Origin of the sequence: Stenotrophomonas sp. GD03654 (assembly GCF_029845105.1) — a bacterium.
In the GTDB taxonomy this organism is placed as follows: Bacteria; Pseudomonadota; Gammaproteobacteria; order Xanthomonadales; family Xanthomonadaceae; genus Stenotrophomonas; species Stenotrophomonas africana.
Genome location: NZ_JAOCLC010000022.1, coordinates 1 through 55868 on the forward strand (window position 1 = coordinate 1; position 55868 = coordinate 55868).

The 55868-nt window shown below is 62.0% G+C and carries 56 protein-coding genes (1 of these 56 running past the window's edge); 41 read left to right on the forward strand and 15 right to left on the reverse strand.

Annotated elements, in window-relative coordinates; translation table 11 throughout:
- Together N5J73_RS10155 and bioA are read right to left on the reverse strand one after the other, a co-directional pair.
- Positions 1 to 699: 16S rRNA (uracil(1498)-N(3))-methyltransferase (locus N5J73_RS10155; RefSeq protein ID WP_279940902.1), on the reverse strand; the 699-nt coding region annotated here is incomplete at its 3' end.
- A complete protein-coding gene (gene bioA, locus N5J73_RS10160) occupies positions 690 to 2081 on the reverse strand; it encodes an adenosylmethionine--8-amino-7-oxononanoate transaminase (RefSeq protein WP_049445427.1) in 1392 nt (463 codons plus the stop codon). The genes bioA and N5J73_RS10155, both read right to left, overlap by 10 nt.
- 77 nt (positions 2082 to 2158) lie before the next feature.
- On the opposite strand from bioA, the gene nudE reads away from it, so the two are divergent.
- From nudE to gcvH, 9 genes are all read left to right on the forward strand, one after another.
- Complete coding sequence (gene nudE / locus N5J73_RS10165; protein WP_005418435.1) at positions 2159 to 2722, forward strand: ADP compounds hydrolase NudE; 564 nt, start codon at positions 2159 to 2161, stop codon at positions 2720 to 2722.
- Positions 2719 to 3522: a 3'(2'),5'-bisphosphate nucleotidase CysQ gene (gene cysQ / locus N5J73_RS10170; RefSeq protein WP_049445424.1), complete on the forward strand. Its 804-nt coding sequence runs from the start codon at positions 2719 to 2721 to the stop codon at positions 3520 to 3522. The genes nudE and cysQ overlap by 4 nt, the downstream gene beginning before the upstream one ends.
- A 13-nt stretch (positions 3523 to 3535) precedes the next feature.
- On the forward strand, positions 3536 to 4375 hold the full coding sequence (mazG, locus tag N5J73_RS10175; RefSeq protein WP_049445421.1) for a nucleoside triphosphate pyrophosphohydrolase: 840 nt from the start codon (positions 3536 to 3538) through the stop codon (positions 4373 to 4375).
- The gene (locus N5J73_RS10180) at positions 4372 to 4701 is read left to right on the forward strand and encodes a YnfA family protein (protein WP_049445449.1); all 330 of its coding nucleotides are present in this window, start codon (positions 4372 to 4374) and stop codon (positions 4699 to 4701) included. The genes mazG and N5J73_RS10180 overlap by 4 nt, the downstream gene beginning before the upstream one ends.
- A 124-nt stretch (positions 4702 to 4825) precedes the next feature.
- Positions 4826 to 5128 (forward strand): DUF962 domain-containing protein, encoded by a 303-nt coding sequence (locus N5J73_RS10185; RefSeq protein ID WP_049445447.1) that lies wholly within the window; start codon positions 4826 to 4828, stop codon positions 5126 to 5128.
- Positions 5129 to 5194: 66 nt separating this feature from the next.
- Positions 5195 to 6154 carry an SPFH domain-containing protein gene (locus N5J73_RS10190; RefSeq protein ID WP_049445418.1) on the forward strand — a complete coding sequence of 320 codons (960 nt, stop codon included), beginning with the start codon at positions 5195 to 5197 and terminating at the stop codon, positions 6152 to 6154.
- 1 nt (position 6155) lies between these two features.
- Positions 6156 to 6599, forward strand: coding sequence for an NfeD family protein (locus N5J73_RS10195; protein ID WP_049445415.1), 444 nt, complete (start codon positions 6156 to 6158; stop codon positions 6597 to 6599).
- 144 nt (positions 6600 to 6743) lie between these two features.
- Positions 6744 to 7856 carry a glycine cleavage system aminomethyltransferase GcvT gene (gene gcvT / locus N5J73_RS10200; protein ID WP_049445412.1) on the forward strand — a complete coding sequence of 371 codons (1113 nt, stop codon included), beginning with the start codon at positions 6744 to 6746 and terminating at the stop codon, positions 7854 to 7856.
- A gap of 93 nt (positions 7857 to 7949) precedes the next feature.
- Positions 7950 to 8345: a glycine cleavage system protein GcvH gene (gcvH, locus tag N5J73_RS10205; protein ID WP_049445410.1), complete on the forward strand. Its 396-nt coding sequence runs from the start codon at positions 7950 to 7952 to the stop codon at positions 8343 to 8345.
- 292 nt (positions 8346 to 8637) lie between these two features.
- On the opposite strand, the gene N5J73_RS10210 is transcribed toward gcvH, so the two are convergent.
- Positions 8638 to 8937, reverse strand: a complete 300-nt coding sequence (locus tag N5J73_RS10210; protein ID WP_152906648.1) for a hypothetical protein — start codon at positions 8935 to 8937, stop codon at positions 8638 to 8640.
- Positions 8938 to 9120: 183 nt separating this feature from the next.
- On the opposite strand from N5J73_RS10210, the gene N5J73_RS10215 reads away from it, so the two are divergent.
- From N5J73_RS10215 to N5J73_RS10225, 3 genes are all read left to right on the forward strand, one after another.
- Positions 9121 to 9600, forward strand: a complete 480-nt coding sequence (locus tag N5J73_RS10215; protein WP_164078721.1) for a histone — start codon at positions 9121 to 9123, stop codon at positions 9598 to 9600.
- Between the two features lie 243 nt (positions 9601 to 9843).
- Positions 9844 to 11043 carry a site-specific integrase gene (locus N5J73_RS10220; protein ID WP_004883034.1) on the forward strand — a complete coding sequence of 400 codons (1200 nt, stop codon included), beginning with the start codon at positions 9844 to 9846 and terminating at the stop codon, positions 11041 to 11043.
- Positions 11040 to 12107, forward strand: coding sequence for a PDDEXK nuclease domain-containing protein (locus N5J73_RS10225; RefSeq protein WP_004883035.1), 1068 nt, complete (start codon positions 11040 to 11042; stop codon positions 12105 to 12107). The genes N5J73_RS10220 and N5J73_RS10225 overlap by 4 nt, the downstream gene beginning before the upstream one ends.
- Positions 12108 to 12346: 239 nt before the next feature.
- Here the strand turns inward: N5J73_RS10225 and N5J73_RS10230 are convergent, their stop codons facing one another.
- The 5 genes from N5J73_RS10230 to N5J73_RS10250 form a co-directional block, all read right to left on the reverse strand.
- Positions 12347 to 13594 (reverse strand): hypothetical protein, encoded by a 1248-nt coding sequence (locus tag N5J73_RS10230; RefSeq protein ID WP_004883036.1) that lies wholly within the window; start codon positions 13592 to 13594, stop codon positions 12347 to 12349.
- A 288-nt stretch (positions 13595 to 13882) separates the two neighbouring features.
- Positions 13883 to 15682, reverse strand: a complete 1800-nt coding sequence (locus N5J73_RS10235) for an ATP-dependent helicase (RefSeq protein ID WP_004883039.1) — start codon at positions 15680 to 15682, stop codon at positions 13883 to 13885.
- 2 nt (positions 15683 to 15684) lie between these two features.
- A complete protein-coding gene (locus tag N5J73_RS10240) occupies positions 15685 to 17823 on the reverse strand; it encodes an AAA family ATPase (protein WP_004883041.1) in 2139 nt (712 codons plus the stop codon).
- Positions 17824 to 17928: 105 nt separating this feature from the next.
- Positions 17929 to 19338: a Shedu immune nuclease family protein gene (locus N5J73_RS10245; protein ID WP_004883043.1), complete on the reverse strand. Its 1410-nt coding sequence runs from the start codon at positions 19336 to 19338 to the stop codon at positions 17929 to 17931.
- Positions 19339 to 19399: 61 nt separating this feature from the next.
- Positions 19400 to 19591, reverse strand: a complete 192-nt coding sequence (locus tag N5J73_RS10250) for a type II toxin-antitoxin system RelB/DinJ family antitoxin (RefSeq protein ID WP_004883046.1) — start codon at positions 19589 to 19591, stop codon at positions 19400 to 19402.
- Positions 19592 to 20270: 679 nt separating this feature from the next.
- On the opposite strand from N5J73_RS10250, the gene N5J73_RS10255 reads away from it, so the two are divergent.
- From N5J73_RS10255 to N5J73_RS10270, 4 genes are all read left to right on the forward strand, one after another.
- The gene (locus N5J73_RS10255; protein ID WP_004883049.1) at positions 20271 to 21101 is read left to right on the forward strand and encodes a DUF932 domain-containing protein; all 831 of its coding nucleotides are present in this window, start codon (positions 20271 to 20273) and stop codon (positions 21099 to 21101) included.
- A gap of 80 nt (positions 21102 to 21181) precedes the next feature.
- Positions 21182 to 23248: a ParB/RepB/Spo0J family partition protein gene (locus tag N5J73_RS10260; RefSeq protein ID WP_004883050.1), complete on the forward strand. Its 2067-nt coding sequence runs from the start codon at positions 21182 to 21184 to the stop codon at positions 23246 to 23248.
- Positions 23249 to 24058: 810 nt separating this feature from the next.
- Positions 24059 to 24373 carry a DUF736 domain-containing protein gene (locus N5J73_RS10265; protein WP_004883051.1) on the forward strand — a complete coding sequence of 105 codons (315 nt, stop codon included), beginning with the start codon at positions 24059 to 24061 and terminating at the stop codon, positions 24371 to 24373.
- Between the two features lie 87 nt (positions 24374 to 24460).
- Complete coding sequence (locus N5J73_RS10270) at positions 24461 to 24679, forward strand: hypothetical protein (protein WP_103790875.1); 219 nt, start codon at positions 24461 to 24463, stop codon at positions 24677 to 24679.
- Here the strand turns inward: N5J73_RS10270 and N5J73_RS10275 are convergent.
- Entirely contained in the window at positions 24676 to 24969 is a 294-nt protein-coding gene (locus N5J73_RS10275; protein WP_064717570.1) for a helix-turn-helix transcriptional regulator, read from the reverse strand. The genes N5J73_RS10270 and N5J73_RS10275 overlap by 4 nt on opposite strands.
- 319 nt (positions 24970 to 25288) lie before the next feature.
- Between N5J73_RS10275 and N5J73_RS10280 the strand changes: the two genes are divergently transcribed.
- From N5J73_RS10280 to N5J73_RS10320, 9 genes are all read left to right on the forward strand, one after another.
- Positions 25289 to 25639 carry a DUF2958 domain-containing protein gene (locus N5J73_RS10280; protein ID WP_028699139.1) on the forward strand — a complete coding sequence of 117 codons (351 nt, stop codon included), beginning with the start codon at positions 25289 to 25291 and terminating at the stop codon, positions 25637 to 25639.
- Positions 25640 to 25982: 343 nt separating this feature from the next.
- A complete protein-coding gene (locus tag N5J73_RS10285; RefSeq protein ID WP_004883055.1) occupies positions 25983 to 26750 on the forward strand; it encodes a DUF2285 domain-containing protein in 768 nt (255 codons plus the stop codon).
- Between the two features lie 112 nt (positions 26751 to 26862).
- Positions 26863 to 27147: a helix-turn-helix domain-containing protein gene (locus N5J73_RS10290; RefSeq protein WP_004883058.1), complete on the forward strand. Its 285-nt coding sequence runs from the start codon at positions 26863 to 26865 to the stop codon at positions 27145 to 27147.
- Between the two features lie 26 nt (positions 27148 to 27173).
- Positions 27174 to 28016 (forward strand): replication initiator protein A, encoded by an 843-nt coding sequence (locus tag N5J73_RS10295; RefSeq protein WP_004883059.1) that lies wholly within the window; start codon positions 27174 to 27176, stop codon positions 28014 to 28016.
- 265 nt (positions 28017 to 28281) lie between these two features.
- On the forward strand, positions 28282 to 28920 hold the full coding sequence (gene parA / locus N5J73_RS10300) for a ParA family partition ATPase (protein WP_004883061.1): 639 nt from the start codon (positions 28282 to 28284) through the stop codon (positions 28918 to 28920).
- Positions 28917 to 29192 carry a hypothetical protein gene (locus N5J73_RS10305; protein WP_004883063.1) on the forward strand — a complete coding sequence of 92 codons (276 nt, stop codon included), beginning with the start codon at positions 28917 to 28919 and terminating at the stop codon, positions 29190 to 29192. The genes parA and N5J73_RS10305 overlap by 4 nt, the downstream gene beginning before the upstream one ends.
- Entirely contained in the window at positions 29189 to 29734 is a 546-nt protein-coding gene (locus N5J73_RS10310) for a DUF2840 domain-containing protein (RefSeq protein WP_004883064.1), read from the forward strand. The genes N5J73_RS10305 and N5J73_RS10310 overlap by 4 nt, the downstream gene beginning before the upstream one ends.
- On the forward strand, positions 29731 to 30330 hold the full coding sequence (locus N5J73_RS10315; RefSeq protein WP_004883067.1) for a S26 family signal peptidase: 600 nt from the start codon (positions 29731 to 29733) through the stop codon (positions 30328 to 30330). The genes N5J73_RS10310 and N5J73_RS10315 overlap by 4 nt, the downstream gene beginning before the upstream one ends.
- A 436-nt stretch (positions 30331 to 30766) precedes the next feature.
- Positions 30767 to 32749, forward strand: coding sequence for a relaxase/mobilization nuclease and DUF3363 domain-containing protein (locus N5J73_RS10320; RefSeq protein ID WP_004883068.1), 1983 nt, complete (start codon positions 30767 to 30769; stop codon positions 32747 to 32749).
- On the opposite strand, the gene N5J73_RS10325 is transcribed toward N5J73_RS10320, so the two are convergent.
- From N5J73_RS10325 to N5J73_RS10350, 6 genes are all read right to left on the reverse strand, one after another.
- Complete coding sequence (locus N5J73_RS10325; protein ID WP_196636953.1) at positions 32742 to 34196, reverse strand: patatin-like phospholipase family protein; 1455 nt, start codon at positions 34194 to 34196, stop codon at positions 32742 to 32744. The genes N5J73_RS10320 and N5J73_RS10325 overlap by 8 nt on opposite strands.
- Positions 34197 to 34351: 155 nt before the next feature.
- Positions 34352 to 34969: a DUF3313 family protein gene (locus tag N5J73_RS10330; protein ID WP_004883071.1), complete on the reverse strand. Its 618-nt coding sequence runs from the start codon at positions 34967 to 34969 to the stop codon at positions 34352 to 34354.
- A 12-nt stretch (positions 34970 to 34981) separates the two neighbouring features.
- Positions 34982 to 35317 carry a multidrug efflux SMR transporter gene (locus N5J73_RS10335; RefSeq protein ID WP_004883073.1) on the reverse strand — a complete coding sequence of 112 codons (336 nt, stop codon included), beginning with the start codon at positions 35315 to 35317 and terminating at the stop codon, positions 34982 to 34984.
- A gap of 190 nt (positions 35318 to 35507) precedes the next feature.
- Positions 35508 to 38624, reverse strand: coding sequence for an efflux RND transporter permease subunit (locus tag N5J73_RS10340; protein WP_004883075.1), 3117 nt, complete (start codon positions 38622 to 38624; stop codon positions 35508 to 35510).
- A gap of 22 nt (positions 38625 to 38646) precedes the next feature.
- Positions 38647 to 39813 (reverse strand): efflux RND transporter periplasmic adaptor subunit, encoded by a 1167-nt coding sequence (locus tag N5J73_RS10345; RefSeq protein ID WP_023123862.1) that lies wholly within the window; start codon positions 39811 to 39813, stop codon positions 38647 to 38649.
- Complete coding sequence (locus N5J73_RS10350) at positions 39813 to 40448, reverse strand: TetR/AcrR family transcriptional regulator (protein ID WP_022652140.1); 636 nt, start codon at positions 40446 to 40448, stop codon at positions 39813 to 39815. The genes N5J73_RS10345 and N5J73_RS10350 overlap by 1 nt, the downstream gene beginning before the upstream one ends.
- A gap of 109 nt (positions 40449 to 40557) precedes the next feature.
- Between N5J73_RS10350 and N5J73_RS10355 the strand changes: the two genes are divergently transcribed.
- From N5J73_RS10355 to N5J73_RS10430, 16 genes are all read left to right on the forward strand, one after another.
- Positions 40558 to 41982, forward strand: coding sequence for a TolC family protein (locus N5J73_RS10355; RefSeq protein WP_028699135.1), 1425 nt, complete (start codon positions 40558 to 40560; stop codon positions 41980 to 41982).
- Positions 41983 to 42056: 74 nt separating this feature from the next.
- Complete coding sequence (locus tag N5J73_RS10360) at positions 42057 to 43001, forward strand: LysR substrate-binding domain-containing protein (protein ID WP_004883081.1); 945 nt, start codon at positions 42057 to 42059, stop codon at positions 42999 to 43001.
- The gene (locus N5J73_RS10365) at positions 42998 to 43273 is read left to right on the forward strand and encodes an EexN family lipoprotein (protein ID WP_004883082.1); all 276 of its coding nucleotides are present in this window, start codon (positions 42998 to 43000) and stop codon (positions 43271 to 43273) included. Before N5J73_RS10360 ends, N5J73_RS10365 begins: the two co-directional genes overlap by 4 nt.
- A 274-nt stretch (positions 43274 to 43547) precedes the next feature.
- Positions 43548 to 45563 (forward strand): conjugal transfer protein TraG, encoded by a 2016-nt coding sequence (locus N5J73_RS10370; RefSeq protein WP_004883083.1) that lies wholly within the window; start codon positions 43548 to 43550, stop codon positions 45561 to 45563.
- Complete coding sequence (locus N5J73_RS10375; RefSeq protein WP_004883086.1) at positions 45560 to 46024, forward strand: ribbon-helix-helix protein, CopG family; 465 nt, start codon at positions 45560 to 45562, stop codon at positions 46022 to 46024. Before N5J73_RS10370 ends, N5J73_RS10375 begins: the two co-directional genes overlap by 4 nt.
- Positions 46021 to 47088: a P-type conjugative transfer ATPase TrbB gene (gene trbB / locus N5J73_RS10380; protein ID WP_004883088.1), complete on the forward strand. Its 1068-nt coding sequence runs from the start codon at positions 46021 to 46023 to the stop codon at positions 47086 to 47088. The genes N5J73_RS10375 and trbB overlap by 4 nt, the downstream gene beginning before the upstream one ends.
- Entirely contained in the window at positions 47085 to 47468 is a 384-nt protein-coding gene (locus tag N5J73_RS10385; protein WP_004883090.1) for a TrbC/VirB2 family protein, read from the forward strand. Before trbB ends, N5J73_RS10385 begins: the two co-directional genes overlap by 4 nt.
- Positions 47465 to 47737 carry a VirB3 family type IV secretion system protein gene (locus N5J73_RS10390; RefSeq protein ID WP_004883097.1) on the forward strand — a complete coding sequence of 91 codons (273 nt, stop codon included), beginning with the start codon at positions 47465 to 47467 and terminating at the stop codon, positions 47735 to 47737. Before N5J73_RS10385 ends, N5J73_RS10390 begins: the two co-directional genes overlap by 4 nt.
- Before the next feature lie 11 nt (positions 47738 to 47748).
- Positions 47749 to 50199, forward strand: coding sequence for a conjugal transfer protein TrbE (gene trbE / locus N5J73_RS10395; protein WP_004883099.1), 2451 nt, complete (start codon positions 47749 to 47751; stop codon positions 50197 to 50199).
- Complete coding sequence (gene trbJ / locus N5J73_RS10400; protein WP_004883101.1) at positions 50196 to 50933, forward strand: P-type conjugative transfer protein TrbJ; 738 nt, start codon at positions 50196 to 50198, stop codon at positions 50931 to 50933. The genes trbE and trbJ overlap by 4 nt, the downstream gene beginning before the upstream one ends.
- A 12-nt stretch (positions 50934 to 50945) precedes the next feature.
- Positions 50946 to 51272, forward strand: a complete 327-nt coding sequence (locus N5J73_RS10405) for a hypothetical protein (protein ID WP_004883103.1) — start codon at positions 50946 to 50948, stop codon at positions 51270 to 51272.
- The gene (gene trbL / locus N5J73_RS10410; RefSeq protein ID WP_004883106.1) at positions 51269 to 52633 is read left to right on the forward strand and encodes a P-type conjugative transfer protein TrbL; all 1365 of its coding nucleotides are present in this window, start codon (positions 51269 to 51271) and stop codon (positions 52631 to 52633) included. The genes N5J73_RS10405 and trbL overlap by 4 nt, the downstream gene beginning before the upstream one ends.
- Positions 52634 to 52662: 29 nt before the next feature.
- Positions 52663 to 53367 (forward strand): conjugal transfer protein TrbF, encoded by a 705-nt coding sequence (gene trbF / locus N5J73_RS10415; protein WP_004883108.1) that lies wholly within the window; start codon positions 52663 to 52665, stop codon positions 53365 to 53367.
- The gene (gene trbG / locus N5J73_RS10420; protein WP_004883112.1) at positions 53364 to 54356 is read left to right on the forward strand and encodes a P-type conjugative transfer protein TrbG; all 993 of its coding nucleotides are present in this window, start codon (positions 53364 to 53366) and stop codon (positions 54354 to 54356) included. Before trbF ends, trbG begins: the two co-directional genes overlap by 4 nt.
- 2 nt (positions 54357 to 54358) lie before the next feature.
- Entirely contained in the window at positions 54359 to 55639 is a 1281-nt protein-coding gene (locus tag N5J73_RS10425) for a TrbI/VirB10 family protein (protein ID WP_004883119.1), read from the forward strand.
- Positions 55636 to 55868, forward strand: partial view of a DUF2274 domain-containing protein gene (locus tag N5J73_RS10430; protein ID WP_004883121.1) — the 5' portion only. 10 nt of this gene lie beyond the right edge of the window; the window shows 233 of its 243 coding nt (coding positions 1-233); the start codon lies at positions 55636 to 55638; its stop codon lies beyond the right edge, outside the window. The genes N5J73_RS10425 and N5J73_RS10430 overlap by 4 nt, the downstream gene beginning before the upstream one ends.

Here is a 55868-nt window from a genome sequence, read left to right on the forward strand (position 1 = left end):
CGCGGCCAGCCCGGCGGTCTCGGTACGCAGGATGCGCGGGCCCAGCTGCAGGCCCTGGAAGCCTGCAGCCGCCAGCTGATCCCGGTCGCGCGGCGACCACCCCCCTTCCGGACCGATTGCAATCACGATTCCCGCGGCGGGTGCAGCGTCCAGCGTCGACAGCCGATGCGCGCCCTGCGGGTCCAGCGTCAACCGCAGCGTATCCACCGGTAGTGCTGCCGTCGCCTGCGCCAGCGACAGAGGCGAACCCACCTGCGGAATGCGCGCGCGCCCGGACTGGCCACAGGCCGAGGTCACAACATTGTTCCAGTGCGCCACGCGCTTCTCCGCGCGAGCTGCATCGAGCTTCACCTCGGTGCGCTCGGCGTTGACCGGAATGATCGCTGCCACGCCCAGTTCGGTGGCCTTCTGCAGGATCAGGTCCATCTTCTCGCCGCGGGCGATGCCCTGCAGCAGGGTGATCGCCAGCGGCGATTCATTGGCGATGGCCTGCACGGCGTCGATGCGGACCTGCACTTCGCGTTTGCCGGCCACCGTCAGCGTCGCGCTGTAGTCGTTACCGTCGCCGTTGAACAGCACGCAGGTATCGCCCTCGCGCAGGCGCATCACCCGTACCAGGTGGTTGGCCGTCTCTTCCGGCAGGGTCACGGTCTGGCCGCTGTGCAGCGCCAGGTCGATGGGGCAGCGGGTCACGCGCATGCAATCGCCTCGTCAATCGCTGCCAGCGTGGTATGTGCCAGCAGCTCCAGTTGTTCGTCATCCACGCAGTAGGGGGGCATCCAGTACAGCACGTCGCCCAGCGGACGCAGCACCACGCCACGTTTCAGCGCGGCCTTGTAGGCGTGCAGGCCCAGCCGCAGGGCCGGGTCGAACGGCGTGCGTTTGTTGCCGTCGCGCGACAGCTCGAACGCCACCACCATGCCGGCCTGGCGCACGTCTGCCACGTGCGGATGGTCGTTGAACGGTGCCGCCAGCGTACCCATCACCGAAGCGATACCGCGGTTGCGGGCGATCACATCGTCGTCGCGGAAGATGTCCAGTGTCGCCAGCGCGGCCGCGCAGGCCAGCGGGTTGCCGGTGTAGCTGTGCGAGTGCAGGAACGCGCGCTCGCGCGAGTCGTCGAGGAAGGCGTCGTACAGCGCCTGCGTCGCCAGCACGGCGGCCAGTGGCAGGAAGCCGCCGGTCAGGCCTTTCGAGAGGCACATCAGGTCCGGCATCACCCCAGCCTGTTCGCAGGCGAACAGGGTGCCAGTGCGGCCGAAACCGGTGGCGATCTCGTCGGCGATCATGAATGCACCGTGCGCATCGCACAGTTCGCGCACCCGCTGCAGGTACACCGGGTCATGCATGCGCATGCCGCCCGCGCACTGCAGGCGTGGCTCCAGGATCACCGCACAGATCTCGCCCGGATGCTGGTCGAACAGCGTGGCCAGGCCATCGGCGGCCTGGCGCGCGCGATCCGCTGCACTTTGGCCGGGCTCGGCCAGGTAAGCGTCGGGCGAGGGCGCGAACAGGCCTTCGGCCAGCAGCGGCGCGTAGACGCGGCGGTACAGCGGGATGTCCGCCATTGCCAGCGCGCCAAGGGTCTCGCCGTGGTAACCGTTCTCCAGTGCGATGAAACGCGTGCGCCGCGGTTCCCCACGGTTCTGGAAATACTGGAAGGCCATCTTCAGGGCCACTTCCACGCCGGCGGAGCCGTTGTCGGCGTAGAACACCTTGGCCAGCGGTTCGCGGCCAGGTTGGCGCGGGGCCAGTGCCAGCAGGCGTTCAGCCAGGGTGATGGCCGGCTCATGGCCGAACCCGGCCAGCATGACCTGTTCCAGCTGCGTGGCCTGGGTGGCGATGGCCCCGCCGATGCGCGGTTCGGCATGGCCGAACAGGTTGGTCCACCAACTGCTGACCGCATCCAGGTAGCGGTTGCCATCGTGGTCGATCAGCCATGCACCTTCGCCACGGGCGATCGGCACCAGGGGCAGGGTGTGCGGGTGTTCGCGCATCTGCGTGCACGGGTGCCACAGCACCTGCAGGTCGCGTTGCCGCCAGTGCTGGGCCAGCGGAGAGGGGGTTGGGTCTGCTAGCATTTCGGGCTCATGAACATGTTGCTGCCTGCACATTCTATCGGCCCCGGCGCAGGCGCCGGCCGCCGCGGAGATTCCGCATGAACGATGACCGTGCCGGCCGTCGCTTGCCGATCATCCATCGGATCACCGATGAGGAGAACGGCCCCTTCCAGCGCCAGCACCTGGACCTGGAGTTCTCCAACGGCGAGCGCCGCCGCTTCGAGCGTCTGGTCAGCCGAGGCCATGGTGCAGTGGTGGTGGTGCCGATGCTCGACGACGAGACGGTGCTGCTGGTACGTGAATACGCAGCCGGCATGCACCGCTACGAACTGGGGCTGGTCAAGGGCCGGATCGATGCCGGCGAGACCCCCGAGCAGGCCGCGGATCGCGAACTGAAGGAGGAGGCCGGTTACGGCGCGCGCCGGGTCGATGTGCTGCGCGCGATGACCCTGGCCCCGACCTACATGAGCCACCAGTCGTGGCTGGTGGTGGCGCGGGACCTGTACCCGGAAAAGCTGGCCGGCGACGAGCCGGAAGAACTGGAAGTGGTGCCGTGGAAGCTGGCCGAGCTGGATCAGCTGATGCTGCGCGAAGACTTCTCAGAGGGACGCTCGCTGGCGGCGCTGTTCATCGCCCGCCAGTGGCTGCAGGGAACGCGATGATCAAACTGACCACGGACCTGCGCGAGACCGCCATCGCCATCGCCCAGCAAGCCGGACAGGCCATCATGCAGGTCTATTCCGATGGCTTCGACGTGCAGATCAAGGATGACGACAGCCCGCTCACCAGTGCCGACCTGGCGGCCAACCAGGTCATCGAGCAGGGCCTGCAGCAGCTGACCCCGGATCTGCCGATCCTGTCCGAGGAGTCGGCCCAGGTCACGTGGGAGCAGCGCCGCCATTGGGGCGCGTACTGGCTCGTCGACCCGCTCGACGGTACCCGCGAGTTCATCAAGCGCAATGGCGAGTTCAGCGTCAACATTGCGCTGATCTACCAGGGGGCGCCGGCCTTCGGCGTAGTGCTGGCTCCGGTGACCGGCATCGTCTGGCATGCCATGCGTGGCGAGCTGGCCTATCGCCGGCAGGGCCTGCATGACACCGTGCTGCGTACGCGCACACCGGCCACCGCGCCGCTGCGCGTTGCCGCCAGCCGCTCGCACCGCTCACCGGAAACCGAAGCGCTGCTGGCGAGGATGGGGCGCATCGAGACCATCGCGCAGGGCTCGTCGCTGAAATTCTGCCGGATCGCTGAAGGTGGCCTGGATGTCTACCCACGACTGGGCCCGACCTCCGAATGGGATACGGCCGCCGGCCAGTGCGTACTGCACGCCGCCGGCGGAGCGGTGCTGTCGGCGGCGACCGGCAAGCCGTTCCGCTACAACCGCCGTGAGACCCTGTTGAACGGCGATTTCATTGCCCTTGGTGATACCAGCCTGCCGTGGCGCGACTGGTTGTCCGACTGACCCTGGAGGCCGCATGAGCGCGCACGAGATCCCCACCACCGGCAGTGCAGCCAGCAACGAACTGGAGCGCCTGCTGGCGATCATGGCGCGCCTGCGCGATCCGCAGGGCGGCTGCCCCTGGGACCTGGAACAGAACTTCGCGACCATCGCGCCGTACACCATCGAGGAAGCCTACGAGGTGGCCGATGCGATCGACCGCGGCGACCTGGATGATCTCTGCGACGAACTCGGGGACCTGCTGCTGCAGGTGGTGTTCCATGCGCGCATGGCCGAGGAGCAGGGCGCCTTCGCCTTCGCCGAGGTCGCACGCGCGATCAGCGACAAGATGCAGCGCCGCCATCCGCACGTGTTCGCCGACGTCAGCGTTGACGATGCCGACGGCGTGACGCGCAACTGGGAGGCGATCAAGCGTGCCGAGCGCGCGGCCAAGGGCGAGCAGGATACCTCCGCGCTGGCCGGCATCTCGCGCGGCCTGCCGGAATGGCAGCGTGCAGTGAAGCTGCAGTCGCGCGCGGCCAAGGTCGGCTTCGACTGGCCTGGCCCGCTACCGGTGCTCGACAAGGCCGCCGAGGAGCTGCAGGAGCTGCGCGAGGAATTCGAGCGCGACGGCACCGCCGCGAACAAGGGGCGCCTGCAGGAAGAACTGGGCGATCTGCTGTTCGTCTGCGCCAACCTGGCGCGCCATGCCGACATCGATCTGGGCGCGGCACTGCGCGGGGCCAACCACAAGTTCGAACGTCGCTTCCGTGCGATGGAAGCGCAGGCCGAAGCGCAGGGCAGCGCGTTGGCGACACTGGACCTGGATGCGCAGGAAGCGCTGTGGCAGCACGCGAAGGCGGCGGAGAAGGCGTGAAGACGCTCGGCCTGTTCCTGCTGACCGCGCTGGCCGAGATCGTGGGCTGCTATCTGCCCTGGTTGTGGCTGCGCAAGGAAGGCAGCATCTGGCTTCTGCTGCCGGCGGCCGCCAGCCTGGCCCTGTTCGCCTGGCTGTTGACCCTGCATCCGACCGCCAGTGGTCGGGTCTATGCCGCCTACGGTGGCGTCTACATCGGCACCGCGCTGTTCTGGCTGTGGCTGGTCGATGGCATCCGTCCCAGCCGCTGGGACCTGCTCGGTGCCGCGCTGTGCCTGGCCGGCATGGCGGTGATCATGTTCGGCCCGCGCACCTCATCGGTGTAGCGTCGAGCCAGGCTCGGCCGCTCTCCTTCCGACCGCGCTGGCGCGCGCAAGCCGAGCATGGCTCGGCTCTACAAGGTCAGCGATGGTGCATGATGGGGGCGCCCCTGGTTCCCGGAGCATGCGCATGTCCCGCTTCGCCAGCTTCCGCGAGTTCTATCCGTTCTATCTCAGCGAGCACCGCCACCCTGTATCGCGCCGGCTGCACTTCATCGGCAGCTGCGGCGTGCTGCTGCTGATCGTGGCAGCCCTCCTGCGCGGGCAGCCGATGCTGCTGCTGGCGGCGCTGCTGTGCGGCTACGCTTTCGCTTGGGTCGGCCATTTCTTCTTCGAGAAGAACCGTCCGGCGACCTTCCGGCATCCGCTGTATTCATTCATGGGCGACTGGGTGATGTTCGCCGATATCCTGCGCCGGCGGGTGCCCTGGTAGCTCCGCTGTGCCCACCGCCCTCACGCGCTATGCTGGGGCCTGGGCGACATAGATAAGGAAAGCGCGATGTTCCCGACCATGTTCTTTACCGTGGTACTGGCCTTCGTGGCCGTGGTGATCCTGTTCAAGGCGGTGCGGATGGTCCCGCAGGGGTATGAATGGACCGTTGAGCGCTTCGGCCGCTACACCCACACCATGACACCGGGCCTGCACTTCCTGATCCCGATCGTCTACGGCGTCGGGCGCAAGGTGAACATGATGGAGCAGGTGCTGGACGTACCCAGCCAGGAAGTGATCACCAAGGACAATGCCGCTGTGCGTGTGGATGGCGTGGTCTTCTTCCAGGTCCTGGATGCGGCCAAGGCCGCCTATGAGGTGGCCAACCTGGAAGTGGCGATGATTGCCCTGGTGCAGACCAACATCCGTACCGTGATCGGCTCGATGGACCTGGACGAGTCGTTGAGCCAGCGCGAGGTGATCAATGCCCAGCTGCTGAGCGTGGTCGACCATGCCACCAATCCCTGGGGCGTGAAGGTCAACCGCATCGAGATCCGCGACATCCAGCCGCCGCGCGATCTGCTGGATGCGATGGCGCGGCAGATGAAGGCCGAGCGCGAGAAGCGCGCGCAGATCCTCGAAGCGGAAGGTTCACGGCAGTCGGAGATCCTGCGCGCCGATGGCGAAAAGCAGGCTACCGTGCTGGAGGCTGAAGGCCGTCGCGAAGCCGCGTTCCGCGATGCCGAGGCGCGCGAACGCCTGGCCGAGGCCGAAGCGATGGCGACCAAGGTGGTGTCGGCGGCGATTGCCGAGGGCGACGTGCAGGCGATCAACTACTTTGTCGCGCAGAAGTACGTGGAAGCGTTCAAGGAACTGGCCAGTTCGCCGAACCAGAAGCTGGTGCTGATGCCGATGGAGGCCAGTGGCGTGATCGGTTCGATCGCGGGCGTGGCCGAACTGGCGAAGCAGGCGCTGGCCAGCCAGGACAACAAGCCCGCCGGCAAGCGGTCGCCGCCGCTCGGAGGCTGACATGCGCTGGGAAGTCGTCGGTTGGGGTGCGTTGGCGCTGCTGCTGTTCGCGGCAGAGGCGTTGGCACCTGGCGCGTTCATGCTGTGGATCGGCATCGGCGCAGCGGCCGTGTTCGTATTGGTTGCGGTGTTCAGCGGCATTCCGTTGCTGTGGCAGGTCGTTGCCTTCGTCGTGCTGAGCGTGGTCTCGATCCAGTGCTACCGGCGCTGGGGCAAGGCAAGGGCGCGGCCCAGCGATGCACCGTTGCTCAACCGCCGCGCCGAACAGCTGGTCGGGCGGGTGGTGCCCTTGCAGCAGGGCATCATCGGCGGGCAGGGCCGGGTCAGCATCGATGATGCGTACTGGCAGGTCAGTGGTCCGGAACTGCAGGCCGGCAGCCTGGTGCGGGTGGTGGCGGTGCAGGGCAGCACGCTACGGGTCGAGGCTGCAGACCGCCCCCTGTAGAGCCGAGCCCACGCTCGGCGCCCACACGAAGAGCCGCCGAGCATGGGCTCGGCTCTACAGCTCCGGCGCTGCGCTGCGGCACGCCTGCGGGCGACCGATCTGGGATAATGGGGATTCTTGTTTCCTCTGCTGCCGGACCCGGTCATGACCCAGAAGACGCTGCTCAACGATACCCACCGCGCCCTTGGCGCCAAGATGGTCGATTTCGGGGGTTGGGACATGCCCATCCACTACGGCTCGCAGCTCGACGAGCACCACCTGGTGCGTCGCGAGTCCGGTGTGTTCGACGTCAGCCACATGACCGTGGTCGACCTGCGCGGTGACCAGGTCAAGCCGTTCCTGCGCCGCCTGCTGGCCAACTCGGTCGACAAGCTGAAGGTGACCGGCAAGGCGCTGTACTCGTGCATGCTGAATCCGCGCGGCGGCGTCATCGACGACCTGATCGTCTATTACCTGGGCGACGACTTCTTCCGCATGGTGGTCAATGCCTCCACCCGCGAAAAGGATCTGGCCTGGCTGCGCGAGCAGGCCGCACCGTTCGGCGTTTCCGTCGAGCAGCGCCCGGACCTGGCCATCCTCGCCGTGCAGGGTCCGCAGGCGCGCGACATCGTCATCGGTCTGGTCCGCGAAAGCGACCGCGCAGCGCTGGCCAAGCTGGGCCGCTTCGCCGCCCTGCAGGTGCAGTCGGATGACGGCGTCGAGCTGTTTGTCGCCCGCACCGGCTACACCGGTGAGGACGGTTTCGAGATCCTGCTGCCGCAGGACGCCGTGGTCGCGTTCTGGAACCGCCTGCTGGCGGCGGGCGTGAAGCCGGCCGGTCTTGGCGCGCGCGACACCCTGCGCCTGGAAGCCGGCATGAACCTGTATGGCCAGGACATGGACGAAGAGATCAGTCCATATGAAGCGGCGCTGGCCTGGACCGTGTCGCTGGACGAAGGCCGAGACTTCATCGGCCGCGACGTGCTGGAAGCACAGAAGGCTGCCGGTACCGCGCGGCAGATGATCGGGCTGGTGATGGACGAGAAGGGCGTGCTGCGCCACGGCCAGGCGGTGACCACCGCCGGCGGCCAGGGCGAGATCCTGTCCGGCACCTTCTCGCCGACCCTGGCCAAGGGCATCGCCTTCGCCCGCGTACCGGCCGGTGAGCTCGGCGAAGTCACCGTCGACATCCGCGGCCGGCAGGTGCCGGTGCGCGTGGTCAAGTTCCCGTTCGTGCGCGAAGGCCAGGCCCAGCCCGGTGTGCTCGCCGACGCCTGATCCGAACATGCCGGTCGTCACTGACAGCAGTGGCGGCCGGTTGGTTACACTAGCCCCGTTTTTTCCACCCCTGCATATCTCTGGAGCAGTCCCATGAGCGAGATCCCCGGCGACCTCAAGTTCCTCAAGTCCCATGAGTGGGCCCGTGTCGAAGGCAATGGCCGTGTCACCGTCGGTATTTCCGACCACGCCCAGGGCCTGCTGGGTGACCTGGTCTACGTCGAACTGCCGGAAGTCGGTGCCGACGCCAAGGCCGGTGAACAGATCGCCGTTGTCGAGTCGGTGAAGGCCGCCTCGGACGTCTACAGCCCGATCAGCGGCAAGGTGGTCGAGGTCAACTCGGCCCTGTCCGACAAGCCGGAAACCATCAACGAAGATGCCTACGGCGAAGGCTGGATGTTCGTGGTCGAACTGACCAACGCCGAAGAGGTCAACGAGCTGCTGGACCCGGACGCGTACGCCGAAGTCCTGGAAAACGACGACCACTGAGTCGTCACTTCCGGTCTCTGGAACGGCCACCTTCGGGTGGCCGTTTTTGTTTTGGCGGCCGCGTCGGACTCATGACGCGGGGTTCGCTGCGCACCCTCGGCGTGGCATCAGTCGACAGACGAACGGTGCCGACGGGCGTGCGCAGTTTTGCGCAAATCCGCGTTTCCACCCCGCGCCGACGCACTCGGATGTGAAAACTTTTCGCCTCCCGTTGCGGTGCCGTTGTGCTGGCGTTGGCGGCGGTGCCGGTGACCAGCGACGATGCGCTCGCGCTGTTGCGCCTCACCCGCGCCTATCTGCGCGGAGTGCTTATTTCAAGTGTTTTTTGATCATCGCCTGCATCGACATCGATGCAGGCAACGCGCATGCGCGCCGCTTCCGCCGTCGTTGCAGGCCGTGCAGGGTGGTGGCGCAGGCGGCGTCCGGAAAGGTGCGGATGTGAAAATTTTTCGCGGGGGTTGTTGACAGTAAAAAAAACCGTGATTAGGTTTCGCCTCAGCAGACCTTGCCTGCCAAACCGAGTGCGCAGAATCAATCGTCCGATGCGAAGCAGCCCCTTCAAGACCACCGCGACCCAGATGACGGTGGACATGGCCCCGCTTCCCCCGGAGAAATGCAAGGCACCTCCCGTTCCGATGCCCGCTCCGCCGATCGAGGCGGGCATCGCCGCATCCGTAACGGCGCGCCTGACGCGCCGGCGGTCCCCGCACGCAGCATCAGCGGGTTTGATCCACCTGGGCGTTTCAACTCCCTATCACTGACGAGGAGCCATCCCATGGCAACCAAGAAAGCTGCGAAGAAGAAGCCCGCCGCCAAGAAAGCGGTGAAGAAGGTCGCGAAGAAGGCGACCGCCAAGAAGGCAGTGAAGAAGGCTGCGAAGAAGGTCGCCAAGAAGGCCACTGCGAAGAAGGCAGTGAAGAAGGCGGCGAAGAAGGTAGCCAAGAAGTCCACTGCCAAGAAGGCCGTCAAGAAGACCGCGAAGAAGGCCGTCAAGAAGGTAGCCAAGAAGGCCACCAAGAAGACTGCCAAGAAGGCAACGGCCCGCAAGCCGGCCAAGAAGGTCGCGAAGAAGGCCACTGCCAAGAAGGCCGTCAAGAAGACCGCCAAGAAGGCAGTAAAGAAGACCGCGAAGAAGGCCACCAAGAAGGCTGCCCCGAAGAAGGCAGCGAAGAAGGTTGCCAAGCGCAAGCCGGCCGCCCGCAAGAAGAAGGCCGCTCCGGTCGCTCTGCCGGCAACCCCGGCGCCGCTGATCTAAGTACTTCCCGATAGCCGCATCCTGAAACCCCCTTCCCCGGCTGCCCAGCGGGGAGGGGGTTTTTTTATTTCACCATGACTCCAGCACCGAAATTCGCTGGACTACGCTACAGCCCGATACAGCAGGTTTATCAATGACTTAAGCGAGTTCAACATATGCCGGTGCTTTCCGAAACCTGACCTGACTTCCGACCGCCTGACTCCTATCCGGCCCTTGGAATCCAGGTCTTTCCAAGGAGTCATCATGGCTAAGATCAAACTCACTAAGTCCGCTGTCGATGCGGCGCAACCCCAGGCAGAGGCCGTCGAACTCCGGGACACGCTGGTCCCCGGCTTCCTGTGCAAGATTACCCCGGCGGGTCGCAAGGTGTTCATGCTCCAGTACCGGACGAACGCTGGCGAGCGCCGCAAGCCCTCGCTAGGACTGTACGGGGAGCTGACCGTCGAACAGGCGCGGTCGCTGGCGCAGGAATGGCTGGCCCAAGTCCGCCGAGGCGGAGATCCCGCCGCAGAGAAGGCGGAGGCGCGCCAGGCACCTACGGTCAAGGAGCTATGCACGAAGTTCATGGAGGACTACTCCAAGAAGCGCAACAAGCTCAGCACCCAAGCCGGCTATCAGGCTGTCATCAATCGCAACATTATTCCGCTGCTGGGACGCAAGAAAGTTCAGGACGTGAAGCGTCCTGAAATCGCCGGACTGATGGAAAAGCTTTCGTACAAGCAGACCGAGGCGAACAAGGTATTCAGCGTCTTGCGCAAGATGTTCAACATGGCCGAGGTATGGGGCTATCGGCCCGACGGTACCAACCCTTGCCGTCACGTCCCGATGTTCCCTGCCGGCAAATCGACTCACCTCATCAGCGACGAAGAAATGGGCAACCTGTTCCGACAGCTCGACAAGATCGAGTCGGAGGGGCTGGAGAACTACGTCATCCCTTTGGGAATCCGCCTGCAGTTCGAGTTCGCCGGCCGCCGCTCGGAAATCATCGCGCTGGAATGGAACTGGGTTGACTTGCAGAACCGGCGCGTCGTCTGGCCTGACAGCAAGACAGGCGGCATGTCTAAGCCCATGAGCGAGGAAGCCTATCGGCTACTCTCGACGGCACCCCGGCAGGAGGGTAGCCGCTATGTGCTGCCTTCTCCTAGCCACGCTGGCAAGCATCTAACCACGGGCGAGTATTACGGTGGCTGGAGCCGTGCGCTCAAGGCGGCTGGCGCTACGCACGTGGGCACGCACGGCATCCGCCACCGTTCGGCGACCGACATTGCCAATTCGGGCATCCCGGTCAAGGTCGGCATGGCGCTAACGGCGCACAAGACCGTCGTCATGTTCATGCGCTACGTCCACACCGAGGATAAGCCGGTGCGAGAGGCGGCCGAACTGGTGGCGAATCGGCGTAAGACGATCACCGGGATGCAGGGAGCCAAGGAGGTGGCCGCATGACCCGGCGCAAGGCATCCGTCTCAGCGCCAGCAGCGCCGCCCGCGCTGCTGGGCGACATCCGGGCACTGATCGAAGCGTCGCGCCAGCGCGTCGCCTCGGCGGTCAATGCCGAGCTGACATTGCTGTTCTGGCGCATTGGCCAGCGCATCCATACGGAAGTGCTTGCCGGGCAGCGGGCCGGGTACGGCGACGAAATCCTGCCGACCCTGGCGGCGCAGCTTGTCCGCGACTACGGACGTAGCTTCGCGGACAAGAACCTGCGCCGGATGGTGCAGTTCGCCGCCACCTTCTCGGACGAGCCAATTGTCGTGACGCTGTCACGACAATTGAGCTGGTCGCATTTCGTGGCGCTGCTGCCGCTAAAAGACCCGCTCCAGCGGGACTACTACGTGCAAATGGCCAGCGCCGAACGCTGGAGCGTGCGGACGCTACGCGAGCGCATCGACTCGATGCTATACGAGCGCACGGCGCTGTCCAAGAAGCCGGACGAGACGATCACGCAAGAGCTGGCGGCGATGCGCGATGCGCAGCGCATGTCGCCGGCGCTGGTCATGCGCGACCCGTACATCCTCGACTTCCTGGGCCTGCGCGATACCTGGCAGGAAGGCGACCTGGAAGCCGCGATCATCCGCGAAATGGAGTCTTTTTTGCTGGAGTTGGGCGCGGGCTTCTCTTTCCTAGCCCGGCAGAAACGCATCCAGATCGACGACGAGGATTTCCACCTGGACCTGCTGTTCTATAACCGCAAGCTGCGGCGGCTGGTGGCGGTGGAGTTGAAGATCGGCGAGTTCAAGGCAGCATACAAGGGGCAGATGGAGCTTTATTTGCGTTGGCTCGACAAGCACGAACGCGAACCGGAGGAAGCCTCGCCGCTGGGCATCATTCTTTGTACCGGCAAGAAGTCAGAGCAGATCGAGTTGCTGGAGCTGGACAAGTCGGGCATCCACGTAGCCGAATACCTGACGACCCTGCCGCCGCGTGCGGTGCTGGGGGAGCGGTTGCAGCAGGCGACCGAACGGGCGCGGTTGCAGATCGAGCAGCGGCAGCCTGGCGAGAAGTCCTGACAGCAGCATCTGTCCAACCGTACACCCAAACCACAGCACGAGCATGTGGCAACGGATCTCTTGCTCTATCGAGGCTCCATGCTAGTGTGGAATCGCCATAGGCCGATAAGGAACTGGCCTGCGGCTCAAGGATGCGCTGGGGCTAGTGGGCGCGAGCGCCCAATCACATGATTATCGCGGGCAGCAGCGCCATGTTCTATGCCGATCGCTGTTTTAATTAAATATCTCAAACTATAAAGTCAGTTAATTTTTTCAAAATATTCACGAATCAAGTCATCATTTTTTAAATACGAATCGAGAACCTGAAACAGAAAAAGATCCCCGCTAATATTTATATCAAACGGGATCATTGAGTTATCTATTTTGAATGTCTTTATTTTTCTATGCCCCTTGATGTTGGCATTGCTCAATCTTTCTTGATAGCTATCCAACGTATATACGATAAATTCGTGATCCAAGTGAGTTATAAAAAAATCATCGCCTTTTGAACTGTATTCAAGATGGATGACTTGCGTTACGACGTCGTCGCCTGCCACCTCAAAGTCCTCCATCAATTCTTCAAAAGTCAAACTTAGCTTCTCTGCGTCATGGTGAATCCATAGATTGTTCTCATATTTATCGGTGGAGTAGAACTTTGACAATCTAGGAAGGGAAGATATTTTCAATCGCAACGGAGCGCCAAACTCCATCTCCTCCATTGCAGGGACATAATCGGAGACGTAATCAATCCTGAATGCTATTTCGGACAGCATTCCTTTTTCAATGAGTTCCTCGATAGAGGTAAGCAGCTTCCTCGGAACTTTTATCCAGAAGTGTCGCCCTATGCGTTCATCGCGTATTGTCTGACTATCCTTGTCGTTGAATATCTGAATATTCTCGTTCAGGCTGACAAGACTATATTTAGAGAACTGAGCATCTTCCTTTCTTATGTCAATTCCAATTTTCTCGTACTCACGTTCAACTACCTTGGAATATTTTAGCTCCAGCATCTCAGCCCTCCCCATGATTGATTGGTGCTTGGAATAAAAAATGCAGCCAATGCGATAATTTGCGTAATTTTCTTTTATGTACGAAACACCATCTTCGTCATGGATATGCTTGTAGGAATTGTTGAGAATTTCTAGCGATCCCGGATACTCGTTGAGATAATTATTTAAGTAGTCCATTAAATGCTGGATTGTCTTTATAGCCAATCGCTTGTCCACTAGATCAAGCTGTGGCCCATAAAACTTGGCTGCGTTTGGATGGTCGCGTTTGGCTTCAAATTCTTTCAGAATGGCCGCCTTTTCATTCATGCAGCCCTCCGTATAAGCACGCATTACGTCTGCCTGAAAGCTCTCATTTGCCAGAGAGGTTTGGATGAGGGGAAGCAATTTCTTGACAAAGATCGGGTCTTTATTAAGAAAGACGTAGCAAAATTTCCCAAAGCTGAATAACGCGATTTTTTCCGAAGAAAATTCATTGATTTCTTCAAAGATATTTTTCATATTTTTTACTCAACTCGCCGTAGTCCAAATAGTAAGCGACGGAACCTTGAGCGTCTCCACTTTGTGGATCGCGCTGCTCCACGTTCGCTATTCGCTCATCCCTGACGGGACTGGCATTCGCCAGCCCTCCACGGCCCGACACTGTGATCCGGGCCTGCGCGCTCCGCTTGCATGTTGAGCTGGCGACAGCAGGGCATGCAGAGCGAGCCGCGCGCAGATGATTCAGCCAAACGCTAAACAAAGCTGTAGGGCATCCCATAGAGAGCGCGGTTGCGCTACTCGTGATTTCTATGGAATTTGATCGTATCCAAAACTGCATGAGGCAAGCTTGCGAGTTACTTGATACTCTTCGCCAGAATACTGGCGAACTCGACCTCGTTCCGAAACAAGGTGCAGGTTCTTCCTTGCCCGCGAACCAATGACATACAGCAATTTCATCGCGCTTTCTTGACCGTTCGGATCATTGAAATGCGGCACCATATCTTCTAATAATGCATAAGCGATCACTGCATCGAACTCGGCTCCCTTGACGCCGTGTATCGTCGAGATGGTGATTCCAGTCCTATGCTGAAATACCTTCCTGAATGTCTCAATATCGCCTATAAATTCGCTACCTTCACTCTTCAATCGATTTACCCGGGCTTGCGAACTATCGAAGAAGGCAACGTGATGCTCTTGAAGCAGCGTGAAAAGGCGAAAGTCGATTGCTAAGTTTGCAAACAGACGCTCGAAAAATGCGCTCAAGTAGGTAAGACCATCTGTTTCATCGATCTTAATTGCATTGCACTCCCTCAACAAGGACCTCCGCGTGAGCTTCGACACGCTAGCCCCGGCCGCCTCTAGGTCATTCAGAATCTCCCCGGCCCACCGCAGTCTGCGCACATACATTCCCGGCGATGCCTGAGTAAGTGCAATCTTAGAAAGCCTGTACCAGAAATTCTCTGTGTCCCGTGCAAAGGGAACCATACCGGGGCCATCGAATGAGTACTCCGGCATGCTGGCGACCAAACGACGTGTCATGCTTGCAAGATGCGTCCACTGTGGCGCGAGAATGCACACCTCGTGAGGTGAGATGCCCATAGTCTCAATGTTGAAACGGATGAGCCGGATGAGCTCAGCGTCCAGATCATTTTTGCTCACTGTGTCGTCGAATGAAATAAGGCTTGGGTACGCCTTGTCCTCGGATGCGGCTTCGATGCGTGTGTTGTGAACGTTGTAGTTTCCGAAGTACTCAATGATGCGCTCAGAAGAACGGTAGTTCCGCGACAGTTCGAGTTCGTCCAAATCGATATTGGCCATCGCCTTGAAATCCTCGAAGGCAATCGGATATCCGCCAAGCGATTGATAAATCGCCTGGTTAGGATCTCCGACAATAAAGGCCTTGGTCGCACCTTGACCAGCTTTCAGAATGGCGGTGATGATCGAATACTGAATTCGTTTGGTGTCCTGATACTCGTCGATCAGCACGAAAGAGAACAACTGTGCCAGAAGAGTGCTGATCGCAGGATGACGTGCGATCAGTTGGTACGCATAGTAAAGAATGAGCTCAAAGTCTAGCTGCCGACTTTCGTGCAGAATCTCAAAATACTTGCCCAATATGACGTGAAGACCCGAATGCTTCCAATCTTGTGGGCAGGAGAGCACATATCCAGTTTCGGTGTAATAAAACTCACAATCCCAGAATGTTATTTTTGGCTTCTGGTAAGGCTTGCACAATGCCTCCAGGATTTTCTCGCGCTCATGCTGATCGATCACACGGAAGCCTCGATCCAACGCTTCGTGATAGATGCCGTACGGTTTCAATATCCATTCAAGACAGAACGAATGTATCGTTCCTATCCATAATCGGGATGTATCCACCCCAAGGCTCTCAATGCGCTCGTGGATTTCGTCGGCGGCACGGTGCGTATAAGTGATGGCAACGACAAACTGCTTGTTCGATTTCAGCCTGGACAACTCATAGGCGATTTTGTAGGTGAGCGTGCGCGTTTTCCCGCTGCCCGGGCAAGCGATGAGAAAGACGCTCCCTGGCTTCAGAATGGCTGCTTCCTGCTCGGGATTCAGATCATCTTTGTTCCACATGAACATGATCAGAACACCGCGAGTACATCGTTGATGCGATCATCTGGGAACGTGGCAAGCATCTCGTTTCGGATGCCGACGAAGTCGATGTCTCCATTTCGGAAGGCCAGCAGCTTGGCCCTAAAGTCGTCGAATACGGCAGACGCAGTGAAGATATCTTCTGCATCGATGTAGTTCACGCGGTAGCTCAGCACGTTAAACCAGACTTCCTTAGTGACCACCGGATGCGCAAAAGCGATGGCGTCCAAGATGTACTTCGGAATGGCGGTCTGCGGATCGATCTTCTTTCCCAGCAAGATGGCAAACCATCCCTTGCCGTAGTTGTCCGCCATGGTCAATGCGCGCTGACCGAACAACGCGATGTCCGCTGATTCGAGCTCCGCCTTGGCCGTCGCGATGGTTGGTGCATCCTTGTAGACATCAGGAAGGATGCCGACCACCTTACGCGCATTGCCGGCGGCAATGAAGTCGACCTCGAAGGTATGGGGGGCAAAGAATGGAGAAACCCACCCGTTATCTTTGAAGGTGTCTTCCAATAACGCTTTCCTGGCGACCCCTTTTTCCTGGGATGCCTGATACTTGCCCTTGCGCCGGAGCAGCCCTTCGGAGTCTCCCGCCGCCGGCGTTGTGTCAATGATGGACTTGTCAAGGTCGGTGACGATGCTGCACCGCTTCCGGATTCGGGCATCATCGAAAAGAACCGCGACGTTCTGAAATCCAGTGCTGCGGATATTAATTAAACTGATGCCGAGTTCATCAAGGCTGACGCCTAGCACGTTCTTGATCAGGATCGGAACGAGAATTTCTTCTGCATCGCCCTCCACTAAGAGGACGCTCTTGGCAAACAACAAGTTGCTACGGACAGCATCCAGGTAGCGTTGAATGTTGCCGATCTCTTCTGGGTTTAGGCCAATTGCAGGCTGGTATGCCTCGCAACGATCACCTTCTCTGCCGAGGATGTTCACGTTCTGAACATTGCTGACCTCAGAGATGTGCGTCGAATGGGTCGAATAAATGATCTGTGTGTCGTCGTATTTGAGCTTGTCGAACAGTGTTTTCTGGATATGTGTGTGAATGTGAGCTTCCGGCTCTTCGATAAGCAGAAAGTTGGCGATCGACTGTTTAGCCTTTTGATACTTGAATTCAAGCAGTTTCAACGTGAGGAATATCAGGTTTGCTCCACCAAGGCTCAGCTCGTGGATCGGTCCTTCGTGGCTCTCCCCCGATTCGCCAACGAACAGCTTGAGCGACTGGAACAACTTGTCAGCTTCGTCTGGCAGATCCGACTTGATAGAAAGAGAAGACGGCGAATACGCCTCACCCGCCGCATCCTTGATGGTGTCTCTGATATCCGTCCGGACGACCTGCACGTCTGGCAACGCTTCGATGGAGTCATTCAATGCCTTTACCCCGTCGGTGATAGCCTGGAACGCCACGGGGTCGATATCGCCGCTCTTGCCCTTCAGAAGCGAAAAGAGCGGATTTGTCCGGTTGTTGTGAAATTCGGAGACGACGTCCCGTAGCGCCTGGACGAAAGTGAACGAAATTTCTTTGGAGACGGACAGCACGTTCGGAATCTTCGCGCCGATAACACGAAATTCAACCTCTTCATTGAATCGAACATTCGCGAAGTCGCCGACCACATCCTTATAGAAGGCCTCGTCGTTGAAGTCGGCTTCACTCCGACCTGTGAAAATCGTTTCATAGTCGTCGATGGTGACCGGGTTCAGGATAGCGTCGAGGCCTGCCTGATCACCATCGTTCAATTGAGAAAGTCGCAGCCTGATTTCCTTCTTCGGACGAAAGATCAGGTTGTAAGTGGCCTTGCCGTTCGCCTCTTCCTCAATTACGCCCGTCCCATGTCGGAAGAGCGCCTGCACTGATTCATCCGCAGAGATTTCCTCAAACTCAAGACTGATGATGATCCAATGTCCCTGCCAGCGCCCTAGGCCGCGATGAAAGTCGGTATGCTCCAGCCGGTAGGCAGAGCGAATCATGTTGTCATCAAGCAGCAATCTGATTGCGCGAAAGAGATTGGTTTTGCCAGATCCATTTTCGCCGATGACAGTGTTGATACCCTTCTGGAACAGCAGCTTCGTGTTGGGAAAGTTCCGGTAGTTGACCAGGCTGAGCTTGGATATATGCATTTGATTCAATCTTGTTGTTGAAATCCACATGCCGATCGGCCGATGGATTGGTTGAACACTGCAGCCATTGATCCCAACTACGGAATGGCCAACTGTCAGTTGGTTTTAGAACGGCACCGTGTCTAAGGTAGGAATCGGTTGGAGCGCATTTTTAATCTCGGTTAGCCTTGCAAGTAGTTCATCGAAAGTCACGATCACGATCTCTGCGAACGCATTTCGAACGAGCTCGAATGACTTTCTTTGCTGATGCTCTTGTGGCGTCATGCCAGCGACAACTATGCAGCGAACCGCATAGCTGTGGAGGTCGTATCGGTTCATGTTATTTTTTATGACGGGTAGTTCACTCTGCAATTTGAAACGCTGATCTAGAATTTGAGCAATCGCTCCACCCAATTCTGTCGATGGGCCAAAAACATCATCTCCACGATAGGGAGATTTTCCTAGCAGTTCGGTTTGCGGCTTTTTTATCTCAATGAGGCCAAGATTGCCCGTGGAAGCGGATGCGTATAGAAAATCTGAAAATTTTCCGCCGGACCCGTTAAGTCGCTTGCCACCTGCATAAGCTTGCCCCTGAACCAGCATGGCTGGAACGGCAAATGCAAGACTAAGTATGAAAGGATTTTCCAGAAAGAAGCTTTGCCACTTGCTTTCCGTCAGTCCTTTTCCAAGCATTTCCTGGTATCGCTCAATCAGTTGATTCAGTGTGATGAGCTCAATATCATTCTTTAATGCCAGCAGCGAGCGCGGCTCAGATTCCGCCAGTGCTTCTATATTGTCTTGAACCATGCGAACAGCGGCGCGCCGATCACGCTTGGAAAGCGTCACATGCTGCCGCCCACCATCGGTCATTTCCGTTAGTGCATCAGGTCTTACGCTCTTCTTTAGAGCGGGAAATTGTGCTGAATCGGCAGCATGTAATAAGGTCTGGTAGACATGAAATTGCTTGTCCTTGCGCGCGTCTCTCTGGTGGCGAGAGGCTATGCGATTTAATTCTTTTCTTAATTCATGAAATCTTCTTATTCCGAGAATAAAGAATGGCGAATCAATTTTCGCGTCATTTCCTTTGTGGACAATGAGTATGCTTACGTTTTCTAAGCTGGCGGCTGTTTCGCAAATTTGCCGATATTCCCACAGAAGCCCCAAACCGAATCGAAAATCTTTGGCAAACCCATCCGGCAACTGCTCAAGAAGCCCAACGACATCGTCAGTAGTCTCTGGCAGTATGTAGGGCTCGATAACAGGCCGAGCGACGACGATGCGTTCAAGGGTGCCGTATTTAGGTTGCAGGTAATCGTCGCGATCTTCTCGAATATTAAGAGGCCAAATGGTCAATCTGTCTGGACACACATTGAGCAGTCTCGCTATTGGCGAATCCGGCTTGCGCTCCGCTGCGGGAATATCAGTGAAGAAAACGTTAATGCCTTCCTCTTCCGGTTCGGCTGCTTCAATGACAAGGAAGGGGCCGCCGTCCAAACGCTCACGTTGATTGAATGCTGAAGGTCTGATAGATGCCATGAACTATTCTTGATCCCTACTGTTCAGAGAAACGATTTGCGGGCCTTGCCTCAGCGCAACCTTATGGTGCCTTCCGATCAGAATCGGACGACACACGATTGATGTCAAAGGGGAGTGCCTTATCTGCCGCGATTCGGGTCAGCAGCATCCGAATCGCATCCGAAATTGATAACCCCATTTCAGCCAGAACAACAGTTGCGGCTTCTTTAATCTGCCCGTCAATCCGGGCACGAACGACGTCGTTACTTGCCATTGTTGCGCTCACAATAGATGTAGCTACATTGTGGCTCATAAGTACTATTGCGTCACTTACATTTTGTTGTGAACAGTAGAGCATCCCGGCGTGCCGCCGTCGGGCTCGCGGGCGTTGCCCCGCGCCTCGTGCCGAGTCGCGGCCATGCGGCTTTGATCCCTGATGCCTCCGGCCGTCTCTTCGCTCCTGGCCTGCGCGCGGCGCTTGCCCTCCAGGGGATCGGCTGGACAGCCCATCCCCGCCGCGCCTTGCTTGGCGCCCCTCGCATGCACCGAACAGGTTGCACCTGATCGACCAACAGCCATCCAGCTAGGCGTGCCGCTGGCACGCAGGGGCGCTCGCCGCGCGGCGTTGGTTTCAGCGCACCCCCTGGCCCATTGGCCGCTGTTCGTCTTTCCCCAAGTTCATCGCTTTTTCCCGCGACCGTAGCCCGCGGTGCCTGGCCGTCAAGGCGCGCAGGGCCGAGTCCTCGCTGCGCTGCGGGCCGCACCAACCCTGCGCTTCTCCCTTGACGGCCAGTCCCTCGCTGGCCCGGTTTTTCGCGGGCGATGAACTCAGGAAAGACGGCGGCAAACAGGACCGGCCCAGGTCTCTGCGCCGAACCAACCGAAGCCACAACGGGCTCCGAATCTTGGAATCCGGTCAGCTTTGAAACCACAGCAACTCATTGGAGAAAACCATGCAACTCGCATCTCGATTCGCTTCCCATTCCCCGACGCTGCGCAGTGACTACCCGCTGTCCGACGACCAAATCCGCCGCGTAGCCCCGTCCATCTTCGCGGAGGCCCCGCACGATAGCCGCTCCGAACGGTACGCCTACATTCCCACCGCCGCCGTGCTGGCGGAACTGCGCAAGGAAGGGTTTGAACCCTTCATGGCAGCGCAAACCCGCGTGCGGCACGACGACCGCCGCGACTACACCAAACACATGATTCGCCTGCGCCATGCCAGTCAGATCAACGGCGCGGAAGCCAATGAAATCGTGCTGCTGAACTCGCACGACGGCACCAGCAGCTATCAGATGCTGGCCGGAATGTTCCGGTTCGTTTGCAGCAATGGCCTTGTGTGCGGCGATACCGTGGCCGATGTGCGCGTGCCGCACAAGGGCGACGTGGCCGGTTCTGTCATCGAAGGCGCTTTCGAGGTGTTGAGCGGCTTCGAACGCGTGAAGGAATCCCGCGACCTGATGCGCGCTATCACGCTGGACGAAGGCGAAGCCGAAGTGTTCGCCCGTTCCGCGCTGGCCCTCAAGTACGACCCCACCGATAACAAGCCCGCGCCCATCACGGAAAGCCAAATCCTGATGCCGCGCCGGTTCGACGACCGCCGCCCGGACTTGTGGAGCGTGTTCAACCGCACCCAAGAAAACCTGACCAAAGGCGGATTGCATGGCCGCAGCGCCAACGGACGCCGCCAGCAGACCCGCCCCGTGCAGGGCATTGATTCCGATGTGCGCCTCAATCGCGCCCTCTGGATGTTGGCCGATGGCCTGCGCCAGTTGAAGGCCTGATTCCCCACGCGGCAGGGGCAGGCAGCAGCCCTTGCCGCTTTCTTCGCTGCTGCATCCCTGAACCGATAGGAGTTATCACCATGAACGCCATTACCCAAACCGAAGCCCGCGCCCTCAACACCGCCGCCGCTATCCCGCTGGAAGCCGCCGACCCGACCAAGAACCTGATTTTGGTTCCGCTGTCGCGGCTGGTGTCGCGTCCTGCTGGCCGCAACGTGCGCAAGACCCCGCGCATGTCCATTCCCGAACTCGCCGCGAGCATTCAGCGTGTCGGCCTGCTGCAAAACCTCATCGTCATTGCCGCCGCCGATGGCGAGCATTACGAAGTCGTGGCCGGTGGCCGCAGGCTGGCCGCGTTGAAGCTGCTGGCGAAGAAGCGCCGCATCAGCAAGGAATGGGAAGTGCCTTGCCTGTTGGTGGCCGATGGCACCGCCCGCACGGCCAGCCTCACCGAGAACGTGCAGCGCGAAGCCATGCACCCCGCCGACCAGTTCGAGGCATTCGCCGCGCTGGTGGCCGAAGGCCGACCCATCGAGGACATAGCCGCCGATTTCAGCGTCACGCCGCTGGTGGTGCAGCGCCGCTTGAAGCTGGCGAACGTCTCGCCCCGGCTGCTGGCCGACTACCGCGCCGAAGCCGTGACGCTCGATCAGTTGATGGCCCTTGCCATCACCGACGACCACGCCGCGCAGGAAACCGCGTTCTACGACGCGCCGACGTGGCAGCGCAACCCTTCCCAATTGCGCGACCGCCTCACCGAGCGCGAGATTGACGCATACCGGCATCCGCTGGTGCGTTTCGTGGGGCTGGATACCTACGGAGCCGCAGGCGGTGGTGTGCGCCGTGACCTGTTCGCGGAAGGTGACGCGGGCGTGTATCTGACCGATGCCGCGCTGCTGGAACGGCTGGCGCAAGACAAGCTGGCAGGTATCGCCGCCGAGGTGAAGGACGAAGGCTGGGCGTGGGTGGATGCCACCCCCGCCGTGACCCATGCCGACCTGCACGCCTTCCAGCGTGCGCCGAGGGAGCGCCGCGAACCGAACAAGCGCGAAGCGCAGCGCATCGAGAAGCTGCAAACCAAGATGCACGAACTGGCCGCCGCCGTGGATGACGCGCTTGATACCGAGGACGAGGAAAAGGCCGATGCCTTGCAGGAAGAAGGCGAAGCCGTGGGCGAGCAGTTGCAGGCGCTGGAAGATGGCTTGCAGGACTACGGCACGACCGTGAAGGCCGCAGCCGGTGCCATCGTCACCATCGACCGCAACGGGCAGGCAGTGATTCATCGCGGGTTGATGCGCGAGGCCGAGGCCAAGGCGCTGCGCACACTGGAACGCCTGCGCCAAGGTTTCGGCAGCGAAAGCGAAGCCGGGAACGACGACGAAGGCGAGGACGACGAGCAGCCCAAGACCGCCGCCATGTCCGACAAGCTGGCGCAGCGGTTGAGCGCCCACCGCACCGCCGCGCTGCAAATCGAAGTCGCCCGGCATCCGCAAGTGGCGCTGGCCGCGCTGGTGCATGGCATGGTGCAGACCGTCTTGCAGGGCAGCCACTACGGCCACGACTTGCCGCTGGGCGTGAGCCTGAAAGCGCAAGACCGGCTGGAAGGCATCGCCCCGGATATACCGGATTCGCCCGCCGCCGTGGCGCTGCGCGAGTTGCAGCAGGTAGCAGGCGAAGGCTTGCCGGAGGACAGCGCCGAACTGTTCGCCGTGCTGCTAGCGAAGTCGCAAGATGAACTGGTGCGGCTGCTGGCGATATCCGTGGCCGTCACGGTGGACGTGGTGACACCCCGCGCCACGCCGCAGCAACCGGGCGCGGAACTGGCGCAGGCTGTCGGCTTGGACATGGCCGCATGGTGGAAGCCCACCAATGAGGGTTATTTCCGGCATGTGCCGAAGGCCGCGATTCTGGAAGCCGTGGAGCAGTACGCCCCGGCGCACGTCACCCGGCTGGCGAAGTTGAAGAAGGCCGACATTGCCAGCGAAGCCGAGCGGCTGGCCGATGGCACCGGCTGGATGCCTGCCATCTTCAAGGCCGAAGGCACCGACGACACCACGGCGCAGGATGCGCCGCAGGCGGTGACGAACGACGAGCCGGAAGCCATCGACAACGACGACGAGCAGCAGGCCCACGCACTCGCCGCCTGACCTTCACCACCACCGAGCGCCCCGGTTTCGGCCGGGGCGCTTCGCTGTTCCATCAGCATCGGCCCCAGGCCGTTCCGCCCTGGTGCCGATGGTCAAAAATCCGGGCGCGGCGGTGGCCGCGCCCGGTTTCCAAGCCCAAAGCCAGAACGCCCCTTCGCCGCCTTCGGGCGGACGGCGAAGGGGCGGCGCACAAGTGACCTTGTGCGCGGGAAACCCTCGAAGCCCATAAGTGCGTCGGCGCACAGCGCCGACGACATTCCGAACGCGCCCCACCGCAATGGACGGGCGTGTGGGGCTACGCCCCGGCTTGCTGCCGCAGGTTGCACGAAAGCGTGCCGTCCTCGACGCTGGCGGTTCGTCGCCTGTACGTCACGAAGGACGGTTCACCGACACGCCGCCCGGCCTTGCAATGGAGCTTCCACGCCACGCCTCACGCAAAGGGCCGCAAGCAGCGGTAGGAACGCTTTCACCTTGTCGCTGGGCATTGTCCTTGCCCGTGTCAGGGCGCAGGCCGGTGAAGCCGTCGCGCGGGGATGCCGAGTCGGCCATGCCTCCATTCGGGAGCGGGCGGCCAGTACGTCCTTGTGTTGTTGTGAATCCTGGCGGTGGCTGGGCTTCATGGCCGCAACCTTCCAGCGAAAACAATTCCCCCTGCGCTGCGCGCATTCCTCGCGGGACAAATTCTTTTCGCTTCCAGGTTCTCCACGGTGTTGCGACCGCTGCGCGGTGCGGCCAGCCCATCCCCCGCCGGACGGATCACAACAAGGACGCACTGGCGCGACCTTGTTCAACCCGAAAGGAGAAATCATCATGGCTAACATCGGCACCTTCACCGCAGAGAAAGACGGCTTCACCGGCCAGCTCCGCACCCTGACCCTCAACTTCAAGGTCAAGCTGGTTCCCAACGACAAGGGCGAGAACGAAAGCGCCCCGGACTTCCGCCTGCAAGCGGCCGGCCACGACTTCGGCGCGGCGTGGAAGAAAACCAGCGAGGCCGGGCGGGATTACCTGTCGGTGGCCATCGACGATCCTTCATTCCCGGCGACGGTCTATGCCCGCCTGATCGAAGGCGAGAATGACACGCACGACCTCATCTGGTCGCGCAGCAAGCCCAAGGCGGCCTGACGGCCGCCCACCGCGCCCCGCCCATTGCGGCGGGGCGCGGTGCTGCTGATCGCAGCATCGCACGCACAGGGTTTCGGCAGTTGCCCCATGTCCCGCATGTCCAAGGCCAGCATTGCATTGGTGATGGTCGAATGGCTCGAAGCCCGTGGCAGTAGGAACAGCATGGCGTGTCGGCGCATTGCGCCGCCGGGCTTTCGGGCTGCGCCCCATGCCGCCAATGGCGTCATGTCCATTCGGCTTCAATCCCTCACGCCTTCGCGCCTGGCGGCGCTGCGCGCTCCGCTTGCGGGCATTCAGACGCGCTAGGGCGCGTCGCGCTCTTTCAGCACGGCCTCGAACTCCTGGCGCACCCGCGCCAGCAGTTCGTCGGCCTTGTGCGTGTCGTCGCCGGCGTAGGCCAGCGTCAACAGCGTCAGCGGATGCACTTCCATGACCTCGCACAGCTCGGTCAGCTTGTGCAGGGTCGGACTTTTCAAGTCGCGCTCCAGCGTACTCATATAGGTGCGGCTGGACACGTCGGAGAACGCTTCCTGGCTCAAGCCTCGCGCCTTCCTGACTGTCCGTATTGCCGTTGCCAATGAGTGTTTCGCTGTCACTAACTTGGTTTCCCCATAAAAACCAAGATGACAGCCCATTGCGCCCTATAGGGCTACAATCTATAGTGTTCATTCATGGCTGAAAGGCCCGCTTTCGTGCTTTTACGGAAATCCGCAGATGCGGATTCCGACAGAACCGGGGAATCGCATCCGTGTCTTTCCGGCTTCCGACAATTCCGCTTCGGCGCTTCTGTTCTTCTACGGATGCGATGGCTTGCACATCGGTGCTTCCACACGAATGCACGGATGCGTTTCGGCAGTTCTGCGCTTCGGCACCAAAGCGCATTCGCGCATCGTCGGTTTCGTGGAGAAGCTGCCCATGACCCTGCCGCTTGTCACCGCTGATGAACGCGCCCGGCTGCTGGCCCACGGCGCGGCGCTCGCCGCTGGTCAGCGGCTCGACCCGCTGCCCGTGGTGCGCTTGTTCACCCCGGACGCGCATGTGACCTGGCTGCTGGTGTCGCTCGACCCGGCGGATGGCGACACGGCCTACGGCCTGATCGACCTCGGTATCGGTATGCCTGAGCTCGGGATGGTCAAGCTGTCCGACCTGGCGGGCATCGTCGGGCCGCGCAAGCTGCCGGTGCGGCGGGATCGGTATTTCCAGGCGGTGCGCCCGTTATCGGAGTACGTCCGGCTGGCGCAGGAGAACGGCGCGATCACGGACTGATGAAAACCAGCGCGGCCTAGCCAGCCGGGGCGCATCGTGACTATTTCAATCTTGATCAAGACCGTGCAGGTCTGAATCCGCATTCTTGCACCGAAGTGGTGCGATCCTGTTGAAAACAGTCCTGATCTTGGGCGCGGGCTGCGGCACGGTGTTCGGTGCTGCGCGTCATTTTCCTGAAGGCGTAGCCGTCGCATTCAGACGATTTCCGCAACACGCAGAGCCAAATGGTCTTGACACCGACAGTTACAGCCTAACCAATTTTGATGACGACCTGATGGCATTTCGATAGTTCCCGCATCGCGGAAATCGTGGCGACGCATCCCAAACAGAGGGAGGTTTCGCCATGACTGATCGCAGCGCCGAACACTGGTATCCGACAGCGGCCTATCTCTACGTTCTGCACCTTGACGGCCCTGCGCTGGCGTGGGAATACCTGCGCCGAAATCCCGACTACCGCCGCGACTGGCTGCGCCGCCGCCGCCGGCCGGACACGGCGCAGGCGTGGGGCCTGCGCCTGCTGGAAGACCCAGCCCTGGATGCGCGCGACGCGCATCCGGCCTGGTTTCCCGATCACGATGCCGTCGTGCAGGTTTACCCGGACGATGACCCGCCACCCGAAGCCCATGCCTTCGAGTTCTGGCGCGTCCCTGGCCGCAAGCAACTGATCCACGACGGCAAGCGCCTGGTGCTGGTGTCGCATTGGCCCGGCTGCTGCCTGCGGCTCGCGCTCGCGCCGGGCCTGGAAGACGGCATGGCCTACCTCTACGCCACCCGCGCCTGCGCCACGCCCTGCGCGCGCTATCGCACGCTCGCGTCCGAGCTGGACGCATTGGCCGTGGCCACGGTTGCCACGCCTGCGGCGGCGGCCCGTTCCAGGCCCACGACGGCCGCGGTGCTGGAACTGCACACCTTGCAGACGCTCGACGCGACCCTGGCGGGCGCGTCATTGCGCGAAGTGGCCGAAGGGCTGTTCGGCGCCGATGCCGTCGCCGCCGACTGGCACAAGGACAGCGCCTTACGTGCCCGCGTGCGGCGGCTGGTACGTCGTGGCGATGCGCTGATGCGTGGCGGCTATCGCCGCCTGGCACAGCTTCCGCCGCCGTTGCAGTAGGGGGGGACGTTTCGCGTCCCCCGTAGATCGTCCCTTAGCAAGCAGCCTCGCTTTCTTGAAAGTGCCTCTAACCGGCCGCGTGGTGTGGCCGGGCTTGATGGAGGTACATCCCATGCGACCCGCTCCCTTGCGGCCTGCCGCCGCTGCTGTCGCTGCGCCTGCGCAGCCCCAACGCTACCTGACCAACGACGAAGCCGCCGAGTACCTGCGCCTGTCGCCACGCACGCTGGAGAAACAGCGCGTGATCGGCGGCGGCCCGAAGTTCCGCAAGTTCGGCCGCCGCGTCATGTACGCGGTGTCCGACCTCGATGCCTGGGCCGACCAGCGCAGCTACGAGGCGACTTCCGACCCGGAATATGCCGAACGCCACGCGGGCGATTACCGTGATGGCCGCTGATCGCTGGCGCGTGGGTGGCCGTCGCCATGTCCAGCCCGCCAGGGCAAGCCTTGCAGCGCGAACAGCTCGACCTGTTCCGCGCGCTGCCGGGCGACATGGCACCCCGCGACAGCCAGGACTTGATGGCCTTTCCGTTCTTCTCGCTGGCGAAGTCGCGGCGTACCGCGCCGATCGACTTCCGCGCCGGCGGCATCACCATCCGCGTGGAGGGTACGCAGGAGCACGGCATCGCAACGATATGGGATGCCGACCTGCTGATTTGGGCCGCCTCGCAGATCGTGGAGGCGCGCGACGCGGGCTTGCGCCCGTCGCGCTGGATACGCGCCACTCCCTACGAGATCCTGCGCTTCATCGGGCGCGGCACGTCTCTCAACGACTACCTGCGCCTGAAAGCCGCGCTCGACCGGCTGCAATCGACCACGGTGGCCACGTCCATCCGCGAAACCACGGGAAGGCGATTGCATCGCTTCTCGTGGATCAACGAGTGGAAGGAACTGGCCGATGCCAGCGGCGTGCCGCTGGGCATCGAACTGATCCTGCCGGACTGGTTCTATGCGGGCGTGCTCGATGCCGCCTTGGTGCTGACCATCGACCCAGCCTATTTCCGCTTGAAGGGCGGGATCGAGCGCTGGCTGTACCGCCTGGTGCGCAAGCACGGCGGCAAGCAGCCGGGCGGCTGGCAATTCGACTTCCGGCACCTGCACCGCAAGTCGGGCAGCGCTGCGCGCTTCTCCGACTTCGCTTACGACCTGCGCGTCCTGGTGGCGCGGCAGTCGCTGCCCGGCTACGTCCTGGGCATCGAGCGAATGCCGGACGACGGACAAGAACTGCTGACCTTCCGGCCCGTGCTGCACACGGCACGGGGATAACTCGTGGAAAAGGTGTGGACGGCCTCGTGCTATCAGGAGTACCGGGTATCGTGCTATCGGGAGTACGCCTATCGTGCTATCAGGAGTACGAAAACGCCGGAAAGCCAATAACGGCGCGGGTTTGCGGCCCCTCTAACTTCCCTAACAAGAAATACATAACTTTTAGTAGAAGCGCGCCGTTTCGGTGGACAACCGAGAAACGGCACGGCGAACAGCGTTTTGCACGGCAGGTAAAGCCCGGCTTTCCAGCAGGGAGGGCCGCGCCATGATCCTCGCTCTGCTCAACCAGAAAGGCGGTGTCGGCAAGACCACGCTCGCCACGCACATCGCGGGCGAACTGGCGATGCGCGGCCAGCATGTCGTCCTGCTCGATGCCGACCCGCAGGGTTCATCCCTGGACTGGACGCAGCGCAGAAGCCAGCAAGGCTTGCCACGGCTGTTCAGCGCCGTGGGCCTCGCACGCGAAACGCTGCATCAGGAAGCGCCAGAACTCGCCAGGCGGGCCGATCACGTCATCATCGACGGGCCGCCGCGCATCGCCGCCTTGGCGCGCTCCGCGCTGCTGGCGGCCGAGCGCGTGCTGATCCCGGTGCAGCCCAGCCCCTACGACCTCTGGGCCAGCTCGGAAATGGTTTCGCTGATCCGCGAGGCGCAGGTGTTCCGGCCGCTGCTCCGCGCGGCCTTCGTCATCAACCGGCGCGTCAGCACCACCATCATCGGGCGCGAGGCGCGGCAATCGCTCGCCGAACAGCCGCTGCCCGCGCTGCGCTCGGAGGTGCATCAGCGCATCGTCTTCGCCGACAGCGTGGCCGCTGGCCGGCTCGCACGCGAGACAGCGCCCGACAGTGCCGCCGCCCGCGAAATCACCGCCCTGGTGGACGAACTGCTGCGGTGGCCGACATGACAGCGCAGCAGCCACCCAACAGCAAACGCACGGGCAAGCGCGTCGGCATCGGCGCACGTCCGCCCGCGAATCCGCACGCCGAGGCGTGGATTCGTCAGGGCGATGCCGACGCGCTGGGCAAAGGCGACCTCTACACGGCCCGCCTCACGCTCGACATCACGCCCGCCATGCGGGCGCGCATCAAGGTGTCGGCCTTCACGCAAGGCGTGACCGTGGCCGACCTGCTGCGCGGCCTGCTGGAGCGGGAGTTTCCGCCGGAGAACACACCATGAACGCATTCGCTTGGCCTGCCGCGAACGCGGCACCGGCTGCGCCGCTGCCTGCGCTTTCGGCACTCGCCGGACAGGCCGGCAATGTGCCGCTGACGCGCGTTTCGCTGGCCTACCTCGAACATCGCTTCAAGCTCTACCTGCGCTTCGGCGAACCGGCGCGCACGCTTCAGCTCGACCGCTGGCGGCGCTGCGCGGTGTTCCTGCCGGGCGCGATGCTCTGCCGCATCCGCTGGCAGGCCAACGACTACGGCACGATCCGCTGGCAACTCATGGTGATGCAGGCTTGCACACCGCTGGACGCGGCGCAGCGCATCCCCGGTGTTCAGCCGGGCGCGCGCTTGCTCCTACACACCGAAGGCGATGCCAACGTGCGCGCCGTGCTGGAGCGCATCGACGGCATCGAGGCGCTGGGCATCGCTGCCATCGACGTGTCGCCGGCGTACTGGCGCACGCTGGGCAACCGTCTTGCGGCTCGCCTTGCGCTGCCCGAATACACCACCGAGCGGCATACCGCCTGGCTGGCCGGGAAGGTGCTGCCATGACCGCCCCGACCACCACACCCAACGCGCCCGACGTGGCGCCGCGTCCTCGCTCACGCCTGCGCGCTCGCATCGTGCTGGCGACACTGGCCGCCATCGGCTTCGCTGCGCTGGCCTGGGCGGCTTTCGTGTCGCCGCTGCCGCGTCTGACCTACAACCCGTCCGACAGCGTGGCGGTCGGCTGGTATCGCATTGACCCGTTCGACCCGCGCACCGCCTCGCTGCCACGTCCGTTGTCCGTGGACAGCATCGTGCTGGTGCCGCTTCCGGCCACGGCTGCCGCGCTCGCTGCGCAGCGCGGCTACCTGCCGACGCGCGTTCCGCTGCTCAAACGTGTGGGCGCGGTCGCGCCGCAACACGTCTGCATCGTCGCCGGTCAGGTACGCATCGACGGCGTGCCTTCGGCCGCCGTACTGCCCGCCGACCGGCTGGGCCGGGCGCTGCCGTCCTTGCAGCTTTGCCGCCGCCTTGAACCGGGCGAACTGCTCCTGTTGAGCGTGACGAATCCAGCATCGTTCGACAGCCGCTATTTCGGCCCGGTCAGCGCATCCGCCGTGATCGGCGTTGCGCATCCGGTGTGGCCGGAGATACGCCCATGATGGCCGCCGATTCGCTGCGCTCTGACGTGCCATCGGGCATGTCGTTCTGCTGGCTGCTTCAGTGTCGCTGCGCCTGTCGTGCCGGTGCATTCGCACCGCACGTCGCGCAGCATCCGGCGCAGCCGTCCAACGTTCAGGCGTCTTGCCTCGAACGCGCCCGGCCTGCGGCCATTGGCGCTTTCGCCGGCGCGCTGTCTGTTCACGCAGCAGCGCCGCCGGGCCGCCGTTGCCTGGAGCGACAGCGAAGGGCAAAGGCGGAAGGCAAGACAAAAGGACGCGGCACCTGGCCGCGTCGAAAGCCAGTCAGCACATGGGGGGAACGCGGCACGGAGCGGCTTCGCCACCGTGCCGCGTTTGGCGCGAGGGTCGCGCCAATGCTGGCATGTCCGCGTGCTTCGCACGACAGGACACGCCCAAGCTTGCGGGGAGCGCAGCCATGACCGACAGCCGCGACGACGACTTTCGCGTGCGCCCCAGCGCCCCGAAGAACCGGGGCAAGGGCCAGGGGCAGAGCTTCGTTTCCAAGGTGCTCAAGCAGGCCGGCAAAGCCAGCAGCGGCAAGTCGGCAGTACGCCGTCCTGGCGCGGCTGGCACCGGCCAGCGGCCCGGCTCTCGGCTCGGACGTGGCCACACGGCGGCGCGCTTCGCCGGGGCGAAGCTAATGCCCATGTCGCGGCGCGTGACCATCAAGACCTTGCTGGTCAATCACCAGCGGGCCAGCCCGCAATCGCTCGCCAAGCACCTGCGCTACATCGAGCGCGACGGCGCGGGTCGCGATGGCGAACCGGGCCGGGGCTACGGGCCACAGGCCGACGAAGCCGATCTGGACGCCTTCAAGGAACGCTGCGCCGACGACCGGCACCATTTCCGCTTCATCGTCTCGCCCGAGGACGGGGCCGAGCTGGACGACCTGCGCACCTACACCCGGCATCTGGTGAGCCGCATGGAAGCCGACCTGGGCACGCGGCTGGATTGGGTGGCGGTGGATCACTGGAACACCGACAACCCGCACACCCACCTGATCGTGCGCGGGCGCGACGACACCGGCAAAGACCTCATCATCGCGGGTGACTACATCGCCCACGGCTTCCGCCATCGCGCCGCCGAGCTGGCGACCGAGTGGCTGGGGCCGCGCACCGAACTGGAGATTCAGCAGACCTTGAGGCGCGAGGTGGAACAGGAGCGGTGGACGAGCCTGGATCGCACCTTGCAGCGCGAGACCGGCGAGGATGGCCGGGTGCATGTCGAACGGCTCAACGAGCCGAGGTTGCAACGCCAGCGCCTGCTGCTGATCGGCCGCCTGCAACGCTTGCAGCGCCTGGGCCTAGCCGACGAGGTGCAGCCCGGCACCTGGGCCATTCATGCCGATGCCGAGAAGACCTTGCGTGCCCTGGGTGAGCGTGGCGACATCATCCGAACGATGCAGCGGGCCATGAGCGGCCAGCCGCGTGAGCTGGCGGTGTTCGAGCCGGGCGACGATGGTCGCAGCCTCATCGGCCGCGTGGCCGCGAAGGGGCTTGCCGATGAGTTGCACGACCGAGGCTATCTGATCATCGACGGCACGGACGGTAAGGCCCACTACGTTGCACTGAACGCCCGCGACGAACTGGCGAACTATCCCACGGGCGCTGTGGTAGAGGTGAAGGGTTCGACTGAGGTGCGCACGGCCGACAAGAACATCGCCTCGCTGGCGAGCGATGGCCTGTACCGCACCGATCATCACCTGGTAATCGAGCAGGGCCGGGCTACGCCCGGACGCGACCCGCAGGAAGTCGTCGCCGCTCATGTCCGGCGGCTGGAAGCCCTGCGCCGGGCTTGCATCGTGGAGCGCGTGGCCGAAGGGCTATGGAAGGTACCGGACGACCTGGCCGAGCGTGGCCGCCAATACGACGCGCAACGGCTGGGCGATGTAGCCGTAGAGCTGAAATCACACCTTCCTATTGAACGGCAGGCCCGCGTCATCGGCGCGACTTGGCTTGACCAGCAACTGATCGGCGGTGGCCGTGGGCTGGGCAACTTGGGCTTTGGCGGTGATACCAAGCAGGCCATACAGCAGCGAGCCGATTTCCTCGAAGAACAGGGGCTGGCACAGCGCCGCGGGCAGCGCGTCATCCTCGCGCGCAACCTGCTGGGCACGCTACGCAATCGGGAACTAGTGCAGGCCGCGAAAGACATTGCGGCGGAAACCGGCCTAGAGCATCGCCCGGTGGCCGACGGGCAGCGCGTAGCCGGTATCTACCGGCGTTCCATTATGCTCGCCAGCGGGCGCTACGCGATGCTCGATGACGGCATGGGGTTCAGCCTTGTGCCGTGGCGGCCGGTAATTGAGCCGCGACTGGGACAACAGCTTGCCGCAAAGGTTATCGGCGGAAGTGCCTCTTGGGAACTTGGACGAAAGCCCAGTATCGGTATCAGTTAGATATCAAGGGAAGCTGAGTACCAGGCGCAGTCTGCTTGGCTGCTGTGATTCTTCTTAGAGATTCAATCAATGCCATAAACTCCTTGGATTGCCTCAGTGCTTCGCCTCCCGCAGTTTGCAGGTCCAAGACATCCGTAGCCTCGATCGTGAAGGCTGTGGGCACGCGCAGCAGCGAATGCCGGATCTTGTCGTCCGGCACGTCGTTCAGACTTACGCTTACTACGTAGATTTCTGCGTCGGCCGCAAAGGGGCTGTCCGCTTGGCCACGGGTGCGGACAATCTCGGAACGCCAGTGTTGCAGGTCGTCGTTAAGCATGGCCAGCGTCACCTGGGTCTCGCGAGCGCCGGCACCGAAGATCAGCGACTCAAGTACTTGCGTCGTGCTGGGAACTCGGTCGCTACTGTCCACTCTCTCGCTCAGTCCTCGTTCGGAGTTCACCGTCACCAACACGAGTCGGCGCAAGCTTCCGGGCTTGACCTCCGAGAAATTGGCGCTCATTGAGCCCGAAGCTACTAGCCGGTCTAGCATCAGACGTACGCCGAGGTTGTCGGAGACACCACCGTCCACGAGGTGGATATAGGGCCGATCGTGCGCATTGAGGTAGCTGTCTATGCCGCTTTGCAGGATGCGTGATCTGTAATTTTGCCCTCTGACAGGCAAAGATCGGAGAGGCGGCGGACAGGTATTGGCGTTGTTTCGCACCGTTACGGGCGACAGCACCAGCGGTACTGCCGACGAGGCCGCCACCGCGAAAGACAGCGGCGTTGCATCGAGGTCGGAACAGATTAGCCGGAATTGCTCGGTGGTGAAATCGAAAGGGGCACCGGTCGTGAGGTCGGTTGCCGTGATCATCAGTTCGGGCGCGCCCGGTCGTCGGCGCACGTCACCAAAGGTGCGGCCTTCAAAAAGTTCGTCCAAGCGTTGAGCCAGGATCTGGCTGCGCCCAAACCAAGGTGAAGTTAGTCTATAAAGACGCTCAGGCCACAGAGCTTCACGTATGAGTCGCCCCTCAAAAGGCACAAGCAGAAAATCCGGCTCGAAACGAGTCAGCGTGGCATCGCCGAAGGCCGCGAAGTGCGCGGCAAGGATGCTGCCCCCCGACACTCCGCTGACCAGGAACACCTGATCCAACAGAGTGGTCTCCTGGCCCTCTAGCGCGAAGCGTGTGGCCTTGAGTTCGCGCAGCACGCCCAGGCCGAAGGCCGCCGCCCGAGCGCCCCCGCCTGACAGTGTCACCGCTACAACCACCGGTTGGTTGACCTCCGACGGCCTGATGCGTTGGTCGTTCTCGGCGAGAGACATTAAGGCGGCGTCGGAAAGTGTCGGGTTGATCCAAGGACGGTAAGTGGAACACCCTGTCAGAACTACCGTTGCCAGCACACCGGCCAAACTCCATCGTGTGAATTTACACACCTCCAGGCGCTTTACCTCTGCAAGCAGCACCACGCAGCGTTTCGAATAGACAAGAACGAGAAACGCCGGCAATTTTGCGACGAAGCAGAGCCACTCCAGAATGCTGCAGACGTTACAAGAACGGCACCCTACGAATCCCCTTGATGAGGCTCCTCGCGATCCGCGCGAAGTTATGGAATAGCAGCTATTCACGAGCCAGCACTTCTCCAAGCGCTATTGATCCGTTCAAGGCAGGTGGTGATTGCAGACTTTGCATGCCCGAGCAGTGTGTAGGAGCCTTTGAAATCCGCGAGAGCGTTGCCGTGCTCGAAGCAGCTAGCAGCAGCCACCCGACGATCTGTTTGTTCATCTACTGCCTCAAACTCCAAACTAGCTCCCCCAGTTGTCACTGGTCCAACAAGCAACGTCGTTAGGGTGTTGACTGCTCTATTGGGCGTCTCAATGGTCGTAATTGCCACACGCACACGTATGCGGCCTGACGATGCGGGAGCTTCGGACTTAGTTTGGAGATGTCGCAGTTCACTGTTGACGTGATCGAGAAGCTCTCGCACTTGCTCAGCTTCAAGCCCACCTATGCGTCCAGTTGCCGTCACTACCTGAGCATCCTCGACTAATATTTCCCGGTAACGACTGGGTTCAAAGCCTGGCGCCTTGAAGAGCAGAACATTTTCGTACTTCGTTTTTCCCAATACATCGTAATCACCAAGAAACCCTGATCGAGTCATTCCGTTTGAAGCACAGCCAGATAAGGTTGCCGTGAGGCCTGCCAGCAGCACAAAATGGATTAATGAAATAGGGCGTTTCATATATATTTTCATTTATCCCATTTTCAGACAGACGATGCCAGCAACAACCAGCGCAATTCCAACCCAACGTATCAAGGAGGCGGTATCGCCGAACACATACACGCCCACGAAAAACGCGCCCAGCGAACCGATGCCGGTCCAGACCGCATAAGCTGTTCCTATGGGGATCTGTTTAAGAGATAACCATAGGAAAAAGCCGCTGGCTGCCATACAGGCAACTGCAATCGCCGGCCCCACGTAGCGCATCGCTGCATTGGCCGCACCCATCTTGAGGCCTAGTGGCCAACCGATTTCGAACAGGCCGGCAATCAGTAGAACCAACCATGGATTCCATGACAACGGGTTCATATATTTCTCCAAATCTATTCAGTGAAAATTGATTATCAAAGCATCAAAGCATCAAAGAATAGGCAGTAGGCGGTCAATTCGCTCTGCTTCTGATTTCTTCTTAAACTCTCTGATGGCGAGAATCTGTCTCCCCGATCTCTCCGGCCACGAGAGAGATCGGGGGAAGCGTGTGGACAGTTACGCTGAGGGATCAGACCGGTTGCACTGGTTGTTGTACCGCCTCGTGACTCCGTTTGCTGCCCGGCCACTTCATTCCGAACAGCACCTCGTAGAGCAACGGAATCAGGCCAAGCGTCACGAGCGTGCCAAGTGCGAGACCACCGATCATGCCGATGGCCATGCCCTTCCACAGCGGCCCCGCAAACAACATCAGGGGCACGAGACCCGCGATACAGGTCACCTTGGTCATCACGATTGGACGCAGCCGCTGCATCGCAGCTCCCACCAGGGCTTCATGTCGGGCGAGACCTTCCGAGAGGCCGTGTTCAATTTGTTCGAGCAGAAGAACGGCGTTGTTGACGATGATTCCGAACAGCGCAAGCACCCCGAATGTCGCCATGAAGCTGAAAGGAGTGCCTGTTGCCTTCAGTGCAATCACGACCCCAATCAACGTGAAGGGAATCGTTGCGAGAATCACGATCAGCTTGCGGAAGGAGTTGAACTGCCAGATGAATAGCAGCAACATCGCCAGAAGAGCGAACGGCATGTAGTGCGTGAGCGATGCATTCGATTCAGCCGATTCCTCAATTTCTCCACCAAGCTCTATGGCATAGCCTGCAGGTAGTTCAATTGCGGCGATCCGAGGTGCGAGGTGATCCACGATCTCTTGCGCGGTGTATGCGGTGTTCTGCCCCTGAACTGTGACTGTACGAATGAGATTGCGGCGCTGGATCACAGACGGCTCGCTAGCGAGCGTGACATCGGCCACTTGCGCCAGGGAAACCGGCTGGCCACCCGACGCTGGATAGATGGTCGTCGAACCAACGTCCGCAGTGCTGCGCCGATCATTGGACGTCCCGCGCATCACGATTGGCACGCTGGTATCGCCATCTCGGATCACAGAGATCGACTGGCCGATGTAGCGGGTGCCAAGCCAGGCAGCTATGTCGTCGGTGGTGACGCCAGCACGTCGCGCACGATCTTGATCGACCCGAACATCGAGACGGCCGACACGGGTATCCCAGTTGTTCTTGATGTTGGCCGTACCTGGCAGCTCCCGTAGCGCGGACTCAATTTTCGCCGCCGCATTCATCAGCACCTCATGATCCGGCCCACTGACCCGGTAGACGGCTGTGCCGGCTTCGGTAGTGCCTAGCGAGAACCGCTGAGGCTCTGCGCGTACATCTCCATGATGCTGCGCGAAGTAAGCCCGAGTTCGGGCAATCACGACGTCAATGTTGGTGCCTGCCTTGACCGTCACGACAAAGTACGCGATGTTCGATGCTGGCAATGGGGGATTGAGCCCAAGGATGAAGCGCGGCCCACCGTCAGCGACGTAGCCAATGTGATCCGTGATTTCGGGGTTGATTTCTTGATCACCGAGCCAGCCGCTCACTTCCTTCACTTTGGCAAGAGTGAGCCGTGAATCCGTTCCAGGGGCGAGCTGCACCGGTATTTGGAATTGAACTCGGTCGGACTTCGGCAAGAAGTCGTATGGCAGTGTCGTGAATCCGTACAGAGCTACGGCCAATGCACCCGTCATCACACCAACGTAGATCGCCTTGTGGTCAAGCACCCACTCAAGCAACTTGCGATAGCCGCGATAGAAGCGTGTGTTGTAGGTTTGCGCGTCATTCGCCGGTTGATGATGCACTTTGGTGAAGTGGTAGCACAGCAGTGGAGTGACGGTCAGACACAACAGCCAAGATCCGAGTAACGTGAGCGCGAGGACAATGACGAGAGAGCGCAGATACTCACTCGTCGCACTCTGGCCGAAGAAGAACGGGGAGAAGGCGATGACGATAACCAATGAGGACGTCAGCAGCGGCAGTGCGAGGGTACGACCCGCTTCGAGACAAGCCTGTTTGCGGTCTTCACCGGCTGCCAAGCGCCGTTCAATGTCTTCGGCAATCACGATGCCGTTGTCTACCAAGAGCCCCAAAGCGATGATGATGGCTGCCATCGAAACACTTTGCAGCTCGATGTTCAGCGCGCGCATCACGATCAGTGCCCCCAGAATGGTAAGCGGCACGATCATCCCGACGATGAATCCTGTGCGCCATCCCAGGAAAAGGACGACGACGCCGAGCACGATGACAATCGTTTCGATCATCACCTGGTTCATCTTGCCCATTTCACGTTTGACGACGTCTGCCTGGAATGTCACATAGGAGAGCTCGAAACCTGCGGGCAGAAGTTTCTCAAGCTCGGCCACACGGGATTTGAGGGCTACGCCGAATTGCTCCACGTTCTGGCCCGAGGTCATGGACACTGCCATCACTACGGCAGGCTGGCCCTTATAGACTGCAGCAGACTCGGGAGGATCTGCAGGTTGTACCTGCACGCGCGCAAGCTCTCCCAGTGAGATTGAAGGAGCAGGCGAAGCACCGCGCGCACCCTGAGCTTGCGCCATCATGATCGGCAACGCGCGCAGCGAGGCGGCGTCGCGAACCTCTCCACTAACAGCCAGCGAAGCGTTGATGCCACCGATGGCGATTTGCCCGCCTGAAAGCACGACGTTTTGTTTAACGAGTTGATCGATCACCCCTTGTGGGGTCAATCCAAGCTGGGCTAGTTTTGGTCGATCAAATTCGAGATAGACGCGCTCTTCCTGCAAGCCGTAGAAGCTGATGCGATCAACGCCGGGAAGCGCGTATAGGCGATCGCGCATCTCTTTCAACGACACACGCATTTCGCCCATGGAGTAGCCCGGCGCGGTCACCGCAATGGAGGCCACGGCAACACGGCCGAAGTCGTCGTTGACAAATGGCCCCAACGTACCCTGTGGAAGCAGAGGCTGAGCATCGGCAACCTTCGCGCGAACGCGCTGCCATATGGGGGCTAGGTCGGTGTACCGCTCCCAGATCGTGACCTGTATGACGGCCCCGCCCGCGCGAACGGTTGTGGTTACACGCTTGACCTCGGCCAGCTCCCGCAAACGCTCCTCGATCGGACGCGCGATCAACTGCTCAACACGTTCGGCTGGCATGCCAGGGTTCAGAACGGCAACAACCGCATCTCGAATCGTGACCGATGGCTCTTCCTGCGAAGGGAAATTGAGAAACGTGGCAATGCCGGCAACAAGAATGATGACCGCGGCAAGGTAGGTGAGTCTGCTGGCGCGCAGCGCCATTTCTGTGATCTTCATAGCGAAGTCTTCCTGTAGCGGGTCAGCGTCCGGCCAATTGGGTCGTGGCCTTGAGTGGGGTGACTTGTTGCTCGTTCGTCAGCCAACTCGCGCCAGCCGCGACTACCATCTCGCCGCGCTTCAGGCCGCCCACAACGCGAACGTTGTCGCCGCCTGGCTCGCTCTGGAATTGCACTTCCCGGCGGTGCACCTTCTTTCCGGTCACGTCATATACAAACACTGCGGCTTGTCCTGCTTTCTCACTGAGCACCAGTGCCGAATAGGGAAGCATCAGACGATCTGGTGAGGCATCCTTCGCTTCCGGTGCCTTCAGCAATACTTGAACGGCAGACCCGGGTCGAAGACTGCGCGCAAGAGTAGCATCTTGAGGAACGAGCACGACAGGTAAAAGTGAGCCATTTTCAGCACGCAAGCCGATGCGTTGTACCGAAGCACGAACGGGACTTGCTGACTCGCTCAGGCGCAGTTCGGCGACCTGCCCAATTTTGATATTTGCCGCCTGGGTCGTCGATGCAGTCGCAAGGACTTCTACGCCGCTGCGTAGTCCATCCACTTGAAGCACCGGCGCTCCGGCTGCAATATCTGTGAACGGCAGAGCGAGTTTCTCCGCGACGACGCCGTCGAATGGCGCATGAATGGCGGCCCCCCTTCGCGCACGCTCGGCAAGGCCGAATGCGGCCTTTGCATTGCGCACCTGGCCTTCAGCTGCAACCAACTGTGCTTTCACACTCTCGAATGCAGCCGGGGAGATTACGTTGCCCTCAAGCAGCCCCCTTTGCTGCGTTGTCTGCACGATTCTGTCTGCCAATGCGGCTTCCGCAGCAGCGAGTGTCGCCCGAGCCTGTTCTAGGCGGAGTTGCTCGGGCTGAACATCCAACTCAGCCAGAAGCTGTCCGCGAGAGAAGCGATCTCCCACGTCCACATGAAGCTTGCTGATACGCCCGCCAGTCTCGAACCCCAAGGTACTCCGCTCACTGGAGCGAGCTAGACCACTCAATTCAATGCGATTGGCCACAGAACCTACATCCCCCACCGTGAGCAGCTTGACCGCTCGCGGTGGATCGGAAGCAGGCTCCTTCTGACTACCACAGCCGGCAAGCGATGCGAGCAGAACAAACGCGAGGCCGACTTTCTGCATTTGCCAGGACTGGGATTTAAAGGGAGTGCAAGACACGGGAAGGCCTTTCATCAGCGTTTATCAATAGGGGTGAGTTCCAGTTCGCCGCGGGCGAGCGCCTGGAGGGTGTGCATGAGTCGAGAAAGGTCTTCGGCAGCAAACGTCGGAAAACCCATCATTTCGGCGAGGAAGACTCCGTCCAAGGCAAATAGAACGATTCCGGCGATATCGGTGCCGCGTGGAGATTTGCTCGCGTTCTCGTACTGCCTGCGGTACCAGCCGCGCACAGGCTCAAGCAGCGTGGGGTCTTCAGCCACGGCCGCCAGCAATGCAGCGCTCATCTTTTGCATCCCGCCGTCAGGCATAGCCGAGACCTGGCTGGATAGCCAAGGGTCTGGATCGCCGACGAATGGCAGCTCTCGCTCTTCCTGCCCGCCATCAAACGCCGAGACCTGGTCATCAATCATCGTGAGGAGCAGATCGCGCTTGGTCTTGAAGTGGTACAGGAACGCACCTTTGCTCATTCCTGCCCGTGCAACGACCGCGTCAAGCGTTAGGTGCCCGGCACCTCCCTCCATGACTACGTCACGCGCAGCTTGAAGGATGCGCTCCCGTGTTTGTTGCGCTTTCTTAGAGATGGAGGGGGCTTCAGCGCCGTTGTCCGCCGAATGCGACTCCTCTGGGCTTGATTTCATACGAGTTGCCATGGTGAAACTCCAAAGATGCTTGATTTTTGAACCGTCTGGACGGTATAGTACACGCCATGAACTATGCCCGTCAAGACGGCCTCCTCAATTCACAACCTAGTGGCTCAACATGTCCGATCCCTACGCCCGCCGCGGCCTTACTGCTGTTGCATTCCTATCGATCACGCTTCTCGCCGCGTGCAGCCACTCGCCTCACAGGGTGGAGACATCACGCGTTGAGGTTCCGGCCAAATTCATGAACGAAGCGGGTCTGGCTGTGCAGCAGGTGCCAGCACAAGCACTCCCGGCCGAGTGGTGGACGGCGTACGGTGATCCGCTGATTGACGCGCTGGTGCGCAACGCGCTGGAGCACAACACCGATCTCGCTATTGCAAGAGCGCGGATTGATGAAGCTGTGGCGATCACCCGACGTACACGCGCTTCAATGTTCCCTAGCTTGGCGCTCACGCCCCAAGCAACGCGCGCGCGCGACTTTTCTTTGGCACCGACCATCAGCAGCGATGCCAGGCTTCCGCTGTCGGCTTCATGGGAAGTTGATCTAGCGGGCCGCCTCTCGCATGCCGCTGATGGCGCACGGATGGACGCAGTTGCTGTCGAACAGAACTGGTTCGCGACACGTTGGCAGATCGCCTTTGAGACAGTGTCCGCTGCACTGCAGCAGCGGCAGGCGGCAGAGCTGGAAGATCTGGCAAAAGAGCGACTTCAAGTCGCCGAGCGCCTTGAGCGTCTGACAGAGCAGAAGTTCAAGGCAGGTCAAGCTACGGGCTTTGACATTGAACGCACGCGTTCCGAGGTCATCGCCCTCCGGGTGGAGCAAGAGCAGTTGCGACGCGTACGCGGCGAAGCAACGCATGCCTTGGATGTGCTCGTTGGCCGGATTCCGGGGGCGCTTGGCAGCGGTCCTGCGCTTGCCTCTCTCACCATGCCCGATTGGACTCCCAGAAGCGTGCCAGGCGAATTGCTGCAGCAGCGCCCCGACGTCAGAGCCGCGCAGGCGCGTCTTGCAGCGGCGACGGCGCGATGGAACGCAGCAGAAGGCGAGCGGTTCCCCAAACTTGTGCTCGATTTGAGTGGTGGGCGCCAACGCTTCGAGAACAACGGAACACGTGTGGCAGGGAACATTTTCTCTCTGGGCTTGGGTGTGACGCTTCCGATCTTTGACGGTGGAGCAATACAAGCGGGAATCGACGAGGGCTCAGCACGCAGTCGCGGCGCACAGGCTGACCTGGAACGCACGGTTTTGCTTGCGCTTCAGGATGTGGAGAACGCTTATCTGGGCTGGCAGACCCAGCGGACTTCTCTGCAGCATCAGGTCGATGGTCTTGTCGTCGCTGATCGACTCCTTGACCGCAGTCGACGCCTCTTTGAGGCGGGACAGGTGGATGCGACCGTTGTTGCAGAAGCGGAGCGTGGCACCTTGTCCCAGCGAGCGGCTCTGGTCCGTGCTCGCGCCGACGCAGCCGTGCAATGGGGTGTTCTCGCTAAAGCGCTTTCTGGTTCGCCAGAGCATGTGAATCTGCAATCTTCACCCTGAGTCCTTGAGTTGGAAGAACGCAGCATGGCAGCGAGTTTTAAATACTGAATAGATCGACGATTAGTAGGGGACGCATGGAAATTCGACATCTACGTTGTTTTATGGCGCTCGCCGAGGAACTTCACTTCGCTCGCGCCGCTGCGAAACTGCATATTGAGCAGTCCCCACTGTCTCGCACGATCAAAGAACTCGAAGAGGAGTTAGGAGCACAGCTCTTTATTCGGAACACGAGAAGCACGCGTTTGACACGAGCTGGGTTGATGCTCATGGAGCACGCACCTCGGGTGTTCGCATCCTTGCAACAGGCGCGGGACTGCGTGAAGGCAGCAAAAAATGGCTTTCATGGACAACTCCGCGTCGCCTTGTCAGACGGCGCAACACTACTGTGCTTACCAGCCCTATTGGCGTTGTGTCGCGAGGAGGAGCCCGAGGTTGAGATTCGCTTTTTTGAGGTGCCACTATCCCAACAAATCAAAGGATTGCACGACGACCTGTATGACGTCGGCTTTGCACAGTCCGACGACGTAGGTGATGGAATCGTCGCACTTCCCGCGTGGACTGACACGCTTATGGTGGCGCTGCCAGCTCGGCATCCGTTGCTGGCTCTTAAGCGAATTCCATTGGATGAACTGCTGCGCTACCCGCTAGTGCTATCTGATCCTCAAGTGTGCGAGGGCCACGCCAAGCACATTGAGCGAGTACTTAGCCGGGCTGAAATGCAGCCTCTAGTTGCCGAGCGGGTTACCACTTTCGACCTGATGATGGCGTTGGTATCTGCCGGTTTTGCACTCGGACTTACAGGGGCTGCACACATTGCAGCCTCCCGAGAGCCAGGAGTCGTGGCGAGGCCGCTTTCGACACGCGTACCACCTTTGACGACCTATCTACTCAGACTTGAAGGCGATCCGTTTGACGAGCTTGCGCGCTTCATTCAGCGAGTACAGGCCATCGAATTGCCAGAGTTTCTCAGGTCAACAAAAAGCCGAAATCCCGATCTTCCGGAGGAATTGATGCCATGAGACTCGCCATCACGCTCGTCGCTGCAATGCTAGTCGCATGCGGTCAATCTGATAAACCGCACAAAGCCACTAGTGCAGAAAAGAAAACCCCGACAGTAGAAGAGCTGGTGGCAGACCCGGAACAGCTCAAGAAGTTGCGCCAGCAATGCAAGACGGATCGGCCTACTTTGGGCGAACTGCTTTGCAACCGGGTAGCGGAGGCAACACGTAAGCGGTTCTACGGTGACGGAAAAACGCCATACACACCGCCCAAAGAATCCCCCAAATTCTGAAATTCAGCAATTCAGCAATTCAGCAATTCAGCAATTCAGCAATTCAGCAATTCGCTAGTCTGCCTGAATCTTCTGTTCGGCACGCTGATATTCGCCGGCGCTTACGGAGTCACTCCCTGGCTAGACACAGCGCGAATTCATTCTTTCTTATCGACCTTTCTGCCCCAAACGGTCTTTGACCGGCACTAAGCCAGCACCGATCCTGACGCCTGCGGCACATTTCTAAGCCGCGTTTCCCAAGGGAATCAGCGTAGGAGAGATTGGAGGCGGGGCTATGCAAGGTACGAATGTGCTGTTCGGTCAGATAGCCGTGGTATTCGGCATCGTGATCGCGGGTGTGTGGGGCGCCACACAATGGACGGCAGCAGCCCTTGGCTATCAGGTACGCCTTGGCTCCCCCTGGTTTGATTTCCTCGGCACACCGATCTACCTCCCGTGGAAGCTGTTTGAGTGGTGGTTCTTCTTCGATGCCTACGCGCCACGCGTTTTCGACACGGGCGGTGCCATAGCGGGTGGCAGTGGCTTGCTGGCGGTGGTGGTCGCAGTCTGCATGTCGATCTGGCGCTCTCGTCAATCACGCCTAGTCACGACCTATGGCTCGGCACGCTGGGCAAGTACGGAGGACATTCGCAAAGCCGGCCTTACGCAGCCGATCGGCGTGTTCCTCGGTCAGCACGATGGCAAGTACCTTCGGCATGAAGGCCCGGAACACATCCTCACTTTCGCGCCCACGCGCTCAGGCAAAGGCGTCGGCCTTGTGGTGCCGACGCTGCTTTCTTGGCCTGCATCCGCCGTAGTCCACGACATCAAGGGCGAGAATTGGCAGATCACCGCAGGTTGGCGCTCACGCTACTCACACTGCCTGCTGTTCAATCCGACCGATGCGAAGTCGGCGGCCTACAACCCGCTGCTAGAAGTTCGGCGCGGCGCACATGAAGTGCGTGACGTACAGAACATAGCCGACATTCTGGTCGATCCAGAAGGCGCGCTTGAGAAGCGCAACCATTGGGAGAAGACTTCGCACGCGCTGCTGGTCGGGGCCATCCTGCATGTGCTCTACGCGGGCGAGGACAAGACGCTGCGCGGCGTCGCCAATTTCCTCTCCGATCCGGCCAGCCCCTTCGAGCTGACCTTGCACCGGATGATGACCACACAGCACCTCGTGAACGTGGAAGGTGGTGGCCCGCATCCAGTCGTCGCTTCGGCGGCGCGCGAAGTGCTCAACAAGTCGGACAACGAGCGTTCCGGCGTGTTGAGCACCGCCATGTCGTTCCTGGGCCTCTACCGCGACCCCACGGTGGCCGAAGTCACCTCGCGCTGCGACTGGCGTATCGCCGACCTGATCGCGTCCGAGCATCCGGTGTCGCTTTATCTGGTAGTGCCACCTTCGGATATTTCGCGGACGAAACCGCTCATTCGCCTGATCCTCAACCAGATCGGCCGACGGCTCACCGAATCGCTCGACGGCAGCGACGGCATCGAACGCCGCCACAAGCTGCTGCTGATGCTCGATGAGTTCCCGGCGCTGGGCCGCCTGGACTTCTTCGAGACGGCGCTTGCCTTCATGGCGGGCTACGGAATCCGCAGTTTTCTTATCGCCCAATCGCTCAACCAGATCGACAAAGCCTACGGCCAGAACCATTCGATTCTGGATAACTGCCATGTCCGCGTGACGTTCGCCACCAACGATGAACGCACTGCGAAACGGATCTCCGAAACGCTTGGCACCGCTACCGAACTGCGCGCGCAGCGCAACTATGCCGGGCACAGATTGGCACCGTGGCTGGGGCACCTCATGGTGTCGCGGCAGGAGACGGCCCGCCCGCTACTGACGCCCGGTGAAGTGATGCAGCTTCCGACTGAGGAAGCTGTGGTGATGGTGTCCAGCGTGGCACCGATCAAGGCCAAGAAGCTGCGCTACTACGCCGACGCGAATTTCAAGAACCGCGTTTTACCGCCGCCTGTGCTCGCGGCCGGGCAATACGCGGACGCGCCACCGGCCCGGCCCGACGACTGGAGCGGCCTATCGATCCCAGCCGTGTCAACGGTCCGGGCTGCGGGCCTGTCCGGCGATGGCACAGGCACCGCCGATGACGGCGGCCCACGCCGACAGCCGGAGCTATCCGAAGTCAGCGAATACAGCCCCGAACCGCTGCTCGCCGGCCATGACCTGACTCTGCTCGATGACGACGACGACCTGCCGCTGCCGCTTCCCGGCCAGCTCGACCCGGCCATGCAGCGCACGGCCCGGCTGGCTTCCCTCGACCCCAACGACGGAATCGACTTATGAGCCAATACCGCCTCAATCTGTTCATTCAGCCCGAGCACGCCAAGCGTCTCGAAGAACTGGCCGCCAAGAAAGGCGTGTCCAAGTCGTCCATTGTCGCGGCGGCGCTCGCGTCGTGGCTATCGCCCGATGCTGGCGACCAGCGCGAGGCGGCCATCGCCAAGCGGCTCGATCGCCTGTCGCGGCAGGCCGAGCGCATGGAGCGCGACCAGAACATCCAGATCGAAACACTGGCGCTGTTCATCCGCTACTTCCTGACCGTCAGCACCCCGATTCCCGAAGCCCATCAGGACGCAGCTCGCGCCCAAGGCAAAGCGCGTTTCGAGCAATTCGTGGAGCGGCTCGGCCGCCACCTGCTGCGTGGCCGCAGCCTGGTGCGCGACGTTGTGGAAGAACTGCACCCAGACCCGGCGCGAATGGATGACGCGGAGGCACTGGCTGAAGCGCAGGAGCGTGCCTCATGAGCGCCATTCCGCAAACCCCGCCCGAACTCTCATCCGCCGCAACCTCTCTGGATCGCCGTATCCAGATGCTGCGCACGGCAATGGGGCCAGTCATCGCCGCTGCGCTGGCCGACCCCGACGTGGTGGAAATCATGCTCAACCCCGACCGCACCCTATGGGTGGATCGGTTGTCATCGGGCCGCATGCCGCTGGGCGTGGAGCTGTCCCAAGACGATGGCGAACGCATCATCCGGCTGGTGGCTGCGCACGTCGGCGCAGAGGTGCATCGCGGGCGGCCGCTGCTGACCGCCGAGCTGCCCGAAACCGGCGAGCGGTTCGAGGGCATCTTGCCGCCCGCAGCGCCCGGCCCAGCCTTCGCGCTGCGCAAGCGCGCCGTGAGCATCATCGGGCTGGATCGCTATGTGGCCGACGGCATCTTGACCACAGGCCAGGCCGAGTTCCTGCGCCGCGCCGTGCGTGAGCGCCAGAACATCCTGATCGCCGGGGCGACGAGCAGCGGCAAAACCACACTCGCCAATGCCTTGCTTGCGGAGATCGCCGCCACGGGCGACCGCGTGCTTGTGCTCGAAGACACCATCGAGCTGCAATGCGCAGCCCGCGACCATGTGCCGCTGCGCACCCGCGCTGGCGTCGTGTCTATGACCGAGCTGGTGCGGGCCACGATGCGCCTGCGCCCCGACCGCGTGATCGTCGGCGAGGTACGCGGCGGCGAAGCCCTGGACTTGGTTAAGGTGTGGGGCACCGGCCACCCCGGCGGCATCGCCACCATCCACGCCGGTTCCGCGCTGGGCGCGCTGCTGCGCCTCGAACAGTTGATTCTTGAAGTGGCGGTGAACCCACCGCGTGCGCTGATCGCCGAGGCGGTCAACGTCGTGATCCACATCGCCGGGCGTGGCCGCAAGCGCCGCGTCGAAAGCATCGCCCGTGTCGTCGGTTTCGACGGCACCGGCTATCGCCTGGCGGACGCGCTGGAAACACCGTTTCCCGAGCTGATGCCGGTTCCTCTCGCAGCCGATGCCGCTGCGCCTTCCTCGTCCCTTGACCTACCTGGAGAACTGCCATGACGCAGATGCACGTTCACGCTTTCCGTAATTCCGTAAATCCGGTTTCAACCATCGCACGCCTGCGGCGGCTGGCCGGCCCCGCGCACCACGGCCTGCTGCTGGCCGCAGTCATGCTGATGACGGCGGGCACGGCGAAGGCATCCGGCTCCTCGATGCCATGGGAAGGCCCGCTGCAATCCATTCTGGAGTCGATTCAGGGGCCGGTGGCACGCATCGTCGCGGTCATCATCATCATCGCCACGGGCCTCGCGCTCGCCTTCGGCGACACGTCGGGCGGCTTTCGCAAGCTGATCCAGATCGTGTTCGGTTTGAGCATCGCGTTCGCCGCGTCCTCGTTCTTCCTGTCGTTCTTCAGCTTCTCCGGCGGGGCTGTCGTATGAGTGGCCCGGATAGCTTCGCGGCCGGCTTCGAGGTGCCGCTACATCGCTCGCTGACCGAGCCGCTCTTGATGGGCGGCGCACCGCGCACGGTGGCGATTGCCAACGGCACGCTAGCCGCTGCCGTCGGGCTGGGCCTGCAACTCTGGATTCCTGGCGTAGTGCTCTGGATCGTCGGTCACTCGCTGGCCGTGTGGGGCGCGAGGGTCGATCCGCAGTTCATGCAGGTCTTCGCCCGGCACATCAAGCACAAGCCGCTGCTGGACGTGTAGGAGACGCCGCCATGCTTAACCTTGCCGAATACCGCCAGCGGCCCGCCTTGCTGGCCGACTGGCTTCCCTGGGCTGGGCTGATCGCGCCGGGCGTGGTGCTGAACAAGGATGGCTCGTTTCAGCGCACGGCGCGCTTTCGCGGGCCTGATCTGGACAGCGCCACGCAGGGCGAATTGATCGCCACGACGGCACGGCTAAACAACGCGTTGCGCCGGCTGGGTTCGGGCTGGGCGCTGTTCGTGGAAGCCGAGCGCCAGTCGGCCGCGGACTATCCGCATTCCGACTTTCCCGAACCGCTGTCCTGGCTGGTGGACGAAGAACGCCGCGCTGCCTTTGAGGAATCGGGGAACCACTACGAAAGCAGCTATCACCTGACGCTAGCCTATCTGCCGCCGGAGGAATCCCGCGCTCGTGCAGCCAAGCTGCTCTACGAGCACGCGCCGGGCGATGGTGTGGACTGGCGCGGTCGGCTTGACGCCTTCCTGGCAGAAACGGATCGGGTTTTCGACCTGCTCGATGGCGTGATGCCAGAAATCGTCTGGTTGGACGATGCCGCGACGCTGACTTATCTTCACGCCACGGTGTCCACGCGGCGCTACCGGCTGGCCGTGCCCGAGGTGCCTTTCCACCTCGACGCACTGCTGGCCGATTCCGCCCTAGTCGGCGGCCTTGCGCCCATGCTGGGTGACCAGCATCTGCGCGTGGTGTCGGTGCGGGGCTTTCCGACCTCGACCTGGCCGGGCCTGCTGGACGACCTCAATCGCCTGGGCTTTGCCTATCGCTGGAGTACCCGGTTTCTCTGCCTCGATAAAGCCGAGGCGGAAAAGGAGCTGGGCCGCCTGCGTCGCCAGTGGTTTGCGAAACGGAAGAATGTCATTGCGCTACTGCGCGAAACCATCTTCCAGCAGGAATCGCCGCTGGTGGACACGGATGCCAGCAACAAGGCGGCCGACGCGGATGCCGCCTTGCAAGAGCTTGGCAGCGATCAAGTCGCCTTCGGCTACCTCACCGCCACGGTGACGGTGTTCGATGACGACCCTGCCGTAGCCGACGAAAAGCTGCGCATGGTGGAACGTGTCATCCAAGGACGTGGCTTCGTCACCATCCCCGAAACCTTAAATGCAGTCGATGCGTGGCTGTCGTCCATACCAGGCAATGCCTATGCCAACGTGCGCCAGCCCATCGTCTCGACGCTGAATCTGGCGCACATGATGCCGGTGTCCGCCGTGTGGGCTGGGCCGGAGAAAAACGCCCATCTCGACGGCCCGCCGCTGATCGTCACGCGCACGGATGGCGCGACGCCGTTCCGGCTGGTGACGCACATCGGCGACGTGGGGCATACGCTGGTCGCGGGGCCGACGGGCATGGGAAAATCTGTCCTGCTGGCGATGCTCGCCTTGCAGTTCCGCCGCTATGGCGGCTCGCGCATCTTCGCCTTCGACATGGGGCGATCCATGCGGGCGACGGTGCTGGGCCTGGGCGGCGAACACTACGACCTCGGCGCGGACGGCGCCATTGCCTTTCAGCCCTTGGCCCGTATCGACAGCGAAGGCTATCGCACCTGGGCCGCCGAGTGGATCGAAGGCCGCCTGCTGCATGAAGGCGTGACCGTCGGCCCCGACGAGAAAGCCGCCATTTGGTCGGCGCTCGGCAGCCTCGCTGGTGCGCCGGTGGAGCAGCGCACGATGACCGGGCTTTCGGTGCTGCTGCAATCGAACGCGCTGCGGCAGGCATTGTCGCCGTATGTGCTGGGCGGCGCGCACGGCAAGCTACTGGATGCCGACCGCGACCGGCTCGGCAGCGGCGACGTGCAGGGCTTTGAGATGGAAGAGCTAATGCACAGCCCCGCCGCCGTGCAAGCGGTGCTGCGCTACTTGTTCGCCCGCTTCGATGCACGTTTCGACGGTGCTCCCACGCTGCTGATTCTCGATGAAGCCTGGCTATTCCTTGATGAACCGTCCTTCGCGGCACGCATCCGGCAATGGTTGAAAACTCTGCGCAAGAAAAACGTGTCGGTGATCTTCGCCACGCAGTCGCTTGCCGACATCAAGGATTCGACCATCGCGCCCGCGATCATCGAAAGCTGCGCGAGCCGGATTTTCTTGCCCAACCCGCAGGCGACCGAGCCGCAGATTCGCACGGTCTACGAGGGCTTTGGCCTCAACAGTCGGCAAATCGAAATCGTCGCCACCGCGCAGCCCAAGCGCGACTACTACTACCAATCGCGCCTGGGCAATCGTCTGTTCGACCTCGACCTGGGGCCAGCCGCGCTCGCCTTCTCGGGCGCATCCACACCGCAAGACCAACGCGACATTGACCGAGTGCTGACGCAGGCCGGCGCTCCCGGCTTCGCCGGTGCGTGGCTACGCCATCGCGGCCTCGATTGGGCCGCCGACCTGCTGCCGTCCTCGCCGTCGGCGGCTTCTTTCCTCGCTACTCAACCCCTGGAGATTTCGCCATGAAGACCCGTGTACTTTCCGTTTCGCTCGCCGCCGCGCTGGCCGGCTCGCTGATGCTCGCTCAGCCAGCGGCGGCGCTCACTTTCGTTGATCCCGTCAACTTGGTGCAGAACACGCTGACTGCCATCCGCACGCTGGAGCAGATCAACAACCAGATCAACCAGCTCCAGAACGAAGCGCAGATGTTGATGAACCAGGCGCGCAACCTGGCGAATCTCGACTTCAACATCGTCAACCGGCTGCGCTCGACGCTCGCCACGACTGAACGCCTGATTGCCGAGGCGCAAGGGCTGGCCTACGACGTGCAGAGCATGGATGCCACGTTCTCGCGCCTGTACCCGGAGCAGTACGCCGCCACCATCAGCGGCGACCGCATGGCACAGGACGCACGCGAACGCTGGAAGAACACGCTCGACGGCCTGCACACCGCGATGCGGATGCAGGCGCAGGTGTCGCAGAACCTGACGCAAGACGAAAGCGCGCTGGCCGACCTCGTGAGCCAAAGCCAATCGGCCACGGGTGCGCTGCAAGCGATGCAGGCAACGAACCAGCTTCTCGCCTTGCAGGCCAAGCAGTCCATCCAGGCCCAGCAGCTCCAGATCACACAAGACAGGGCGGCCTCGCTGGAGCTGGCGCGGCAGGCAGCGGCCACCGAGCGCGCCCGCGAAGTGCGGCGGCGCTTCCTGGGCACCGGCACGCCGTACACACCGCAGTCCGTCAACTTCTACAACAACTGACGGGAGGCGGCCATGCGATGCGTTCCTGTCCTGCTGGCCGTGCTGCTGACCGCATGCGGCCAGCAGCCGGCTGAAGACCTGACCGCCACCTTGGCCGCCGATCCCGTGCGGCTCAAGGCGCTGCGCGCCCAATGCGCAGCCGACCGGCAAACCGCAGGCGAAGACACCTGTCGCGCCGCTGCCGAAGCCTTCCGGCGGCGCTTCTTCACCGGCCAGACTGGGCCGGACGAATACCGGACGCTGGCAGAACTGCCGCCGATTCCGGCGAGTTTCGACACGCCAACCGACGACGCGCCGGAAGGTGATGCGTCGCTCGCCGCTGCGGAGGACACGCCATGAACGACGTAACGATCATCGACAGATTCCTCGATACCTTCTCGCGCTACATCGACTCCGGTTTCGGTCTGCTGCAAGGCGAAGTCGCGTTCCTGACGGCCACTCTCATTGTCATCGACATGACCATTGCCGGTCTGTATTGGGCCATGAGCCATGCGACCGGCCAGGGCGAGGACGTGATCGCCAAGCTGCTGCGCAAGGTGCTTTACGTCGGTGCCTTCGCCTACATCATCGGTAACTTCAATTGGCTGTCGAGCATCGTGTTCCGCTCGTTCGCCGGGCTAGGCATCACCGCCACTGGCTCGGCCATAACGATGGAGAACTTCTTGCAGCCGGGTCGGCTTGCCAAGACCGGCATCGACGCCGCTGCGCCGATCCTCGACCAGATCGGTGACATGGCCGGCTTCCCCGAAGTGTTCGTGAACCTCGACCCCATCGTGGTGCTGTTCATCGCTTGGCTGGTGGTGATCCTCTGTTTCTTCGTGCTCGCGGTTCAGCTTTTCATCACGTTGATCGAGTTCAAGCTGACCACGCTTGCCGGCTTCGTCTTGATCCCGTTTGCGCTCTGGAACAAAACCTCGTTCCTCGCGGAAAAGGTGCTCGGCAATGTGGTTTCGTCAGGCATCAAGGTCTTGGTGCTGGCGGTAATCGTCGGCATCGGCTCGGGCCTGTTCGCGGAGTTCCAGGTTCATCCCGACGAGCCTTCCATCGACCATGCGCTTGTCGTGATGCTGGCTTCGCTTGCCTTGCTGGCGCTGGGCATCTTCGGCCCCGGCATCGCCACGGGCCTTGTGTCCGGTGCGCCGCAGCTCGGCGCGGGTGCGATGGCGGGCGCTGCCGTCGGCGCGGTAGGCACGGGTGTTGCCATCGGTGCCGCCGCGACCGGCGTGGGCGGTGCCGTCATGGCGGGCGCACGCATGGCCCCGGCCGCCGCAAAGCTGGCCGGGAGCGGCGCACGCGCCGCCACGTCGGCGGCCAGCAGCGCCAAGTCCGCATTCCAGGCCGGTTCCGCCGCTGCGGGCGGCGGGGCTAAAGGCGCGGCTGCGGGCCTCGGCAATGTCGCCAAGACCGGCGCGCAAGCGGCAGGCCGCCGAGCTGCATCGGGCGCTTCCGCTGCCGGTCAGAAGGTGGCCGACTCCTTCCGGGCAGGATGGAACGGTGCGGATGTCGGCGCTGCCGGTTCCGGCCAGGCCGCCGCAGGCGAAGGCGCAGCCAGCGCGCCGAAGCAAGAGCAACCCGCCTGGGCAAAGCGGATGCACCGCCGCCAGCAGATCACCCATGCCGCAACCACCGCAGCCCACACGCTGCGCAGTGGCGACGGCGGCGGCTCAGGGCAAGGCCCAAGCCTGCGCCCCGATGCGTGACCCGATACCTGACCACCAAGGAGAACCCTATGCGATTCAAACGCCCGCAGGTGCGCTATGCCGACACGCCGCAGCCTGCCACCCCGTACCAATCCGCCGCGCAGGTGTGGGACGAGCGCATCGGCTCGGCCCGCGTCCAGGCCAAGAACTGGCGTTTTATGGCCTTCGGCTGCCTCACGCTTGCGCTGCTGATGGCCGGTGGCCTGGTGTGGCGCTCGGCGCAGTCCATCGTCACCCCTTACGTCATCGAGGTCGATCAGTCGGGGCAGGTGCGCGCCGTCGGCGAAGCCGCCACGCCGTACCGGCCCGCCGATGCGCAGATCGCGCACCACCTGGCGCGCTTCGTGACGCTGGTGCGCTCGCTGTCTATCGATCCCATCGTGGTGCGGCAAAACTGGCTGGACGCCTACGACTACACCACCGACAAAGGCGCGGCGGTGCTCAACGACTACGCCAGCAAGAACGATCCTTTCGCCCGTGTTGGCCGCGAGTCGGTGACGGTGCAGATCACCAGCGTGGTACGCGCCAGCGATGCCTCGTTCAACGTCCGTTGGACGGAGCAACGGTTCATCAACGGTGCCCCCGCCGGGACCGAGCGATGGAACGCGGTGCTTTCCACCGTCCTGCAAACCCCGCGCACCGAACAGCGCCTGCGCAAGAACCCGCTGGGTATCTACGTCAACGGCCTGTCGTGGAGCCGCGAACTGGATTCTTCTGAAGGAGCCAAGCCATGAACCTGTCTTTCCGCTTATACGCTTTCGCGCTGACCGTGGTGGCCCTGTCGGGCTGCGCTTCGCAGGGCAAGCCGCCTCCGTCCATTTCGCTCGATGAGCCGGTGCAGGCACAGCCGCTGCCGGAGCCGCCTGCTCCAGTGGAAGTCGTCGCCATGCCCGAGCCGCTGGCGCTGCCAGCGCAGTTGAAGCCGCTGCACGAGTTGGACGCGGCCCCGGCTAAGCCGGAGCCGGCCGATGAGAAGGTGCGCGTTTCCCGTGCCAATGCCGAGGCGCGCATCGCGCCCACGCGCGAGGGCTACGTCAATGCGATTCAGGTGTGGCCCTTCACCGATGGTGCGCTCTACCAAGTCTATGCCGCGCCGGGACGCGTGACCGTGGTTTCCTTGCAGCCGGGCGAGGAACTAGTGACGGTCGCAGCCGGCGATACCGTGCGCTGGATCGTCGGTGACACGTCCAGCGGCAGCGGCGACGCGATGCGCATCAATGTGCTGGTCAAGCCCATCCGCTCAGGCCTCAAGACGAATTTGGTCATCACCACCAGTCGCAGAACATACCTGCTGGAACTGACCTCGACGGAAAAGGCATGGATGGCGTCGGTGTCCTGGGACTACCCAAAAGACCGGATGTTGGCCTTGCAGCGCCAGTCGCAGGCGGCTAGCGCCGCCGCACCGGTCGATACCGGACTGTCGCTGGAGAAGATCCGCTTCCGATATTCCGTCTCAGGCAGCAATCCGCCGTGGAAGCCGCTGCGCGCCTTCGACGATGGCGAGAAGGTCTATATCCAGTTCCCGCCGGGAATCGCCCAAGGCGAGCTGCCACCGCTGTTCGTCATCGGCGCGCAGGGCGACGGACAACTGGTGAATTACCGTTTTCGCTCGCCTTACTACATCGTGGATCGGCTGTTCGGCGCGGCCGAACTGCGCCTGGGCGGCGACAAGGGTGACGTGGTGCGTATCGAACGCACGGATGGCTTGGCGCGGAGGAACTGACCATGAGCCAGGACGACACTCCCGACCTCGCCACGCCGCATGCGGGCAAGGTGGCACCCGAGGCAGTTGCGCTGCGCGCCCAACCGCGCCCGGTCACGCGCCTGAACCGGCGCACGCTGGCCATCCTCGTCGGCGGTCTCTCGGTCGCTGTGCTCGGCGCGCTGATGTGGTCGCTGCAACCGCAGCGGCGCGGTGCAGGCGAGCAGACCGAGCTTTACAACGTCGATCGCGTCTCGAAGTCCGAAGGGTTGGACGCGCTGCCGGCGGACTACTCGAAGCTGCCGCCCCCCTTGGCGGCATCCGTGCCGGAGTTGGGGCCGCCGCTGCCAGGCGATCTTGGCCCGGCCATTGTGAAGTCGCAGCAGCCGGTGACGGCCGCCTACGCGGCCCCCGGCAACGACCCCAACGACGCGTTGCGCAAGGAAGCCGAAGCAGCAGCGGCATCGGCGGTGTTCTTCCGCTCTGGTTCGCAGAAGGCCGCGCCGGTGGCGCAGACACAGGTAGCCGCTGCGCCGGGCTTCACCGCCAATGCGGCCTTCGACCCGCTGGCGGCCGGGCCTGCGTCGACGGCGGCCCAGCCCGCCGACCCGACCGCCGTGCAGAACCGGCAAGACCAGAAAGAGGCATTCCAGAAAGCCGGAACCACGGAAGCCCGTGATTCCGGCAACCTGACGCTGCCGGCGTCGCCGTATCAGGTCATGGCCGGAACGGTGGTCGCCGGGGCGCTGGTGACGGGCATCAAGTCGGACTTGCCGGGCGATGTGATCGCCACAGTGACGGAGCCGGTCTATGACACGGCTACCGGCAAGTTCCTGCTGATCCCGCAGGGGTCACGCATCCTGGGCAAATACAACAGCCAGGTCAGCTACGGGCAGAGCCGCGTGCAAGTGGTGTGGAACCGGATCATCCTGCCCGACACGTCTTCGCTCAAGCTCGACAACTTGGCCGGCACCGATCCGGCCGGCTACGCCGGCTTGGAAGATGATGTGGATTGGCATTGGGATCGCGTCTTTGCCGGTGCGGCACTGACGACGCTACTGGGCATCGGTGCCGAACTGGCTGCGCCGGAGAACCGGCAGGACGGTGATCGCGTCATCATCGCCGGCCGCGATAGCGCCCAGGACAGCATCAATCAGGTCGGTCAGGAGATGACCCGGCGCAACCTCAACATCCAGCCCACCTTGACGGAGCGCCCCGGCTTGCCGGTTCGCATCATCGTCAACCGCGATCTGGTGCTGCGGCCGTACCAGCCACTTTTCTTCAACAGGGGGACTTCGCGATGACGACGCGCAAGCTACGGCTCGGGCCGCTGCCGAAAACGGAATCCACGAAGCTGACTTTTGCTTGCCCGGCCAGCCTGAAAGCCGACCTCGACCGCTACGCTACGCTGCACGCGCAGACCTACGGCGAGGCGGTCGATGCCACGGTGCTAATTCCGCACATGCTAGAAGCCTTCATGGTCGGAGATCGGGGATTCAGGAAGGGAGGCGCGGGCAAGGCCGCGCCGCCGAA

Excerpts from the sequence above, each read along its gene's own strand:
- bioA (WP_049445427.1), bottom strand. The coding sequence starts at position 2,081 with ATGCTAGCAGACCCAACCCCCTCTCCGCTGGCCCAGCACTGGCGGCAA.
- nudE (WP_005418435.1), top strand. The coding sequence starts at position 2,159 with ATGAACGATGACCGTGCCGGCCGTCGCTTGCCGATCATCCATCGGATC.
- cysQ (WP_049445424.1), top strand. The coding sequence starts at position 2,719 with ATGATCAAACTGACCACGGACCTGCGCGAGACCGCCATCGCCATCGCC.
- mazG (WP_049445421.1), top strand. The coding sequence starts at position 3,536 with ATGAGCGCGCACGAGATCCCCACCACCGGCAGTGCAGCCAGCAACGAA.
- N5J73_RS10185 (WP_049445447.1), top strand. The coding sequence starts at position 4,826 with ATGTCCCGCTTCGCCAGCTTCCGCGAGTTCTATCCGTTCTATCTCAGC.
- N5J73_RS10190 (WP_049445418.1), top strand. The coding sequence starts at position 5,195 with ATGTTCCCGACCATGTTCTTTACCGTGGTACTGGCCTTCGTGGCCGTG.
- N5J73_RS10195 (WP_049445415.1), top strand. The coding sequence starts at position 6,156 with ATGCGCTGGGAAGTCGTCGGTTGGGGTGCGTTGGCGCTGCTGCTGTTC.
- gcvT (WP_049445412.1), top strand. The coding sequence starts at position 6,744 with ATGACCCAGAAGACGCTGCTCAACGATACCCACCGCGCCCTTGGCGCC.
- gcvH (WP_049445410.1), top strand. The coding sequence starts at position 7,950 with ATGAGCGAGATCCCCGGCGACCTCAAGTTCCTCAAGTCCCATGAGTGG.
- N5J73_RS10210 (WP_152906648.1), bottom strand. The coding sequence starts at position 8,937 with ATGTCCACCGTCATCTGGGTCGCGGTGGTCTTGAAGGGGCTGCTTCGC.
- N5J73_RS10215 (WP_164078721.1), top strand. The coding sequence starts at position 9,121 with ATGGCAACCAAGAAAGCTGCGAAGAAGAAGCCCGCCGCCAAGAAAGCG.
- N5J73_RS10220 (WP_004883034.1), top strand. The coding sequence starts at position 9,844 with ATGGCTAAGATCAAACTCACTAAGTCCGCTGTCGATGCGGCGCAACCC.
- N5J73_RS10225 (WP_004883035.1), top strand. The coding sequence starts at position 11,040 with ATGACCCGGCGCAAGGCATCCGTCTCAGCGCCAGCAGCGCCGCCCGCG.
- N5J73_RS10230 (WP_004883036.1), bottom strand. The coding sequence starts at position 13,594 with ATGAAAAATATCTTTGAAGAAATCAATGAATTTTCTTCGGAAAAAATC.
- N5J73_RS10235 (WP_004883039.1), bottom strand. The coding sequence starts at position 15,682 with ATGTTCATGTGGAACAAAGATGATCTGAATCCCGAGCAGGAAGCAGCC.
- N5J73_RS10240 (WP_004883041.1), bottom strand. The coding sequence starts at position 17,823 with ATGCATATATCCAAGCTCAGCCTGGTCAACTACCGGAACTTTCCCAAC.
- N5J73_RS10245 (WP_004883043.1), bottom strand. The coding sequence starts at position 19,338 with ATGGCATCTATCAGACCTTCAGCATTCAATCAACGTGAGCGTTTGGAC.
- N5J73_RS10250 (WP_004883046.1), bottom strand. The coding sequence starts at position 19,591 with ATGGCAAGTAACGACGTCGTTCGTGCCCGGATTGACGGGCAGATTAAA.
- N5J73_RS10255 (WP_004883049.1), top strand. The coding sequence starts at position 20,271 with ATGCAACTCGCATCTCGATTCGCTTCCCATTCCCCGACGCTGCGCAGT.
- N5J73_RS10260 (WP_004883050.1), top strand. The coding sequence starts at position 21,182 with ATGAACGCCATTACCCAAACCGAAGCCCGCGCCCTCAACACCGCCGCC.
- N5J73_RS10265 (WP_004883051.1), top strand. The coding sequence starts at position 24,059 with ATGGCTAACATCGGCACCTTCACCGCAGAGAAAGACGGCTTCACCGGC.
- N5J73_RS10270 (WP_103790875.1), top strand. The coding sequence starts at position 24,461 with ATGTCCCGCATGTCCAAGGCCAGCATTGCATTGGTGATGGTCGAATGG.
- N5J73_RS10280 (WP_028699139.1), top strand. The coding sequence starts at position 25,289 with ATGACCCTGCCGCTTGTCACCGCTGATGAACGCGCCCGGCTGCTGGCC.
- N5J73_RS10285 (WP_004883055.1), top strand. The coding sequence starts at position 25,983 with ATGACTGATCGCAGCGCCGAACACTGGTATCCGACAGCGGCCTATCTC.
- N5J73_RS10290 (WP_004883058.1), top strand. The coding sequence starts at position 26,863 with ATGCGACCCGCTCCCTTGCGGCCTGCCGCCGCTGCTGTCGCTGCGCCT.
- N5J73_RS10295 (WP_004883059.1), top strand. The coding sequence starts at position 27,174 with ATGTCCAGCCCGCCAGGGCAAGCCTTGCAGCGCGAACAGCTCGACCTG.
- parA (WP_004883061.1), top strand. The coding sequence starts at position 28,282 with ATGATCCTCGCTCTGCTCAACCAGAAAGGCGGTGTCGGCAAGACCACG.
- N5J73_RS10305 (WP_004883063.1), top strand. The coding sequence starts at position 28,917 with ATGACAGCGCAGCAGCCACCCAACAGCAAACGCACGGGCAAGCGCGTC.
- N5J73_RS10310 (WP_004883064.1), top strand. The coding sequence starts at position 29,189 with ATGAACGCATTCGCTTGGCCTGCCGCGAACGCGGCACCGGCTGCGCCG.
- N5J73_RS10315 (WP_004883067.1), top strand. The coding sequence starts at position 29,731 with ATGACCGCCCCGACCACCACACCCAACGCGCCCGACGTGGCGCCGCGT.
- N5J73_RS10320 (WP_004883068.1), top strand. The coding sequence starts at position 30,767 with ATGACCGACAGCCGCGACGACGACTTTCGCGTGCGCCCCAGCGCCCCG.
- N5J73_RS10330 (WP_004883071.1), bottom strand. The coding sequence starts at position 34,969 with ATGAAACGCCCTATTTCATTAATCCATTTTGTGCTGCTGGCAGGCCTC.
- N5J73_RS10335 (WP_004883073.1), bottom strand. The coding sequence starts at position 35,317 with ATGAACCCGTTGTCATGGAATCCATGGTTGGTTCTACTGATTGCCGGC.
- N5J73_RS10340 (WP_004883075.1), bottom strand. The coding sequence starts at position 38,624 with ATGAAGATCACAGAAATGGCGCTGCGCGCCAGCAGACTCACCTACCTT.
- N5J73_RS10345 (WP_023123862.1), bottom strand. The coding sequence starts at position 39,813 with ATGAAAGGCCTTCCCGTGTCTTGCACTCCCTTTAAATCCCAGTCCTGG.
- N5J73_RS10350 (WP_022652140.1), bottom strand. The coding sequence starts at position 40,448 with ATGGCAACTCGTATGAAATCAAGCCCAGAGGAGTCGCATTCGGCGGAC.
- N5J73_RS10355 (WP_028699135.1), top strand. The coding sequence starts at position 40,558 with ATGTCCGATCCCTACGCCCGCCGCGGCCTTACTGCTGTTGCATTCCTA.
- N5J73_RS10360 (WP_004883081.1), top strand. The coding sequence starts at position 42,057 with ATGGAAATTCGACATCTACGTTGTTTTATGGCGCTCGCCGAGGAACTT.
- N5J73_RS10365 (WP_004883082.1), top strand. The coding sequence starts at position 42,998 with ATGAGACTCGCCATCACGCTCGTCGCTGCAATGCTAGTCGCATGCGGT.
- N5J73_RS10370 (WP_004883083.1), top strand. The coding sequence starts at position 43,548 with ATGCAAGGTACGAATGTGCTGTTCGGTCAGATAGCCGTGGTATTCGGC.
- N5J73_RS10375 (WP_004883086.1), top strand. The coding sequence starts at position 45,560 with ATGAGCCAATACCGCCTCAATCTGTTCATTCAGCCCGAGCACGCCAAG.
- trbB (WP_004883088.1), top strand. The coding sequence starts at position 46,021 with ATGAGCGCCATTCCGCAAACCCCGCCCGAACTCTCATCCGCCGCAACC.
- N5J73_RS10385 (WP_004883090.1), top strand. The coding sequence starts at position 47,085 with ATGACGCAGATGCACGTTCACGCTTTCCGTAATTCCGTAAATCCGGTT.
- N5J73_RS10390 (WP_004883097.1), top strand. The coding sequence starts at position 47,465 with ATGAGTGGCCCGGATAGCTTCGCGGCCGGCTTCGAGGTGCCGCTACAT.
- trbE (WP_004883099.1), top strand. The coding sequence starts at position 47,749 with ATGCTTAACCTTGCCGAATACCGCCAGCGGCCCGCCTTGCTGGCCGAC.
- trbJ (WP_004883101.1), top strand. The coding sequence starts at position 50,196 with ATGAAGACCCGTGTACTTTCCGTTTCGCTCGCCGCCGCGCTGGCCGGC.
- N5J73_RS10405 (WP_004883103.1), top strand. The coding sequence starts at position 50,946 with ATGCGATGCGTTCCTGTCCTGCTGGCCGTGCTGCTGACCGCATGCGGC.
- trbL (WP_004883106.1), top strand. The coding sequence starts at position 51,269 with ATGAACGACGTAACGATCATCGACAGATTCCTCGATACCTTCTCGCGC.
- trbF (WP_004883108.1), top strand. The coding sequence starts at position 52,663 with ATGCGATTCAAACGCCCGCAGGTGCGCTATGCCGACACGCCGCAGCCT.
- trbG (WP_004883112.1), top strand. The coding sequence starts at position 53,364 with ATGAACCTGTCTTTCCGCTTATACGCTTTCGCGCTGACCGTGGTGGCC.
- N5J73_RS10425 (WP_004883119.1), top strand. The coding sequence starts at position 54,359 with ATGAGCCAGGACGACACTCCCGACCTCGCCACGCCGCATGCGGGCAAG.